A 57,671-nucleotide genomic window follows, 5' to 3' on the forward strand; every position below is an offset into this window, starting at 1 on the left:
AAATTCAGTTTTACCGGTACGCAAAAACTTGCGCCGTGCTGGCGTATTAAAGAAAAGGTCAAGGACCTCAATAGACGTGCCATCTGGATGAGCAGCGGGTGTGACCTCCACTTCCATTTGCTGACCTTCTGCAACTGCTTGCCAAGCCTCTGACTGTGCCTTGGGTTTGGACGTAAGAGACAAACGGCTAACCGAGCTAATACTGGCAAGCGCTTCACCTCTAAATCCCATACTAGTGATATGTTCTAAATCGTCAATATTACTAATTTTGCTAGTCGCGTGGCGGCTTAGCGCAAGCGCAAGTTCTTCTTTTGCTATTCCTTTACCATTGTCACGTATGAGTATGCGTTTTTGGCCACCTTGCTCAATCTCGATAAGAATTTCACTCGCATCGGCATCAAGGCTATTTTCAATGAGTTCTTTTACAACCGAAGCTGGCCGTTCTACTACTTCTCCTGCCGCAATTTGGTTGGCAAGTTGCGGCGGCAGAATTTGGATTGGCCGATGAGGCTTATTTTGCTGTGAGACTGTATTTGGCATGTCTTATATTGTATTCCATTCACAAAAGAAAATCAGACACTATTTGGGAATATTAAGCACCTGCCCAATATACACTACATCAGAGCGCAGGCGATTATATTCTTTTAGCTGCCTCACCGTCACGCCGTAGCGCTGCGCTATCACAGACAATGATTCATCCCGTGCTATGGTATGTTTGATAGGCTCTTCATTTTTTCTTAAGGCCCAGGTTGTGCCATCCGGTGGTGTTTTTTTGAAGTAGCGCTTTATTGACGAAAACAATGAATCAGCTAGGCGCTGACGGTGCTTAGCCCAATTGAGGTTTTTTCCTCCTGAGGATTTGAGATAAAGCCTACTTCGACCAAAATGGACGGTGTTTCTGGCGCCGTAAGTACGGCTAAGCTTGCACTTTGCGGGACCTGTTTATGCATTTTGGTCACGCTTTGCATGTCTTTAATAATTTCGTGACTTAATTCATAGCTAAGTGCCCTAAATAAATCCATCGACATATTCAAAATAGTTTCGGCAAAGTAACGCTCGGTATCTCTATCTTCAATCACATCCGCGGCAGGTCCAAGCAGCTCCGAACTTCGTTCAGTTTGTTCTAATAATCGACCAAGTTCACTGTCTGCGCGTCCTTTTGAAAGAACCCAAACAGAGCCGCCTCTAGGTTGGGCGGTTGTAAATGCATCAGCGTGTATCGAAACCATCAAATCCGCTTTTTCACGCACGGCAATCTTAGGGCGATCGTTTGGCGATATGTAGTAGTCGCTTTCTCGCGTTAATACTGCGCGCAGGCCAGGCTCTGCATTAATTCGATTGGCCAGCATTTTAGAAATACTCAATGTAATATTTTTTTCATAAGTGCCCGCAGGACCTATAGAACCTGGATCCACTCCACCATGCCCCGCATCTACCACAATAATAATATCTTTGTCGCGCTTAGGTATATTGACATTAACAGTACCCGGTGCTTTAGGTTTAACCGTTGGGACGATAACAGCGGGTTCATCAGCAGGACTTGGGTCATGCATTTCAATCACAATTCGATGGCCCGAAGAAGAACTCCCGTTGTCAAAGGGTGCTAATGAAAAGGGTCGAGGTGTTAGCTTCTTGTTTGTCTCAATAACGATGCGACTGTCGTTAGGACTCTTTGGACTACTGTATCTAAGCTTAGTTACCTTTGAACTTGAAAAATTCACAGAGCCAAAATCAAAATCTTGGCGTACATCCATCAAGTCAACGACAATTCTGTTTGGCGAAGCCAAAGTAAAATAGGTAAATTTAGTTTCAGCATCTAACTCGATGACAACACGCGATAAATCGCGAGTTTCAGAGAATCTGACACTTTGAATCGTCGCTTGCTTAGCGTTTGCGTACTGAGAATTACTAACGAAAAATATAGTAATCGCCAATGTTAAGCACATAGAAAAAGTGTTATTAAAACCACGCACTAGTCTGCGTACTTTACTTCTGTTAGTCACTTCTCGATTTTCCTCAACGCCTCAATACACAAAATACCAAATGGTGATAGACCTTCAAAACCGAGCATACGACCCTCTTGATGATAGCTAATATCGATAATTAAATCAGGCTCGGGTAATAAACCTTGTCCGCGTTCTGGCCACTCAATTAAACAAGCACTGGTGTTTGAGAAATAATCTCGTATCCCCATAAACTCCAGCTCTTCAGGGTCGGCTACGCGGTATAAGTCAAAATGATAAAGCGTGTTTTTACCAATTTCATAGGGCTCAACTAAGGTATACGTTGGGCTCTTTACATTACCGCTATACCCAAGGCTATGCAGCAAAAAGCGGCTAAACGTGGTTTTGCCAGCGCCCAATTCACCGCGTAAAAAGGTACATGAACCTGTAAAACCTGATTGAAGAAACACCTCTCCCAACCCACTCGCGGCGGCTTGTGTATCGGCCTCACTATTACAATACTTACTTATTTTCATCTTTATTCATTTATTAGCAGTCTCACGGTATCAAATAAATCACTCGCCAAAAGACCACGTTGACCAAATTTTTGCGCTACTATATCACCTGCTTTCGCATGAATCGAGACACCGTATTGACACGCCATGTCGGTACTAAGCCCTTGCGACAATAGAGACCCCAAAATACCTGCCAATACATCCCCCATTCCCGCTGTCGCCATGCCAGGATTGCCATGTCGACAAACCCACGAATGACTTTGATTATCGACAATACTGCCAGCGCCTTTGAGCACGCAAGTTGCATCGTAGCGCTGAGAACACTGCCTTGCATAATTAAAGCGATTCGCCTCAATTTCTTCGATAGACACGTTTAACAAGCGCGCGGCCTCACCGACATGGGGCGTTATTACACAATCTGTTAACGTCACAAAGCTCGTATTTACGGCATTTAAATTTAAGGCGTCAGCATCAATAACGATGGGTTTTGGGTTGTGTTGACAATAGTCCATCACCTCATCGAAGGTACTTTTGCTCCACTCGTCTTGTCCTAAACCCGGGCCGATAACAATGCACGTAGCCCATTTTAAGGCTTCACTAAGACCCTTGCTAAACACCATAAGTTCAGGCCGACCGCCACAAATTTGTAAAATAGAGCTTTCGTGAGCGTACACTTTTACTAAGCCAGTACCCGTGCGAAGTGCAGCCTCAGAGCTTAAACGAATCGCCCCCGACATGCCTTGGTTGCCACCAATGCAAAGCAAGCGACCGTACGTGCCTTTATGGCTATGTACCTCTCGTTTAGCTAAGCCTTTAAAGTGCTTCAAATCAAGGGCGCTAGCATCGCTCCTCGCAATATCAGAGAACTCCTTACCAATGCCAAGGTCTTCAAATACTAAAATACCGCATGCCTGCTTACCGGCACCCGTGGTCAAACCCAGTTTGATGCCAATGAAGGTCACCGTTGCGGTAGCTTGAATACTTTCCCCTAAGGAAGCGCCAGTATTGGCATCAAGTCCACTTGGGACATCGATACTAACAACAGGTTTGTCACTTTGGTTAATAATTGAGATAACTTCGGCAAACTCATTTCTAATGAAGCCATTGATCCCCGTGCCTAAAAGGCCGTCAATAATCAAATCGGCTTTGTCCACCAAAGATTGACTAAACTCTTCAACTTCACCACCGGCATCTAGCCAATTTTGCTGGGCGCGTGCAACGTCCCCTTCGACTGCCCGGCTAGGTTCGACCGCGCACAAAGTAACATTTTTGCCGGCATTGTATGCGGTAAGTGCTGCGACATAGCCATCACCGGCATTGTGCCCTATACCAACCACGACTAAGTAATTTTCAACATTGGGAAATAAGGTGACCGATTGCTGATATACACAAGCACCAGCGCGCTGCATTAAACTAAACAAGTCAATGCCCACCGATTCAGCAGCGGCCTTTTCATGCATTCTTATTTGATCAGCACGATATAATTTCTGTGTTAGACTTATTGCAAGTTTTTTTGTAACATAGATGCATGTCCTCGATAGATTCAACTAAAACAACTACTAGCACACAAAACCTAGCAATCGATTACGTGGTATTAGCTAACCATATCAAGGCTTGGGGCAAGGCGCTAGGCTTTCAGCAAGTTGGCGTGTCTGATATTGACCTTAGTCAACACAAAGCGGTATTACAAAGATACTTGGAAAATCAATTCCATGGCAACATGGATTACCTAGAACGCAACGTAGACAAGCGCTTAGCCCCTGAAAAACTCCATCCAAACACCTGTCGCATAATAAGCGTGAGAATGGATTATTTACCTCCTGACGCGCAGTTTGCTAACAACCTAAAAAATGATAAACAGGCCTACATTAGCCGATATGCCCTTGGTAGGGACTACCACAAAGTAATGCGCGCAAGACTTAAACAATTGGGCGAAAAAATAAAGCAACATTGCGAGCAACTAGATTACCGCCCATTTGTAGACTCCGCGCCGGTACTCGAACACGCCATAGCAGAGAAAGCCGGCTTAGGCTGGACCGGAAAGCATACACTAACGCTTAACGAAGAAGCTGGGTCGTGGTTCTTCCTAGGTGAACTATTCGTTAATATTCCTCTGCCCCTTGACCAAAAGGTAGAAGAAAAGTGTGCTAGCTGCACCGCCTGTATTAGTATTTGCCCAACCCAAGCGATACTCGCCCCATACCAATTGGACGCGCGACGTTGTATTTCTTATTTAACGATAGAGCACAAAGGCAGCATTCCTCTTGAGTATCGAAAAGCCATGGGTAACCGTATATACGGTTGTGATGATTGCCAATTAGTTTGCCCATGGAATCGATATGCAGAAGTAACGCAAGAGAAGGATTTTTTCGCTAAAGCCTTTTTACAGGGAGCGACACTAGTAAGTTTGTTTACTCTCACCGAAAGTGAATTTCTTGAAAAAACCCAAGGCTCACCTATTCGCCGCATAGGCTATGAGAGCTGGCAACGAAACCTTTCTATTGCGATGGGCAACGCAAGTTTTGATAAGAAAATAGTGGCATGCCTCGAAGACGCGCAAAATAAAACGAGTTCTGTCGTTCTTAAAGAACACTTTCAATGGGCATTAGCTGAGCAACTTGCCAACCAAAAAGACAGCACCGCGGCGATGAGTACGCGCCAACACGCACGCCTGATACGCATTATAGAGAAGGGTTTGCCCCGCGACGCCTAATGCAAGCCCAAACTGAAGGACTTACATTAATAAGCAATGATAGTGAAATTCCAAAGTATAGTGTTAACTTGTGAATTCTATTCACCTTTATTAACACTACTCATAGTACTTGTCTAAAACTTCTGTTTCTTTGGTTTTTTCGCTTTCGGTGCTTTAAGTTTTATATCAGGCAAAGCATGTTTGGACGATAAGCCCTTCACTTCGATGACCGGAATAACTTGCTGAATCAAATTTTGGATGTCTTGAAGTTGTTTAATGTCCTCAAGCGTGACAAAAGACACCGCTTGGCCTACGGAGCCGGCGCGTCCTGTGCGACCGATTCTATGTACGTAGTCTTCAGCTACGTTGGGTAAATCGTAGTTAACAACATTTGGCAGTTGCTGAATATCAATACCACGTGCCGCGATATCTGTCGCAACCAAGACTCTGAGTTCGCCATTTTTAAACGAGGCAAGTGCTTTAGTGCGCGCACCTTGGCTTTTATTGCCATGAATAGCAGCAGCAGAAATATCTCGACTACACAATTGTTTCGTTAGTCTATTGGCGCCATGTTTGGTGCGCGTAAATACGAGCGCTTGTTGCCAACCATTGGCGTCAATTAAATGTGTTAAAAGCTTACTTTTATTCGCTTTTTCTAAAAATACGATTGAATGCTCAACACTAGGTGCCGCCGCATTATTGGGCGTCACTGAAATTTCGACAGGGTCATTCACTAGACGGCTTGCTAGTGATCTAATATCATCTGAAAAAGTTGCCGAAAACAATAAGTTTTGGCGCTTCTGAGGAAGCAGTTTTAAGATACGTTTGATGTCATGTATAAAACCCATATCGAGCATGCGGTCAGCTTCATCTAACACTAATACCGACACATCACTAAACTTGACAGCATTTTGCTGAAATAAATCAAGCAACCTTCCAGGTGTGGCAACCAAAATATCGCAGCCTCGGCGTAGGCTTTTCATTTGTGGGTTAATCGATACGCCACCAAACACAACCGCAGATTTTATCGGTGTATTGACTTTGTATTCCTCTATATTGGCGGCTACTTGGGCAGCAAGTTCGCGTGTTGGTGTCAGTACCAACGCTTTTATGTGATTCGCGCGTGCCGGTTTATAGTTTGTTGAAAATCGTTGAATTAAAGGTAAGGTAAATGCGGCGGTTTTACCCGTACCAGTTTGTGCTGCTGCCATTACATCTTTACCAGAAAGAACAGCGGGAATTGCTTGTTCTTGTATTGGCGTGGGAGTTGTATATCCCTTGTCTGTAACAGCCTGAACTAACTCATTTGAAAGCCCTAAAGCGGAAAAACTCATGTATGTTTGCTTATATAGTGAAATATTTAGGCGACGGAGTATAGCATATACCGAGCCAAGCAAGTATTTATGTCAACTTTAATTCAATAATTTATGGCGCTAATGTAATTCGCTTACTAAGCTTGATTTAAGCCCTATAAATAAAGAGCCTAAAGTCGAAATTTAGCTAAAAATTTAAGGGCCTTGGCCGATACCCTCAAGATAGCGGTAAATACGCATTCACTAGGCTATCAAACAACTGTATTTCCGCCACGTTCATCAACTTCAATTTTCAGAAAGGCGCTACCTTAAATGCTGAAAAGTGCTATTAACAATGATAATCCGAATGTTATCGCGAACTTTTTTATAAAAACACGTGACTCATCGTTTTTATCGATCGTCAATATCACCAGCATTATTTACATCATTGTCCTTGGGCTTACCTTTAAAGATTCTTATCATGTTATTGAAACATGGGTGGTGATAACTCAAGCAATTGGCGTGAGTATCATTGTTGCCAATTTATTTTTGTTATACAAAACACAAAACTCCTCACTTAGTGCAGGGATTTTATTGTTCTGTATGCTTGCTATTCATATGGTAAATATTACCTTTGCCGGCGGTATTGATACACCACATTTTGCGTGGATATTTATCTTCCCTATATTAGCAGGCGGGACTATGGGGTGGCGTGGCCAATTGTTTTTCTATTTTCTTTGTTTTGCTGGCACGGTTTACTATTCAGTTTATCCTGTCGATGCCCCCATGGTGTATCAAGACAGCATGAATTATACCTTGTTTACCCGCCTTATGGCATTAACCGTATTTACTCTCATCATGATGATTTATTATTTTACCTTGAATGAGAAAATCAGCCATGTCAGCAAAGCTCTCGACTTAGCCTCATTTGAAAGTAATCTTTTTCTTGGTGTTTTTAATTCTAAAGCGCAAAGCGTATTATTGGTCAATGCAGAGGGTCGAATTATACGCGCCAATGACAAAGCCCACGCGACATTTGGTTTTGCCAAAAACAGCTTATTAAATACCCCTATTGACCAATTGTGCCACTCGGGTTTAGAAATTCTCAATATGCCTACTCAGCATGCGATGGATGGCGAAAGGTCCTTACTTGAAACCAAGATTACCACCAACGCCGGAAATTCTTTGTGGGTCGAATATACTGCGTTAAACATTGCCGATGAAAACGGCAAGGTACATATTTTAATCACTCTTGAAGATATCACTTCGCGCAAAAATCACGAGTCGGAACTGTCGTACTTAGCCCACTATGACCACCTCACTAAACTGCCTAACCGCTTATCCATTTTAGAACAGTTAGAAGACATGATCACAAACGCTAAACGCTACGATTTCGAGTTCGCAGTGATTTTCTTCGACTTAGACAAATTTAAAAATGTAAATGACGTACAAGGACATTCTGCCGGCGATATCGTGCTAGTGGAAGTGGCCAATAGATTACAGGAAAATATCCGCAGAAGTGATGTAGTTTCCCGTTTTGGCGGCGATGAGTTTGTCTTACTGCTGAACAATATCCAAAGCCCAAATCAAGTCGTTGATTTGGTTCGAAAACTGCAATCCACTATTTCAGACCTAATAAGCCACGAAAACCAAGAGTACTTCGTTGGCTCTAGTGCCGGTATTTCCTTATATCCACAAGACGGACAAGAAGCAAGTGACCTTATCCGCAAAGCAGATTTAGCGATGTACAAAGCTAAATCGTTGGGCCGCGGCGGTTTTGAATTCTATTCGGTGCAACACGACGACAATATGAAACGGCAGATAAAGTTGGGAAGTGAACTCAACTACGCCATTGAACGCGAAGAGTTGACCTTACTGTTTCAGCCTCTTTACGATATTGACGATAGGATTTGTGGTGCTGAGGCTTTAGTTAGATGGAAACATGATGAACTAGGCCGCGTATCACCTGATGAATTCATTCCCATCAGCGAAGAAAATGGCCTTATCGTGCCAATTGGATTGTGGGTGCTTGAAGAATCATGCAAGGTCCTTAAGAAATGGCACACAATGGGCTTTGAGCATTTGGTCATGTCGGTCAACGTGTCCTACAGGCAAATAAACAGTGACGATATGGTCGCTAATTTAGCGCGCGTATTGTCTAGATATGAGCTAAATGGTAAGTCGATAATATTAGAACTAACTGAACGAGTCTTTGCCGATGACTTGGATTTGGTGCAAAGTAATATTCGTCAATTTGCACAATACGGTGTACAAACAGCGATAGATGATTTTGGCGTTGGTTATTCAAGCTTAAGCTACTTAACGAAAACCGATTTTAGCTCTATAAAGATTGACCGAAGTTTTATTAAGGATATTGAATTCAATAGTGCGTCACGCAACTTATGTGCAGCGATCACTTCTATGGCAGCAAGCTTAGGCTTGTCAGTGACCGCAGAAGGAGTAGAAACGCAGGCGCATTTAGACATATTAAAAGCCATGAAGGTGAATAAATATCAAGGTTATTTTATGTCAAGACCTATAGACGAAAATGCTTTCGCGAAATTGCTCCAAAAAGCCCAAGAAGTCGTTTAAAAAACTAAAGCGTATTTGCAAAATATTAAAACCAATGTAGCAAGCTGTATCAGCGGGATAAGCGTTAAAATTCCTGCAAGTTGCGTGGATCGTAGTCATTAGGATTAAGCTCAACATTGTATTTTGCCGCCAGGCTATCAAGCTCTGCCTGTTGCACTACCAACTCATCCATGACGATACTATTATCATCTAATTCCCATAACAAACGCGAACCCGAAAAGCTGTATTGGATAGCAATCATGGCGTTTATATTGCCTTTCTCACTCGCTGCTTTGAGTTTTGTCATCTTACGATTTATTTTATTTAGCGCTTGCTTTAGCTCCCACACGTAAGTGACTTCAGTCATAAAATCATGTGCACGATACTTGTTCAAAAAATAGGCCAATGTGATACTCGTTATAACCACCCCTGTAATATTCCAATGAAAATGACTGCCACTCTCATCAGGAAATAATGCGATTAACAATTGCGAAACACCCAAGCTACCGGCGGCTAGAGCAACAATGCAAGCCACAATGATTCTATTTAAGTGGCGACGATAACGGGCTTTGTCGATTTTTACGAGTTGCATGAATTTCTAAAACTCCTGACTTATGTTTTGCGAAAAGGCTTTATCTGACAGATTAAAGCTTAGCTGTGTAAGTTTACCGCTAATCACTAGTGAAAGCACCAAGCAACAAAGCGACTTTGTTTGCTACCTTGCTGCATATTGACAACCTTGTAATCAGCCACGTTGGTCAAGGTGATTGCTTTTTCAATCGCCTTTAGGCTCTCTTTTTTAGATACTAAGGACGTAAACCACTTTATTTGACTTTGATACTCGATGCTCTCGTTTATCATACGTTGAATAAAACCCACTTCACCGCCTTTACACCATAACTCATTGCTTTGGCCTGCAAAATTAAGCTTTTGCTTATCAGTCTTTTGCGCTTTTTTCAGGTCAGGAGCAAACTGCGCGTGGCGCTTGCGTTGATGTTTTTGTAAATTAATATTCTTTTGCACAGAGCCCGCCGTTGCCGCCGTTTCGCTAGCATGAAAAGGTGGATTGCACATGCTAAAGGTAAAACGCTCGTCTTTATTTACCACGCCTTTAAAAATATGATTATTTTGCGCTTGATGCCGGATATCAATAGTCTTCGCAAGCACCTTATTCGCTGCTTGAATGTGCCTAGCTGAGCGCACAGCGACTTCGCTAATGTCTGTCGCAACAAATTGCCATCCGTAAATCTGATGACCTAGAATAGGATAGATAATATTTGCACCAGTGCCAATATCGAGCCCTTTGACTGCTCGTTTTCTATTGTCGTTGGGCTTTATTAAATCTGCTATTGCGTGGATATAGTCGACTCTGCCAGGGATAGGCGGACACAAATTACCTTCAGGGATATCCCAAAAATCAATCTGATAATGATGCTTGAGCAATGCGCGATTGAGCAACTTTACAGCACGAGGGTTAGCAAAGTCGATAGTAAGGCGTCCCTTTGGATTTGCTTGTGTAAAGTTAGCGAGTTCAGGTAACGCCTTTATTAACTTTGTAAAATCGTAGCCCTTATTGTGAATGTTTCTAGGGTGCATAAATGTCTCGATACCACAACTTCAACGGGAGTCTGTCAGCATGTTTTTTGCTTATCAATATAGTAGATGCATTAAAACACGATTTACTGTAGTTTGTGCTAAAAAAGTCACTAAAGGTGCACAAAGGAGTAGACATGGAAGCCTTATTATTGATTGGCATAGTACTTATTGGCATATTGGTGGTCGCTAGTATTTTATCGTTCGCGAATCACTCTAAAATCAATACGATTAAGACAGAACTCAGCAAAGTCTCAGAAACCGTTGTCCAACAAAGAACACAAATTGTCCGATTAATCGATATTGTTGAGGGCTTAAAAAAGCAACTGGCTACTAATCAAGCGAAAAGCCCCGCCCCACCGGCTAATGACATACAAACTAAACTGGGCGATCAGAAACAGGATTCAGAGGCGACAATAGCTTCGCCCGAAATTATCAAAACACCTAACGAAGAGCCAGAAAATACAGACCAAGTCGACGCAGAATTTTCCAGCCCTATTCTCATCAACCTCAAGCAAGCCTATTGAATCAATGCCATCTTCTTCCTCGACTATAAAGAGCAAAGAGAAGGCGACCTTTTCACTTGAAAAATTTTTAATGGGCAATGGTTTACTGTGGCTGGGCGCTATAGTTTTAGCCTTTGGTGGCGTCTTTCTCGCGAAATATAGTATTGAAGCGGGCCTTTTCCCACCAAGTTTGCGGCTGAGTATAGGCGCATGTTTTGGCGTAATGCTGGTCGTGCTAGGGGAGTATCTCTACAGAAACCCCAAAAGGTTTCGCATCAATTCAAGCACTATCAGCGCTGCACTAGCTAGCGGCGGAGTTATTACCTGTTTTGCAATGGCGCTGGTGGCTTTCGATTTTTATGCCTTCTTGTCACCAATGCTAGCGTTTATTGTTTTAGCGCTTATTGCAACTACCGCAACATGGCTGTCATTACGATATGGACCTATTTTAGCCTTGGTAGGTGTTGTGGGCGCATATATTGTGCCGGCACTTGTCTCAACGGGTTCAAACAATATATTTGCCTTGCTAGTGTATGTTAGTTTTGTGTCCATTTCGTCTTTGTGGGTGCATGCTTTTGTAAAACAAGCATGGCTTTGGTGGCTCTCACTGCTAGGGCATTTTGGATGGTTGTTTATTAGTATTGGCATAGGTGCAATGGATTACCAATGGGTCATATTCTCGTATTGCATATTGTCTATTTACTTATTTGTTCTAGCGCCAATTTTGGGCGTAAAACTCAATCAAACAAGGCATCAAGCATTGGGATTAAAAGCTTTGTTAATGCCAAGAAAAGAACAGCTTGGAATCGCGTTGCCAGTGCTCGCCTTAATTCTTTTGTATCTTGGTCAAAGCTATCATATCAATATTGTTATTATGTTGGCGTTGCTGAGTGTTTTATTGCTAGTAGCCCCATTTAGACATAGTGCGTTTGATTCATGGCCATTTATTTCCTTAGGGCTATGTGTGCTGGTCTTCTTAAAGATACCCGCAGTTTATGATTATACCGACAACCTTTTTCCTTTTACTCAGGCGTATTTATTAGCGCAAGTAAGTGCGTTTGGCTTTGCAGCGTATTGCCTATTCGCCCTATACCACCTCAAACAAAGACCAAGTTATCTGTTACTTTTAGTCACAGCTCCTTTATTCATGATGGGCTTAGCATACGCGTTGTCTGCTCATCAAGCTGAGGGTTTTTTATATCCTGTTTGGTCGCTTGAATTGATACTGCTTGCCACTTTTTTCGCCTTCCTCAGTACTAAAACGACAACAGCTTTAGTTAAGATGAGCTATTTGATGCTGGCAAACGGCGCATTAACACTCACGTTTACCATGTTGTTATCTGCAGCAACACTGTCGTTAGCCATCGTTGCGCAAATAACCCTTATGGCCTTTTTAAGTCAAAAGTATCGTATTAGCTTGCCAAACTGGTTATATAAAATAACCGTTGGACTTGTCTTACTGCGCCTCACGGCGGCTCCTTGGCTTGCTCATTATATGCATGAAAAAATCTTTGGCCTACATTGGTCGATTGTGATTTATCCCTTAGTGCTAGTGCTATTTTGGCTGGCGAATAAGTTTCAAAATAATGCTGCCCTTAAGTTATGGTTTGAAGGCGCAATGTTGCATGTAATTGCCCTTTTTATTACTACCGAAACAAGCTTTATCATGACCGGGCGCTATCCTGATTTATTTGATTTGGACTATCAACAATCAATTTTGTTAAGCATGAATTGGTTAATTTTATGCGCTGTCTATTTATGGCGGCGCCAGTTTAGCGACAGACCAAGGCTTTATGTTATTTACAGCATTTTATTAGGCTGTGGCGTGGCCTTCATCCACACCCGGCTAAGCGTTTTTCAAAATCCCTTTATTGAAAGCCAACAAACCGGGCAAAGTCTCTTTATTAACTGGTTAATCCCTTTGTGGGCAGTACCCGCGATACTAATTGCAACGATGTTGTTTTATCGTTTGGTATCACAAAACCTGCGCAAACCTTTATGGATATTGCTCGGCTTTTTTACTGCGCTCTATATCAATGGAATAATACGGGGTGCCTATCACCCAACACTTTCGCTTTTAGAATACGATATTGGTCAACAGGAGCTGTACGTTTATTCCATCGTTTGGTTACTTATCGCAATAGCGATGATTGTCTTCGCACAGAGTCGTAATTTAGCTAAGCTACTTAATGTTGGCTTTAGCATTTTAGCCCTTGTTGTACTAAAAGCATTCTTGGTCGACCTGTCGAGCTTAGAAGGTCTTTATCGTGCAATTTCCTTCATTGGTTTGGGTTTGAGTTTAGTCGGTATAGGCTGGTTATTTCAGCGTTTTAAAAGCAAATCGGATGTATCCGAAGAGCAAGCAATTACGTAACATAGCGCTAAGCTGCCAAATAACAACGCAAGCAATTACAAAAAAGGACACAACGTGACTGATTCACCTGCAAACAGCGCTGTCATATCGCAAGATCTGATAGATTTTGATAATGCTTTTTACGACATCACAAAAACAATTAATATCTTAAGTGCCGTCAACCCAAATAACTTCAATCAACAAAAGCAAAGCTTTTTAGACAGTCATTATTCGGTCGAGCCCGAGTTTACATATGTAGGAAATAAGCTTGATGTGTTTGCAACCAAAAGAAAGTTATTTACGCTTCCTCTTGAAAGTGTAAAAGACGAAGACTTAGCTGAAATCTATTTCGACACAATTAATAGTTATGTCGATAAAGTCGACCAATTTAATTCCATTGGTACTAACGACTTCATCTACGATTCTTTGCGCTACTTTGGTGAGCCTACCCAAAAAGACATCGCCAACGCGAAATTTATATTACATTTGCCGGGCAACCTTGATGAAGAAAATGAAGAACTTCTGGATTTTGAAGAAATAAAAGACATCTTAGTTGGTTTTGCACAAACAAATGAACTACCCCATAGCTTAAAAATTGAAGAAAACATGTTGGCCAATGCGCTGGTATCGGGCACATCGATTAAATTAAATAAAAAGGCAAAACTCTCTACAAGTGATACCCATGCCTTGGCCCATCATGAAATTGGCGTACATTTAATCACTACCCTAAACGCACGCCAACAACCTTTAAGGATCTTAGAAATAGGCAATCCACTAAATACGATGACACAAGAAGGTTTGGCTATTTTAAGTGAGTACTTATCCGATAATTTAACGATCAAACGCTTAAAAATATTGGCCTTAAGAGTCGTTGCTGTTCAGTCAATGATAAAAGAAAAAGCTTTAGAAAGAGTTTTTTACTCTTAAAAGAAGAATATGGTGCTAGCAACGATATTGCTTTTGCTGTGTGTGCGCGGATATATAGAGGTGGCGGCTTTGTTAAAGACTATTTATATCTACAGGGTTTTCATAAGATGTTAAATGCCTACGAAACAGAGGCAGAGTTTACGGCATTGTTCGCGGGTAAAACATCAATCGATTATTTACCGCAAATCACCAAACTCATTGAAAAAGGGCTTTTACAAAAACCAAAGTATCTATCACCCATTTTCCAGAACCAATGTAATTTAAGCGAGATTAAACAATATATAGCGCATGCAATAAAGTAGTTTGCCTTGCCTACGCTTCGCCGATATCGGCGAAGCTAGCACGTGTTAGCGATACTAAATCTTCTGCACTCAATTCAATTTCCAGGCCGCGTTTACCTGCACTAACAAAGATAGTTTCAGAATTTTGCGCGCTTGCATCTATCACTGTCAGCAATCGCTTTTTCTGGCCAAGCGGACTTACGCCACCTAATACGTAACCTGTAGTACGACTTACTGCTGTTTTATCAGCCATAGACGCCTTCTTCCAAGCCAGAGCTTTAGCGACGCGCTTCATGTTCAATTGCATAGTAACAGGGACGATAGCAACCGCCATTGTACCGTCAGGGTTACTGACAACCAAGGTTTTAAACACACACTGTGGATCAAGCCCCAACTTATCAGCGGCTTCCTCACCATAGGCACTTGCTTTCGCATCATGGCTATACTGATGAATTTCAAACTTTATTTTATGTTTTTTGGCTACATCAACAGCGGGTGTCATCGATACTTATACCTTTACTTTTAAGTACTACCTTGTTTTTATTATAAATACATGAGGACTTTTGCGCGAAAGCGGTTGAGAAAAGTGTCAACAAAGCGTATTTTACTTGGCATCGAGATTATCATTTAGCATGCTACTAAGCTTGCATTAATACTAATATCAACGCTTAACTACATTGATACAAACCCATGTTACTAACTACCATACTACTTGCATTATTCGCCGGTTTTGCAGCATTTGTAGGTGCACTCATCGGTTTACTTTCTGACAAAAAGCCAAGGTGGCTTGGTCCTGTAGCTCAACACTCTATCACTTCTTTTGGCGGTGGCGCACTAGTTTCTGCAATCTGTTTTGTACTCGTACCTGACGGTATGGCACTGCAGTCACCTTCCTTCGCGATAGTGTCATTTATTCTGGGCGGCATTACTTTCTTGTTCGTTGATAAGTTTTTAGCACTCCACAATAGCCCTACCTCTCAGATTATTGCGCTTATGCTTGATTTTGTGCCTGAAGCTATTGCGCTTGGCGCGATGATTTTACATGACTTCAAAAAAGCAATATTTATGGCAATCATTATTGCAGCTCAAAATTTACCAGAAGGCTTTAGCGCTTATAAAGAAGTGAGTTCTGAATCTAACACTAGCGCAATTAAAAAACATATACTCCTTATTATGGCGCTGTTGGCATTGAGCGGGCCTATATACGCCCTATTTGGCTATTATATTTTTGATGTACAAAATCCTAGCTTGGGTACCTTAATGACCTTTTGTGCCGGCGGAATTTTGTATTTAGTATTTAAAGATGTAGCACCCGAAGCACAACTTCAGCGGCATTGGTTGCCTTCTTTTGGGGCAGTTTTAGGCTTTGCATTAGGTATGTTAGGACATGCGCTTACGGGCTAGCCTAATCAGCGTAGCCACTACCAATTGCATCAAAAGGCATCTGTAATTCTAATTCTGGGACTTGAACGCCTATCCAAGCTGGGAAGGTATTACTATTAGGCCCAGGAAAAAGAGTGTACTGGTTAGCATAGGGGTATTCTGAAATCGCTTTGTTAACCAATGGAATCAAACGCGCGGCTTTATCGCGCTCTATAAATAAGATGCGTTCAGGTTTTGACCCATACCAATATCTATCTGGAGTGTCAGTCGTAAACGACCTCAACGCTGGCTTACCATCTTTTACGCGCCATCCTACTACTTCATGTACGGTGTACTTAGCTGCATTAGCAGGCTTAATGGCAATCCATGTATGCACAGCAAACCAACCTCGCCAACTAAATGCATCGGCGGCGTATACTTCAATTATAGCTTGTTTAGCAACTGCAGGGTTAGCGGCAATACCCGCCGGTTCTCTAGAGGCCGTGCGCCAGTCTTTATTTATGCTACTGCAGGAGCTAAGCAATACGAATGAACATAAAATCGCTATATTTTTAAAAACAGATTTGCGCATCTGGCCTCCTTTATTAGGTCCAACCTTGTTGCTTATTGAAAACCTTTCCTTAAAACAACGCGGCTGCTCGATTTAATAATATTACTTGTGGTATTGCTTACTGTATTTATGTACCGCGTCAACAAAAAAGCCTGCATTTTCTGGTGGAACATCTAAATGAATACCATGGCCCAAATTAAATACATGACCATCACCTTGGCCAAACCCAGCCAAAATGTCTTGAACTTCTTGCTCAATCCTTTCTTTGCCTGCATAAAGAATTGATGGGTCCATATTACCTTGTAAGGCTACTTTATCACCAACACGAGCTTTCGCATCGGCGATATCGATGGTCCAATCTAGACCAAGCGCATCGCAGCCTGTAGCAGCAATTGACTCTAACCACATGCCACCATTTTTGGTAAACAAGGTTACGGGAATTTTTTTGCCATCATACTCACGTGTAAGCCCAGCAACAATTTTCTCCATATACTGCAATGAAAAGAGTTTGTAATCTCGTGGACTAAGTACGCCGCCCCAAGTGTCAAAAACCATCACGGATTGGGCACCGGCTGCAATTTGCGCGTTCAAGTAACTAATCACCGAGTCTGCCAATTTATCTAGGAGTAAATGCAAGGCTTGAGGATCAGCGAAAGCCATTTTTTTAATTTTGGTAAAAGCTTTACTTGAGCCGCCTTCAACCATGTAGGTCGCCAAGGTCCAAGGGCTGCCTGAAAATCCAATTAACGGTACGCTCCCTTCTAGATTCTTACGAATAGTACGAACCGCATCCATTACATATTTAAGCTCTATTTCAGGATCAGGATTCGGTAATTTTTTAACATCATCCATACAGGTGATAGTCTTCGTGAACTTAGGTCCTTCACCTGCTTCGAAGTATAAACCAAGCCCCATCGCATCAGGAATAGTTAAAATATCAGAAAACAGAATTGCCGCGTCTAAGGGAAAACGACGAAGGGGTTGCAAGGTCACTTCACAAGCAAGTTCGGGGTTTGTACAAAGGGCCATGAAATCACCCGCTTCGCTGCGGATCGCCTTGTACTCTGGTAAATATCTACCCGCTTGACGCATCATCCATACAGGCGTGGTATCTACCGGTTGCTTTAAAAGTGCACGTATATATCTATCGTTTTTGAGTTCTGTCATAAGGTAATTACAATCTCGAGATTACTAGTATTAAGGGTTTAAACTTGTTAGTTTGAACTTAGCTAGGTGCAAAGGCTCATGCGAAGTATATTCACAATAGAACAATGTTTGCACTGCGCCTTCAAATTTTGCGCTACATCATACGCTAAGTTATTTCGTTTTTCTTGATTCTGCGCAGGGTTTCTTCTATCAGGTGTCCAGCAATAGATACTTTTGGTGGCGTAATCGGCAAATTATCGACATCAAACCATTGCGCATCATGTATTTCTCTGCCATCTACTTTAATATCTCCGCCCGCATACTCAGCAATATAGCCAACCATTAACGAATGCGGGAAAGGCCAAGGCTGGCTGTCAAAGTACTCAACATTTTTAACCCTAACACCCACTTCTTCCATCACTTCTCGGTGAACCGCTTGTTCTAAACTTTCAGCACTTTCGACAAAGCCAGCTAGGGTTGAATAATACCCAACTTTAACTTGCCTGGGGCCTTGGGCGAGTAATATTTGTGAACCGTTATGTATTGCAACAATAATACAAGGCGACACACGTGGATAAACGCGATGACTGCATTTATCACAATGCATTGCCATTTCCCAAGTGACTTTGCGCATCGCTTCTCCGCAACGACCACAGTAGCGGTGCGTTCTTAAAAACAATGCATACTGCCATGCTTGAGCAACATATTGGAAGTCTTCACGAGGTAAGCCTTCAAGCAACTCTCTGAGTGTAAAAAGGGCAAAGTCTTCGTGCTCAAATTCAATATGATGGATATCTAGCAACCAATGCTCACCATATTGACTGGTCATCACCAAGGACTGCTTTAATTCTTCATATTCAGCAAGCTCAGTTGGAAAACCCATAAATTCACTGAGTGAGTGAGCACTACCAACACCTCTCTCATTGGCCGGTTCTAAGCGCTTGAGTAGTACTTTTTGATTGATAAACACAAAGAATAAACGCGATTTATTTTTCAATTACTGTCAACCTTGGTTTTGATTATCTATGCTGTTAAGACGATTTCTCAGGCTTAACCCTACTTTTTGCAAAATCATACAGCAAAGCTCCCCTTCTCTTAAAGTTTATTGCATACTTTTGGTGTAATGTTGCTTGTTCATGGTGCACTCAATGATATACTTACTATAATAGCGCCGTTATTTAATGTTAACACTAAATAATGCGCTGAGTTTATAAGCTGCGGCTTATGCTAAATAGTAATCAAAGCAAGGATAACGCGTGACTATCGCCCTTAATAAAACGAAACAACTATTGTTTAATAAAGCACGTAGTTTTTGTGAAGACAAAGGCGCTCGGTTTACTCCCTTACGTGGGCGTGTGTACGAAATTCTCTTGCAAGAAGACGCGTCTATTGGTGCATATGATATTCTTGATAAGCTAAAACTGGTCGAAGAGTCGGCTAAACCACCAACCGTATATCGTGCACTCGACTTTTTTTTAGAGCTTGGCCTAGTGCACAAGGTTGAATCAACCAATACCTTTAAAGCATGCCATCATTTTGGTTGTTCTCATCCGGTGCAATTTTTAATTTGCGACCGCTGTGGTGACGTGCAAGAAATAAGCTCTGAAAGCGTAAAAGAAAAGTTAGAATCGCAAGCTGAGCAAAATGGTTTTCATATTATCCGACAAACTATCGAAGCACATGGATATTGTGATACATGCCATGCAGCAGGAAGCAGTTAAGTGAATGTAGAGTTTATTAATCCGTTTATTGTGTCTTTAAAAAACGTATTAAGTACAATGGCACAAATTGAATTAAGCGCGCAAAAACCAGAAAAAAAACCTCCAATATCGCCGTTGGTGAAGTATCCGGAATCATTGGTATGATTGGTCCGCAAGTGAAAGGGTCGATGGCAATTACCTTTGACAAAGCCTTAGCCGCAACCATTATGCATAACATGTTAGGCGAGCAATGCGATGAAATTACCGATGAAGTCCGCGATATGGTAGGAGAAATGACCAATATGATATGTGCAGGTGCAAAAAATGCACTTGCCGAACAAAGCTATATATTTGAAATGGCCACTCCTGTAATTGTGTCAGGAAACGATCACAAAATTACCCACAAAGTAGACGGCCCTAGAATTATCCTTGCATTTACCAGTGATACGGGGAATGCATACTTAGAAATTTGCTTCGTAAACTAGTATAATGTTGCGGCGCAATAAAATAACCATGTTTATAACAACGAAAATATCGAATAAAGGACTTACCTTATGAAAAAAATCGCATTATGTGTAGCGGCTGCCCTAACGGCTGCAGCTACCACCGTTCAAGCACAAGAAGCTCCACCTTATGAAACCTGGGTAGGCGGTTTCGCTCAATACTACAACGCAGATGGCACTAAAAACGAGCCAGTCGGTGGGTTAACTGATGGCAAGGGCTTTGGTGCAGAAGTTGGTTTCCGCTTCGACCCTACATGGGCACTACGCTTTGAATTAGGCCGCGTTCTTATTGGGCACGACTCTGGTAACCCTCAAGCGCTAGATGATGACGGTACACAAATGGGCGCAGACGTCATGTATTTCTTAGAAAATGATGCTGCTTATTTATTTACCGGCTTGCGTGAGCAATCATTGATTAGCGAAAGCTACAGAATGGCGAATGTTGGTGTAGGTAAACATTGGGAAGTTTCTGACAATATCCGCATTATCACTGAAGCTGCTGCTTACCATGACTTTGGCCAAGGCCATAATGAATTTAGCGCAAAATTAGGCCTAGCCTATATCTTTGGTGCTCCTAAAACAATTTCAAACCCTGACTCTGACGGTGATGGCGTTTATGATGCGGTTGACCGTTGCCCCTCATCTCCTGTTGGTCAGCAAGTTGACGCAACGGGTTGTAACATCGATATGGATGGTGATGGCGTATTAAACGCACAAGACCAATGCCCAATGACGCCTGCAGGCAGCAAAGTTGATGCACGCGGTTGTGCTATTAAAGATGCTGACAACGACGGCGTACTTGATGCGAACGACAGTTGTCCTAACACGGCTGCTGGCGTAAAAGTAAATGCTAAAGGCTGTGCAGTTAACTTAGACACCGATAACGACGGCGTATTAGACAGCAAGGATAAGTGTTTAGGCACTCCAATGAGCGACAAAGTAGATGCGACTGGCTGCAGTGTATTTGAGAAAAAAGAAGTTTCAGTGTCTTTAGATATGTTGTTTGCTAATAATAGCAGCGTTATCACCAACCCAGACTCTGCTCGTCTTCAAGAGTTTGTTGCATTTATGAAACGCTACCCTAATACGCAAGCTGTGATTGAAGGCCATTCATCAGCTGTAGGTGACGCAAACTACAACCAAATGCTGTCTGAAAAACGTGCCAAGTCAGTGCGTACTTTATTGATCAATGACTACGATGTAGATCCTGCTCGTTTACAAGCAATCGGCTACGGTGAGTCAAGATTGAAGAATACTGATAATACGGCCGAAGCACATCGTGTTAACCGTCGTATTGAAGTTAAAGTTAGCGCTTTAGTTGAGACGAAAGCAACTCGATAGTAACACTAAGCTACTTGTAACTTACGGCAGCAAACAATGCCTAGTTACACCTAGCCCATAAATAAAAAGCGCCAAACAGAATATGTTTGGCGCTTTTTTTATCTAAATAAATCAAGAAAACCCCGAAATCAGAGCGAAGCGGTGTCGCTGAGACGTTCACGTTTTATCTAATTGAAAGGTATTCGCGTTTATCCTGCTATAGGAAAAGACAGCACTTCATTAATAGGAGCGCAATTTACTCTTCGTCATAAGCAGGCCCAACGTAATTGTCGAAGCGAGAAAATTGCCCTTGGAAAGTAAGCCGCGTGGTACCGATGGGGCCGTTTCTTTGCTTACCAATGATGATTTCTGCAACGCCTTTAATATCACTATTCTCGTTATAGACTTCATCACGATAGATAAACATTATCAGATCGGCATCTTGCTCAATTGCGCCTGACTCACGCAAATCAGAGTTGATTGGACGTTTGTCAGCACGTTGCTCGAGGCCCCGATTAAGCTGAGAAAGTGCAACCACAGGACATTGCAGCTCTTTCGCTAAGGCCTTAAGTGACCTTGAAATTTCAGATATCTCAAGAGTCCTGTTGTCAGATAAACTCGGCACTCGCATTAATTGAAGATAATCAATCATAATCAACGAAATACCGCCCTTATCGCGCGCTAACTTGCGTGCCCGGGTGCGCACTTCCATTGGTGTAAGACCCGAAGAGTCATCTATAAATAAGTTATCTTTTTCTTTGAGCATCACCATGCTTGACTGGATTTTACCCCAATCATCATCATTTAGGCGGGCGGTTCGAATGGCGGTTTGATCAACTCGGCTTAAGGACGCAAGCATCCTCATCATAATTTGTTCAGAAGGCATTTCTAAACTGAATACAAGCACTGGTTTTTCTTCAAGCAACAAGGCATTCTCAACTAAGTTCATCGCAAAGGTCGTATTATGAACGCATATATCTTGGGCGATAAAATTATGCAAATCCGGCACACTAAGGTCATAAACTTGCTTATTACCTTGAGCGCGAATACTCACTATTTTATCCCAATATACTTCAGATGATCCTAATGCTTGCAAATAGCTATCGTTAAATACAGTCGCAAAAAAAGCTGCATCGTCCCGGCTTAACTCTCCTCGCTCTAAAGCGTTTAGATGGCTTTCTGCAAGCTGGGATTGCGCTAACTTAGCGCTTTTCAGCACCGCTTCCCAATCATGCTTTTCTTTTAATTTCTCAATATAGCCAATAACACTTTTAGGCAGTTGTTCAGGAAGGTCGTTTTGCGCAGCCAGCTCAGTCAAAATATGGTTTATGTCGTCTTGTTTACCACAATATCCAAAGCTTGCGACAAACAGATTAATGCTACTTAGTTGTGCAATGCCCACTTCATGATGGTCATTAGCTAGGGAGCGATAGCTAGCAATCACGCCAAACCTAAGCAATAAATGTTGATATTGTTGGGCAAGCCTTGCCTTGCTAGTTGTAAAAACTAATGCCCGTGCGTCTTTATTGACATCTCCACAACGGACAAATAACTGCGCAATGAAAAGCCCTAGCGGCGCTTTTTCAAGCGTAAAGATATCAGCTTCGATGCACTGGCTATTCTCAACTTCAAGTGCGCGTTCGACACTCTCATTTATGCCCGTTTCACCTAATTTATGATTGCCAAAAACAGGAAGCTCACGCGGAACCGCGATGTACTCACCCTCAGTAATATTCGCTAGCGCTTGCCAGCCATCTCCAGTAAGAAAGGGATGGCTTAAGGTTGTTTGAATGCTTCGCCCTAATTCAGTAGTCACTTCAAATACCGGTTTAATGCCGTCATCCACAAATTTTGTAGCAAAGGCAGGGCGTATTAAAAAGTCGTTCGTTAACGCATTTACCGCACCAATTTTGTGCTTAACCATTTCGTCTATGGTCATTAGTACGCCTGATTCAGGGTGAACAAGGCTTGAACCCGATACTATGCACTTACCCATTGAAGGTCGCGCAGCCACGATGATTAAATCAGAAGGTTGCAAACCACTGGTCTTTTTATCAAGGTCAGTATAACCGGTGGATACACCAGTTACCGCCTTCTTCTGCTTTGCTAAAATCTCGATTCTGCCGACGGTTTTTTGCAACGCTGTAAAAACACTAATTGGGCCTTCATTTGCAGCGGTGCGCTTTTCGGCTATTTCAAAGACTTTGGTTTCAGCTAAATCGAGTAACTCTTTGCTGTCTCTGCCCTCAGGATTAAAGCTAGCATCGGCAATCTCATTGGCAGCGCCTATTAATTCTCGGACCACGGCTCTTTCACGAACAATATTCGCATAAGCGGTAATATTTGAAGAGCTAGGCGTGTTTCGTGCCAAGTTAACTAAATAGCTAAAACCCCCAACCTCATCGAGCTCATCATGCAGTTCGAGCTCTGCTTTTAAGGTAATAGGGTCAGCCGCACTACTTTTTGAAATTAGTCGAGTTATCGCTGTATATATAACGCGATGAGAACGATTATAAAAATCTTCTTGAATAAGGATTTCGGCGACTTTATCCCATGCATCAATCGACTGAATAATACTGCCTAACACGGCCTGTTCAGCCTCTAAGGAATGAGGAGGAGTATTTAGTCTAGCAATATCGTCATCTAGAGTATTGTCTTTTGAGCGATTAGCTGTGGATTGATTTGGTGCCTGCGCCACGAAAATCCTTAACAGTAAAAAACGGGCTATTATTATGCGCTAAGCAATCTAATTTGTCTTGTCTGTTTTGCCTAAAAAAGCCTGCCATTGAAAATCTAGTCGATTGCAAAATCGACGCCTAAACCGATCAAAAAAAGGCTAAATTCATTTAAATTGAGAGAAAAGCTACGATTATTCGCCAACCATTAGAGGCCTAGCTAGAACAAGTATGCGTTTGCTACTTAACTAATTAAACCCCGTAATATTTACGGATAACCCTGAAGCTTTTTCACAGGCATCATTTCAGTCATAAAAGTTATTGCAACCCTCATCGCTAACCCACTGTTTTATAAACATATTTACCATCGATTGTTGTCAATAAATTCTGGAAAGCTTCTTGCTTCACGTTAAGTGCTTATACAATTTGACAATAACTAAGGAGAATATGATGAATAATGATCGCATTGAAGGTAATTGGAAACAGCTCAAAGGTAAAGCGCAACAGAAATGGGGCGAGTTAACTGATGATGAATTAGACAAAATGGAAGGTAACCGAACCGAACTTATCGGTAAAGTTCAAGAAAAGTACGGCAAGTCAAAAGATGAAGCCGAGCGTGAAGTAGATGACTTCCTCAGCAAGCACTAAACGGTAATCTGGTCGAGCTACATACATAAGACCAACATACGTTAAAGCGGCGACTACGCTTAAACTCAGTTTTTTTTAAGATTGGGGTTGAGTGTTGTCGCCGCTTTTTGCTATGTGGTCGCTTTTTGCCATGTAGATAAAAGGACGCCTTGTTCATTCAATACCGCAATGGCTATGTGCGCTTAGGCATCATTTTTGCTCTTTACTAGTAACAAACATTTTCTGTATATGCGGAAACCCTAATTTTACTGGTCTTCAGCACTTTTAAGAGAATGTAACAATGAAATTATTACTGAGTAAGCAGGAATTATTTACCCAATGACAGCGCCAACCGACATATTTAAGCATTCAGACAATCATACAAGCAAAAGCACAGCGCGTTTCGCAGCGCCAGTCGTCGACTGTGCAAATTATTACCGAGCCTTACACGAAGCGATAGCCAATGCGAAGCGCACAATTTTTATTGTAGGCTGGGATATAGACAGCCGGATCCGCTTGCTTAGAGGTGAGGAAGAACAAAACTCGAACTTGCCTTCAGTGATAAGCGAACTGATTGCTTTAAAAGCCAAGGAAAACCCTGATTTACAAGTGTACTTACTACGCTGGGATTCTTCACTAGCGTTTTTTGGCATGCGTGAAGTTTGGGCAAAAGAAGTATGGGATGAGAAAACCCCTGACAATGTACATACTGTACTCGACGGCAGTATTCCCATGGGTGGCAGTCAGCATCAAAAGATAGTGATTATAGATGATGAACTCGCCTTCTCTGGCGGTATGGATGTAGCGGTGCATCGCTGGGACACCCGAGAACATAAAATAGAGCAGCCAGAAAGAGACGACGGTGACGGAAGTTATGGTCCATTTCACGATGTTCAAGTCGCGGTCAGTGGTCCGATTGTTGTTAAGCTTTCAGAACTCGTGCGATGGCGCTGGAACCGTTTAGTAGACAAGCCCCTACAGATAAGCGAGTCAACTTCGCAACAAAGTAGTGATACATTGCCGCCTACTTGGCCAAAAAGCGTAGAGCCTATTTTCGAAAACATAGACTGTGGCGTCGCGCAAACGATTCCGTTTATGGATAAGGCTGAGCCTGCCCAAGAAGTCAGAAAAATGTTGCTTGGGTTAATTGCTCAAGCAAATGAGTTTATCTATATTGAAAACCAATTTGCTAATAGGGGCGAAATTGCTGAAGCCATCAATAAACGACTGAAGGCTTGCCCCAAATTACGCGTGCTGTTAGTAAGTTCTTACAAACCTGAAGGAGCAGTTGAAACAGAAGCCTATTGGGCAGGTCGAATCGACTTTAAGAAAATACTAGAAAATGGCATTGACGATGGGCGAGTACTCATAGCCTATTCGGGCTCAACAAACAAAGATGGTCTAGCCGGTCAAAAGCGTGTTCATGCCAAAGTAACGGTTATCGACAACACACATTTTGTGATTGGCTCATCCAATTTAACTAACCGCTCTATGTCCCTAGATACCGAATGCGACTTAGTCTTTGCCGCCTCAACCGAGGCGCATGAAAAGCAAATTGCATGGTTTAGAAACGATCTGATCAGTGAACATGCCGGTTGGTCAGTTGACGAAGTTCAAGAAGCAATTGATAGCGACGATACGTTTAACAAACTTACCCGCTGCAAAGACAAATATGCCTACTGCTTGCATGAGGCTGATGACGAAATATTTACCGATCAAAGTTTACAACAACTGGTTACGCCTTTCGGCGACCCTCAGGAGCCCATTTTGCCATCTATACCCCTTGGCGGCACAAAACGTTTGTATTTACCCAATCCGAGTAAGAAAGGCCTTGTGATAAGCGCCACTTTATTCGTTATAGCCTTGCTGGTGGGAGGCGGCTATTTATTAAGCCAACACGTTGACTGGATGAGTAAAGAAAATTTGCAAGCAATGCTATCGTCTATGCGTGACAGCCCGTGGGCTATTTTTGTGGTCAGTGCGATTTATGTTGTCGCGGGTTTACTTTTCTTCCCAGTCACGGTGCTGTCGCTCGCGGTAGCAATGGTGTTTGGTGCGGTATGGGGTGTGGTCTACGGCATGGTCGGTGTAATGATGAGTACCGCGCTACTATTTCTAATTGGTAAGTTAATGGGTGACAAAGGCTTGCGTGATCTCGCTGGACCGAGAATAAACAAGATTGACAAAAAGTTTGCGCAAAACGGTATTTTTGGTGTTGCGGTTTTGCGGAATATTCCCATTGCCCCTTTTAGCCTAGTGAACTTAGTGGCTGGTATATCATCTATTAAGCTTATGCACTTTTTGGCCGGAACCTTTATCGGCATGCTTCCTATGATGATAGTCAAAGCCTTGGTGGGCGGTTCAATCAGCGATATTCTTCGCGATCCAGCACCTAAGCATATTGCCTTTCTCATTGCGGGTTTGCTGGGATGGATTTTACTTGCCTACGGCTCACAACGCTTAGTCAATTATATCCAGGAAGACAGTGATACTGCCAAATTAGACAAGGTAGATAAGTCTTCTGCTGACACGATGCAAGAACAGTCATAGAGGACCATTGCAAATGTCATTGCGAGTGATTTCATACAATATTCATAGCGGAGTGGGCATCGATAATGTCTTTGATTATGGTCGTATAGGTGAATTTTTAGCAAAGCAAAAAGCCGATATCGTCTGTTTACAGGAAATGGATCTGCGCGATCCTACTTTGGATAAAGCTGCACAAATAGCGAAACTTAAAGCAGATTATTTTACAGACTTCATCGCTTCACCCGCCGTTTTTACCGAAACAGGTTGGTACGGTAATGCGATACTATCGCGCTTCAAACATAGCTCAAAGCGTTCCGTAGATATTAGCGTAAAAACTCGCCAACCGCGTAATATTCAAGATGTACTGTTCGATATAGATGGGCATACCTTGCGCATTTTGAATACCCACAAGGGACTCAAGCAATATGAACGCTGTGCACAGTTTGTGCAATTAGAAGCTGTGGTGGATGAGTTAATGGCGGCTGATAATACCCCTTTTTTAGTTGCTGGTGATTTTAATGAATGGCAGTTTTTCCCTCGCTCTTTGCGCGCTATCAACAAAAAGCTACGGGCAGTGTCACTAGGAGCAACCTTTCCGAATAAACTCCCCTTATTCAAATTAGACAAATTTTGGTGTCAACCACACCAGCTTGTGAACAGCGCCAAAATTCTAAAAACCCCCGAAACTCGCGTGTTTTCGGACCATTTCCCTATCCAAGCTGAATTAGCGTTCCCACAACCCGTTTAAGCCTACGCAAGAACGGCGTCGGTGAAGAGCCGGCCTAGTCTCTGCTGCTTACTTCAATACGCCCGTTTACCGTGCTGACATCTACCCAGGCACTTGGCTCTCCGGTAGAAAACTCTAACCATTTGCGAGGCCCATACTTGGCTTTACTTGCCTTTTGATTAGTGATGCGATTTCTAATATTACCACCGGCGTGGGCCTCAAGGTCAAACTTAGCTTGAATCCCCTCTTGGAAGGCTAGTTTTATCCCTCCACTTACTGAACTGCCTTTCACAGTGCCGCCATCAACAAGGTTCATTTCCATATCTATATTGCCATTTACGGTATTGGTTTTCACTTCAATAACATCACCTAAAATAAATTCGATATCTCCATTTACCGTTTCAGCTCGCACTTCTTTGGCCGACGATGTAACGTTAATATCACCGTTTACGGTGTTGACACTCACTTCATCACCTTTCACATGTTCAGCGCGAATGTCCCCATTAACTGCATCAAGGATTAATTCGCCGGCTAATTGCCTGCCCCTGATATCACCATTGACGGTCTTTAGGCGAATTCTGCCAGTTAGCTGAGTGGCGTTTAAATCACCATTAATCATATCGATATCACTGCCGCCAAAAATGTTTTCAATCGACATATCAGCATTAGGAGAGTGGTAGTCTACGCGACTGTTTTTTGGGACATGTATAAGCAAATCATCACCATTGTCACTATCATTCCCCCAGCCCCAACCGTCTTTTCGCTTTTCAACTTCAATCTCAATAATGACTGATTTTCCATCGCGTTCAAATCTGAACTCTTTGGTTTTTTCGCCTAACTCCCCTTCCACTTTTATTTGATTGTTGTCCCAACCGATGATTTTGACTTGACCCGATACATGCTTTATTTCAACAAGGCTGTCACTGCTTACCTCAAGGATTTTATTCACTTTTTCATTGGCAAAGGCCGGAACATTGGCAAGGAATGAAAAAGCACAAAAGACCACAAATATTTTTGTCACTAACTTACTCATAAATAGGGAATACATGTACTAACCTCTCTTAAATTTGTTGCCATGCAGGTGCATGAACGCGCTCAATTAGCGCAATTTGTTGTTCGTATACGCGCTGTAGCATCTTTAGCAGTGCAGCGTTGTTAGGTTCGTTTTCGAGCGCCTTTTTAATAGCAGCGGCGGCTTCATCGAGTTCATCAAGCTGCTCCTGCCAGTTTTGTGTCGTTGTAGGCTGTCCAGCTAAACTAGTCAGTAAGGAATCTTTTTGCGCGCTATGTTGCTTTGCCAATTGCGCGACCAAGGCTTCACCTGATTCTATTCGCCCACTTTCAAAGCTAAAAAAGCAAGCAATACCGCCACTACTAAGCTTGCCGCAATCGCCAAAAACGGCTTAGCTTTTGGGTTAGATCTGGGCTTTGCTTGCGTCATGTGTTGATTATTTGAAATACCATATTCAATCCCCGTCCACAGGTCTCGGCTTGGGGTTTTGTGCTTATCAAGCGCCGCTATCTGCTCTTCTATAGATGGTTTGTTATGCTTACTCATCCATCCACTCCTCAATTAAACCTTTTGCCCGATGAAATTGTGCCTTACTAGTGCCTACGGCCATGCCTAGCATGTCGGCGATTTGGTCGTGCCGGTAGCCTTCAATTGCGTGCAGCACAAATACCCATCTTGCTCTTTCAGGTAATTTAGCAATCCACTTTTCTAAATCCGAATGACAAATACTCTCATCGCTCTGTTGTTCGTATGTTGTCGAACTTTCGATGTTCAACATGTTTTGCCACCAGCCTTTTTGTTTACGAATGTATGAGATAGTCACATTTGAAGCGACGCTGTGTAGCCAAGTTGAAAACTGACTATCCCCTTTAAAATTACCTATTTTTTGCCAAAGCTGAATAAACACTTCTTGTGTGGCGTCTTCTGCTTGTGACTTATCGCTGCATAGGCGGCAGCACAGACCATACACTTTAGTAAGGTGCATATGGTACAAAGCTTGAAAGGCTTGTTTGTCTTGAGCTTGCGCCCGAGCAATCAACTGACTCAAAGTCAGCTCTTGTTCGCTTGGCGGGTCAACTAGCTTCAATTTTGATTCCATATTTATTCATTATCCATTGGCTTCCTAATATAAGTCGTTAAATAAAATGCAAAGGTTTACATGCAATTAAAAAATAATGTTTTGCCCACAACGATTTTTCACTTTACCATAGATAATTAGTATAAAAAGGACGGTGTAGCCAGATGAAAAGCCTATCGCAAGTAGAAAATTTGTATGCGGGTAAGCCCCAAGCATTTGGTCCTAGGCAGTCTCCTAGTGGCATCATTAAACAGCCCCATTCAAGGCTGCAAATAAAGTATGATGGTGCCATTGAAGACGAGCAAGGCAATAAAAAACTCCACGGGGGCCCTTATATGGCGCTTCATCAATTTGCTCAGCAAAGTTACGCCATATTAAGTGAGCATTTTCCGCAAGCATCACAAAGCCTATTACCCGGTACAATTGGTGAAAATATTAGTGCGCCTCATATGCATGAAAGTAACGTGTTTATTGGAGATCAGTATCAGATAGGGAGTGCCTTAGTTAAAGTAGTATCGCCGCGAGCACCCTGCGCAAAAATAAATCATCGTTATGGCGTTCCCAAAATGGACTTATGCGTGGCAAAATACGCCATCACTGGGTGGTATTACAGCGTACTGGAGGAAGGCGACATACATGTTGGAGACGACATCCTTTTGCAACACCGCGAAGATTCAGCTATTTCTGTTAAGGACATTTGGGAATTGCGCCAACTTGCTTTGCCAACAAAAGACCCTGTAGCAAAAATGACCTTGGCGACAAAGGCCTTTCAAGAGCCTTCTCTTGCTCCCGAATGGCAAGCTTACATGCACAGAGTAACGTTGAGACTAGCAAAATACATTTAAGCAATAAGTGCCAAGGCTTTAGAGCTTTGTTGGGCAGAATACTGATTCAGCTTTTTGTGTCCAGGAGACCAACCAACTAAAAAGCGTTCAAAATCAGCCCAAGCAAAACAATATAGGTCGCGGCATTCTTGCTCAATTTCATTTAGCGCTAAACTTTTATCATAACTTGTTTGTTTTGATAAGGCATTTTTTAACGCGTCGATATACATATCTAAGTAGCGCTCAGCGTTATGTTGCAAATCATGTTCACCAATACAACTACCTAAGAAGTAAACCAAATCTTTCATTCCACTACCAAAACCGACGTACTGAAAGTCCACTGCCGCCAACTGATTTTTATCAACATGAATACAAAAATTCGCAATTTTCGCATCGCCGTGTACTAGGGTTTGAAATCTAGCTTGATTTAAACGTGCATCGACTAACCTGGCACAGCGTTTTAGTTTCGAATCGGGCATCGCATCCCACTCTTGACGACGTGTTCCTAAGTGCCAGTAGGTACCAATTGGCCATATTTTATCGCTGTCATGCTGCCAGGGAGGTCGTTCAAACGAGCTTGCACAATGCTTGTCTTGCATAAAGCATGCATGAAAATTAGCTAACCAAGAAATGCCTAGACAGACCAGGTTTTCATCGGCACCAAGACTTCTTAGACTAAATCCCGCCGCGTCTAAATCTTGTAACAGCATCCACATATTGTGACTGCCCTGACTCGTTGCATACAAGTCGGGCACTACACAAGTATCGTTTGTAAATTGGGCAAAGTGGCGATAGAAGGCTTGTTCGTTTAGATAGGATGACAGCTTACGTTGATGCGAAGCCTCTGTGTTCCAGCCCCTTGGATGTTCAATTTGTTGCAAAGTTACCACTTTGGCAATGCAGCTAATCAGCGCACTTTTTGCTTCATCACAATTGTCTTGTGTATACCGAGCAATCTCTCCATAGCCACTCCATAGGCTTTGCACGGTCTCTTTTTTACGAAATGCTTGGCCCTTAAAAAAGCGACTAAGCGCACTTTCTAATTCTGCGTTTCTGATAAATCACTCTCTTTACTTTGCAAGGTGCTACTATGGTATTGCAGTGCTTAGCAATATAGTAGTCAATGAAATTAATTCGTTCTCGCAAGCCTAACTTTCGACAAGATTAAATTCAGCATCAATACTTTCGGCCGTCGCAGGGCGGCCTAAAAAGAAGCCTTGCCCGTGGTCAATTTTTAAAGACTTACACATGTCTAAGTGAGCTTGAGTTTCTATCCCTTCCGCAACCACGGTCATTTTTAAACGCTTAAGCATTTCAGCCAAGGCTTCAAATACCGCTTTTCTTTTCTCTTCACTGTGCTCAACAGTAAATAAAGATTTATCTAATTTTACAACACTAATGGGAAAATCTATCAAGTGTGAAATAGATGAATAACCGACGCCAAAATCATCAAGAGAAATAACAAAACCATAATCGGAAAGCGCTTCAATTGATTGCTTAATTGCACTTTGCTGCTCAAATAATGCGGTCTCTGTAATTTCTAATACGATATTGCATGGATTCACCGAGTAAGCTTCAGCTCGGTTAATAATATATTCGGTTACGGAATGATTTTGTAGCTGTACAGGGCTGATATTTATGGCAATAAAACCTTCTTTAGCATGAGTCTTCTGCCAAATTGAGATCTGGGCAATAGCTTTATCAATTACCCAATGTCCAATCGCATGGATATCTGCGTTTTTTTCAGCGATAGGAATAAATTCGTCGGGGACATACTGCTGGTTAATATCCATTTGATCTTCATGGGGCCAGCGAATAAGCGCTTCAAAACCGATATTTTGATTGCTATTTAAATCGATCACTGGCTGAAAATGAATGTTAAAACTATGCGCTAAAATATGCTTTTTCAAGCCCGCTTGAATATCGAATAATCGCTTATGGTCTGCGCTCATGCTTTGATCATATAAGCGCATCACCCCTTTACCATCTCCTTTGGCTTTGTACATGGCAATATCAGCATATTTAATGAGGGTTTCTTTTTCGCTAGCTTGCAGAGGATAAATTGCGGCACCAATACTGGCTCGGCATTCTACCTCTGCACTGCCTAATTTCATGGGTACTTGCAGTGCTTCGTGTATGCGCTTTGCGACTAAACGTACTTGTTGGGTCGATTTTATTCCGTTTAGAATAATCGCAAATTCGTCTCCCCCTAAGCGTGCGAAGCTTTCGTGCCGACGCAATAGCTTTTTGACTCGAGTAGCAAACTCAATCAATAAGCGGTCTCCCGCGTCGTGTCCTAGGGTGTCATTGATGTATTTAAAGTTATCTAGATCCATCACCAACAACGCTATATCGACTTTTGAGCGCCCACCGGGAATGATCAACATATCCATCATTTGATTGAAATGATGGCGATTTGATAAACCCGTTAGGGGGTCTTTTTCCGCAAGATGCTTAACATTTAAGTAATTTTGATGAAGTTGATGCTCTAACTCAAAACGTTTATGCGCATGTACAATGGCGCGATGTAAGTTAAGACGTTGTAACTCGGTTTTTTCAATAAAGTCTTGCGCACCAGATTCGATACACTGAACAGCCAGAGCTTCATTCTCAGACGTACTCATCATGATTATCGCTATACTGCCTAAATCAGGTCGAGATCTAAGTTCTTGTACCATTTCGATACCATTGGCACCTGGCAGTTTATAATCAAGCAAAATAGCATCAAAACTTTGGCTTTGCAGAATACCTAAGCCTTCTTCGACCGAGACCGCTTCTACGATTTTCACATCGGCAGCATTGTGGGCTAGCATCCGTCGGATAATTCGCCGGTCAGCCAAATCATCGTCAACCAATAAAATATGCAACCTTCTTTTCATTTCCATAGATACGTCTCTTTGCATTGAAAAATTAGTTTGTCACTGTTAATCATTCAAGTTATCCAAAACCGCACGCGCAATATTGTGTTGAGGCCAAGTAACAATAAACTTAGTCCCACGGGGTAGATTTGCTTCTACCTTAATATTACCACCATAATGTTCCACAATCTTCTTGACGACACTTAAGCCCATGCCACTGCCTTCTACTTCGTCTCGAGGCCTGAGGGTTTCAAATAATTTAAATATTCGCTCACGGTTTTTTTGTTCGATGCCAGGCCCATTGTCTAATACGCTTATGACGCAGCCACTTTCGTTCACTTTTGCCTTAACCTCTATTTTGGCATTGCCAGAATCGTGATGCTTTATTGCATTAGACACTAAGTTAAGCATGACCACGTTAAAGGCAATTTCTGGTACCTTAATATTTACCGAATCACATTTGAGTGCAAAGCCCATGGGCAGGTCTATGAGGGACAGAAGTTCAACCATAAAGTCGTGCAGATTAATCTCAACGGCCTGTTGGTAGTCTCTACCAATGCGAGAGTAACTTAGCAAATCAGCAAGTAACTTTTCCATTCGTTCAACACGACTTAGTACAATCACAAGATCTTCTTTGCTTTCACTTGGCAAAACACTGTCACAGTCTTCTTTTACCCAAGTAACTAGTCTTTTAATAACATTTAAAGGAGAACGTAAATCGTGTGATGCAACGTAAGCAAAATTGTCTAAGTCGCTGTTAGAGCGTTTTAAATCGTTAATTAAAACCTCTTTTTCAGTAACATCGCGAGATACCGACATCAAATACTTCTTCCCATCCACGCCAATAAAGGATTTTTTGGTGGTAAGTAGTATCTTTTCTTCGCCGTTCGCTAACGTCAGTTTCTCATTGCCCTTGAAAAAACCGGTAGACAAAGCGCTTAAATCTGAATCTATAATTTGAGCGCAGGTTTCAGGATTATAATAATGGGCACTGGTCTTGCCGAGTAGATTATTGCGGACCTTAGTTGGAAAGGTATTAAGCATTGCTGGATTAGCGTAAACCATCTTGTGCGCACTGTCTTTAATACAGATATAGTCTTGATTTAAAGCCGATATCTGTACATGCTGAGAATGTATCGCATGCAATGTAGACGCTTGCTGTTGCTGCCTTAATTCACCCTCTATATTCTGCATTATTAGTGCAGCAAGCTTGCGCTGGTTTTGGGGCAACTTAACTGAAGGGTTGGCTATCACGGGTGTACCTATAATAGCTAAGGCGTCACCATTATTTTGGGTTAACAGCATCGCTAAGATGTGCGTTTTCGCTGGCAATGGGATACTAAGCGATTTGGCATTTAGTACTTTTAAGGTTGACGGATACTCAACTAAAGCTTGAGTAAATTCTGCAAAATGCTGTGCAGTTAGATAAGTATTGTCACCAAAGTAGCTCGTGCTTTGGTTGTTCAATTGATACAAAAATGCACTGTTTGAGTTAACGGCCAGTGCTAACATCTCTAACTGTTTTGCTGCAGCTAGGTGCTTGTCTTGAGGCTCATTCACAGAAGCACTTATTTGTTCTTGTTTAACGCTTGGCTGCATGTCTATTTTATTGTTGGGATGAGGCAAATCACTGCGATTATCCTGCTTAGGTGAAACGCACATTGCGCCCAGCAAGCTAGGGTTGTTCACAGATGTTTTCATTAAAAAACCTTATAAAAATGCACATCCATGATAGTTGCAAAAAGCGTGATGCATGATTTTAAGAAAGGGCATCACGTTACTGCAGGTTAACAAGCTTCACTTTTCCTAAAACTTGTATCGTGTCTTTGTATCGTGTCTTTGTATCGTAATGTATCAGTCAATAGGTAGTTGTCAACAATAAGGGGCTTTGCGCCCCCTATTTGTTTATAATTTGATCACATAAGTCATAATTCTATGTGTTTGAAGTGTAAACATTTAGTTGTTGATTTCAAATAAACCTGCTGCCCCCATGCCGCCACCAACACACATAGTCGCCACAACGTACTTGACGCCACGGCGTTTACCCTCAATCAATGCGTGCGCCACTGTACGCGCGCCTGTCATTCCATAAGGATGACCAATTGAAATAGCACCGCCATTTACATTATAAATATCAGGATCAATGCCTAATTTGTCACGACAATACAGGGCTTGGCATGCGAAGGCTTCATTTAACTCCCACAAACCTATGTCATTGATACTCAAACCGTGAACTTTAAGTAATTTAGGGATGGCATAAATTGGACCAATGCCCATTTCTTCCGGTTCGTTGCCTGCTACCATCATACCGCGGTAGGTGCCCAATATATCAAGGTTTCTTTGCTCAGCTAACGCTCTGTCCATAACCACACAAGCTGAAGCACCATCAGACAATTGACTCGCATTACCTGCAGTAATACAACCACCATCTATCACGGGGTTTAAACCTTGAAGGCTGGCTAATGTCGTTGACGGACGATTGCCTTCGTCTTTACTAAGGGTGACATCTTCAAAACTTATTTCTTTGGTTTCTTTGTTAAAAACACCTTTTGTCGTTGAAATGGGCACGATTTCTTGATCAAAACGGCCAGCTTCTTGCGCTGCGGCTGTGCGCATTTGTGATGAATACGCATATTCGTCTTGAGCGTCGCGTGATATTGCATATTTTTTAGCAACGTGTTCAGCGGTCAATAACATCGGCATGTATGCTTTTGGTGCATGCTTAACTACATTCTCGTCGGCGCTTTGGCTTGCCCACTCAAAATACTTTTGCTGAACTTCTGTGATGTTGTCTTGCCCACCGGCAACCACGATTTTCATACCATCAACCATGATTTGTTTGGCTGCGGTTGCAATAGCCATAACACCCGATGAGCACTGACGGTCAATCGTTTGGCCAGAAACACTATAGGGAAGACCAGCAGCTAAACTTGCTAGACGAGCAATATTGCCCCCAGCGCTGCCTGCATTTAATACCGAACCAATAATGACGTCGTCAATCTCATCCCCTTCCACACCCGCGCGTTGAACGGCATGTTTGATTGCATGCGCGGTCATAGTAGGCGATTTAGTATTATTAAACGCCCCTTTAAATGCACGACCAATTGGCGTACGTGCGGTAGAGACAATTACAGCTTCTTTCATATGAGTACCTTCTAATTTTATTTCCGAGCTAAAACAGGCTTAACCACGAATAGCTACTTAAACTTTGTACCAACATCATAAAGTACGGCGCACCAATGCGTTATTTTTAATATTTATGGTTGATTATTAGCAATTGCTCAGGGCTGTGGGTCTTTTGTCGATAAAGTAAATATAGCCTCGGTGGATTTTTTTGCCTATCGCCGCTGTACATATTAGTTATTTCGCTTGTAATACTAACTCAATGCTTACACGAGAAGATTTACTTTGACCAACATTCTATACTCATATCGCACTACACAAAGACTGTCTGGGACGGCAAGCTTCTTTTGTGTTTTTATCCTCATGCTGCTGACGTCTAATGCTTATTCCCAGAGCACCCCAAATGCCATTCAAAAAATAACCTTGCTTGAAAACAACAAACAAATAACGCTTTTTGCTGACGGGTCGTGCAATATTGATGATGACGAAAAAGTACAACTCAACGAAGCACATAATAATTGGACCAGCATTGTAGAGAGACCGTACATTGAAAGTTTATCAGGGCTTGCGATTCTTGAGGAAATTAAACAACAGGTATTTCGCACCCGCATCATTATGGATATTGACCAGAGCGCTCAAACAGAATTAATCATTCAATCAGATGAGGCAACACAAACAATTACTTTATATTCAGTAGATATGCTGAACCAAACCTATCCGCAAGCAAAACTTCTAGACCGCTTCATGCACATTGTTAAACACGTTCGTCGCGCACATGTGCATTGCCAAGCCTAATCAACTTGCGCTACTTTAGCTTTGACTAGCTTTATCCATAGGCTCGGTGCTTGAGTAATCGCAGCCGCAGTTTTTACAACTTTTGCAAAATTCGTGAGTATATTTCTTTTCTTCTATCTGCTGATGATCGTAATCTAAAAATTGAATACCCAAAGTGTTCTGCTTTTCATACGTGCTGCAACACAACGCTACCTCACCGTCATAATTAATAACCGTTTGATTGAACCTTAACTCACAATCATAATTGCCTGACCGATGTTCTTTAATCTTAGTTAAATATTCTTGTGGGTCTTTTAGTAGCATGTCGAGCACCTGTTTGTCTTGCTCTGCTCGTTGTCCTTGCATTAAGCGCACTAGCTTTTCTATAGGCTGAAAAAAGCTTGTATGGGGTGGTGTTCAAACTCTAATTCTTGACAAATTTCTTTGACCATCTCAACTTCATTAACGTTATGCTTATAAACATGTTGCCCCACCCAAACTCTGAAATTTTTTCGTTGTTTTTCCATTTCATATTTAAGTAAATACATGTTTGCTTTTAATAACTTTAAGTTACCACGAGCGTGAGTCACTGAATAAGTCGCATCGGTAAACCCTGATAAAGAAATTTTAAGTTCATCAGGTTTTGCTTTGACCAGTTCGCTTATTCCGCTAGTTATATTGAGGTTACTTGAAAGGTGTGAGCTGTAGCCTAGTTCCTTTATTTTTTGAATAAACATAGGAAGCCTTGGATGTAATAAGGGTTCGCCCCAATTGAATAACCATATCTGCGGTTTCAAACACGGACTTTCTTTTTGTATTTTGTCTAATATGTCACTAAATAGTTGATAGTCCATCATCCCAATACTGCGATCCCCAAGATGCGTGTTTCCTACCGGGCAACTAGGACATCGCAAATTACATGTACCTGCTATATCGATTGTATATATATAGGTTTCTGCTTCTCTGGGACTATATCTGAGCAAGGTTTTTTCAGACAATGGGTCATATACTTCAGGCTTAAGGTATAAACGGGGGCTACTTCGCTGAAGCATAAACGTTATGCGTGGGTCGTCGGGATAAAACACAATAGCTTGCTGCAGCCAAAACCTCGCTGCCTCCCAATGATTATTATCGAATAACTTTGTTCCGATAATTAGGTAGGTTTTGGCATGTTCTTTCTGATTAAGAATAAAAGCTTTTATGTTGTCTATTAACTGTAAACCAGACTTGAGTAAGCCCTGCTCGATAAAAAGCATTCCCAGATTATAGTTAGCGTAAACATGCATTGGGTCTGAACTTAAAATTTGCCGATAAGATTGTTGTGCTGTTGCCAAATCTCCACTTTGATGAGCCTTAACAGCAACTTGGAGTAATGTTTGCGTATCTTGAATATTTTCACCGATGTTAAGGGGAAGTGTAGGAGTAGGTGTAGACATAAAATAGTTCTTGAATAAAAATTATACAACTATTATTGTTATACACAAAATTACTTTCAAAGTCGTTAATTATTGGCGTCACAACGCAAGATTTTGCAGGGTTTAGGAAATATATTAAAGGAAATAACATGCAGTATTCCAACGCTAAATTTACCAAATCGTCTCTTGCCATTTGCATAGCGATTTCACTTACAAGCGCATCGGCTTTTGCACAAAATGACTGCTTACCAGGCTCTTTTGGGCCACCCGGAGCGGCACTTGCTGATTGTGAGCCAGCACCACTTGGCTTTTATGTGTCTGACGCCGGTGCTACCGAAGCATTTCCAGCAGATCCAGGCAGTTTTGTTGACACTCTAGGGGCAACATCGGCGACCTTGGCACCTGTTGGCCGATTCGTCGCTGAATCGGGACAATCTGCGGCGACAGCTGCACCTGCCGGTACCTTTGTGAGCTCTGTTGGAGCAACAAGCGCCACCTTAGCTCCTTTAGGCACATTCGTGGCTGAATCTGGGCAATCTGCAGCAACCGATGCACCTCCGGGCAGATTTGTGAGCACTGAAGGCGCAACAAGTGCTACCCTAGCGCCAGTAGGCACATTCGTGGCTGAATCTAGGCAATCTGCACCAACCGATGCACCTCCGGGCAGATTTGTGAGCACCGAAGGCGCAACCGCAGCAACCTTAGCCCCTATAGGTAAATTTGTCGCTGAGTCGGGACAATCTAGAGCAACAGATGCACCACCAGGCAGCTTTGTAAACACCGAAGGTGCAACCGCTGCAACACTCGCTCCTGTTGGTAGATTTGTCGCTGAATCAGGACAATCTGCCGCAATTGATGCGTCACCTGGCAGCTTTGTAAACATTGAAGGCGCAACGGCTGCTACCCTAGCGCCCGTAGGCACATTCGTGGCTGAATCTAGGCAATCTGCACCAACCGATGCACCTGCGGGCAGTTTTGTAAGCACTGAAGGCGCGACGGCAGCAAACTTAGCCCCAGTAGGAAAATTTGTCGCTGAATCGGGCCAATCTACCGCAACGGATGCTCCTGCGGGCAGTTTTGTAAATACTGAAGGCGCAACCGCTGCAACCTTGGCCCCTGTAGGCAAATTTGTGGCTGAATCTGGACAATCTGCCGCAACAGAAGCATCTCCCGGCAGCTTTGTAGACGTTGAAGGCGCAACCGCTGCAACGCTCGCTCCTGTTGGAAGTTTCGTTGCCCAATCAGGGCAATCTGCGGCCATTGAAGCTCCGGCTGGAACATATGTACCAGTAAAAGGCGCTGAATCACCTACTGATTGCCCTAGCGATTCAGTCTCTTTTGGTGCAGCCCCCGCTTGTAGAGCAGGCTTATTGTCGGCACTCGACCCTACAACAGTAGGTCCAGAATTTGATAGTAATTATGGCAACAGTGGTAACATTGATTTAGGCCAACTAAATGTAGGTGAAACCAGCACCATTGCATTCACCGTTACAAACATTAGTGATGACTTAGGTGGTTTTAATCCATTAACTGCGCTAACTCTAAAAGATGTAAGTTTTACAGGTACTGACGCAAGCTTGTTTAGTACAAGTGGTTTTGTATCTGAGGAGGTGCTTGCAGAACTCGCTTCGTCTACTTTTAATATTCAGCTTGTGTCAAATCTAGTGCAGTTTATTGATGCTCAACTCGTTATTCAAACTGACCAACTCGCCACTTTTGGTGGCATAGGACAGCGGTTTATATTTGATCTCAGTGGACGAGTTGTACAAACAAACAATGTTAGTGCTCCTGCTTCATTGGCTATATTTTTTGCAGGCTTAGGTGCAATCTTTTGGCGCCGACAGCAAAAAAATGAATAGTTAAACTTAGGCAAGACGAGTGCAGATGTCGAATATCGCCTTGGCTTGCCTTTTTGGCTGCATTAATTCTGACGCTAACATCCTAGCTCTAATCGACCTTTGAAAATTTGAGGGTCCCTTGCGGTTTTCACAAATTGATTGAACAGCTTGAATGTATTGCTCAGGGCTTTGTGCACAAAAATCGCTTAAACCCAATAAGCTTAGTATCGCAAAGGTCTGTCTACTTACAGGTCTTTCGCCATACAAACTTACTACCGGTTTCCCCATCCATAAAGCTTCGCACGATGAAAGTGCACCAGAAAACGGAAAAGGGTCAAGCGCAATATCAATATCATTGTATTGCGCCAACATTTCTTTGTGCGGGCTCGCAGCCCTAAACTCTATTCTTCGCGCAGCAATACCATAATGTGCAAATTGACTTAAAATATGCTGTTGGCAACTCAGGTCTTGAAGCGATTTCCACTTTAATACTAAACGACTATTTGCTACACGTTTAAGAATTGTCGCCCATGTTTCAATAACACATGCATTTAATTTAGCGATGTTATTGAAACAGCCAAATACCCATTCGTCGTTAGTATTTTTCTCTTTGTAGTTAATATCAGGGCTATAATCTGGTGGGCTGTAAACAAACTGCGATGCATTATGAAGCAGCAATTTCTCAGTGAAAAAGGCTTGAGAATGCAGCTCGACTTGGCGCTTCGACATCAATACATAGTCGATTTCTTTTACCCCCGTGGATGCAAAATACCCTAACCACGTTATTTGTAGCGGGCAAGGTTTAAGTGCAAATACTCCTAAGCGATTGCCTGAGGTATGCCCAGACATATCAAACAATACGTCTATTTCTCTTGCTTTAATCAATTCACTAACTTCACTATCACTTTTGCAAAGTATCGACTCACAATGGTTTGCATGCGATTCAATCTCCAAAGTAATATCATCAACGCGATCTTGATTTTTAAACAGCGTAATAACAACATTTAAACGGCTAAGTTCTGCAATCACTGATTTGAAAAAAAGCCAATAGGATGACTGTAAAAATCTGCTGAAACAAAACCAAGGTTTAAGACTCCACGCTTTTGTGTTTGTGAGCGTTTAATGATTGCTTGTCCCGTTTCGTTTTTTGGCTTTTGATGCACGAACTGATAGCGATTGGCGTAGTGCAAATTTTCTGCACTACTTATTGAGGCTAAGTACTGTAAGTTCATCAATAGATTGCTAAGTAAATAAGCTTTTTGTGGATGAATTCTATTCGCAAGGGTAAATATTTCATGTGCGCTTTGTGCATCGCCTACTTGCTGATAAGCCAAAGCTAAATTATTCAAGCCTTTGTCGTAATTAGGGTTTAATCTAATACACTCAAGGCCATATTTTATGGCATCAGCCATCTTTCCTTGTTTTAAACAGCAGAGGTTTAACGCGGACCAAGCATCAGCGGAATATGGGTTTATCTCAGTTGCATTTCGGTATTCGTTAAATGCCTCCTCATAATGGTTTTGAGCGAGTAATGCGTTACCGTAATTAACTCTTGAACCATCGTTATTAGGGTTAATAGCAATAGATGCTTTAGCAGCGGTTAATGCTTTGCCGATATCAGTAGAGGTGTAATACAAGAAACTCAAATTGGATAGCGCCTGGAAATCGTCAGGGCAAGCTAAGACATGGCGTTCAAGTGCTGATATAGCACCTACGATGTCATTTTGGTTGTATAGCACCGTTGCTGCTTCAAGTAGGTTTAGATTTGTCATCAAACTCATCTTTTTTTGTTTGGCAGTTACACAGCTAAAAGCATACTTAACGCACTGATGATTATTGTTTAGCGGCCAATAGCCAAAGCTTAAGCGAAAACTTAGTCAGCCTACTTATATTTTGGACACGAGAATGTAACGTGTCAAAATCAAGAGCATTGTGGCATATCACAAAGCTGCTTTGATACTTGTTTACGTAGTAATCACAAAAAAAACGACTATTGTTGCCAATAGCCGTTTTCAATATATTTTCGCTTAATGCTAAGCGTTTATACTTTTAGGTATAAATTATGCTTCAGCAATAATTACTAACTTAACGTTAGCCATTATTTCAGCATGTACTTGAATGTCGATTTCAAACTCACCAAGCTCGCGTAAAGTACCTTCTGGTAATTTAACTTCTGCTTTAGTGACTTCAACGCCAGCATCGCTAATTGCTTTTGCAATATCACGTGTGCCAACAGAACCGAAAAGTTTACCTTCGTCGCCAGCTGGCGCCGCGATAGTAACGTTTTCAAGTGCGTTAAGTTTGTCAGCACGTGCTTGCGCTGCAGTTAACTTGTCAGCACTAGCTGCTTCAAGCTCTGCTCTGCGTGCTTCAAATTTTTCTACGTTAACTTTGGTTGCAGGAACTGCTTTTCCTTGTGGGAATAAGTAGTTACGTGCGTAACCAGATTTAACTGTGACTTGGTCACCTAAACCACCTAAATTGGCGATTTTGTCTAGTAGAATGATATTCATTTGCTACCTCTTTAAATTGCCAATAATTACTTGTGAGAATCGGTGTACGGAAGCAACGCTAAAAAGCGCGCACGCTTTATGGCTGTTGACAACTGACGCTGATATTTCGCACTAGTTCCGGTGATGCGGCTTGGTACAATCTTGCCACTCTCAGTGATGTAGTTTCTTAACAAAGCAATGTCTTTATAATCAATCTGACTTATGCCTTCAGCTGAAAAACGACAAAATTTACGACGTCTAAAAAATCTAGCCATTATTCGTCTCCTTTCTCTTCAGTAGGGGCTTCAGTTGACTCTGCTTTAGCAGGGCTTTCTTGTGCTGGCGCTTCAGTGCGAGCTGGTCTTTCTTTACGCTCTTCACGACGCTCTTCTTTTGCCATTGGCGATTGCTCAGTTTCTGCGCCTTTGGTGCGCATAACTAAGTTACGAAGAATGATGTCGTTAAAACGGAAGATTGTTTCTAACTCTTCAACGGCTTCAGAAGTCGCTTCAGCATTGATTAGAACATAATGAGCTTTGTGTAGTTTTTCGATTGGGTATGCCAATTGACGGCGACCCCAGTCTTCTAAACGGTGGATAGTTCCGCCGTCAGTTTCCAAAATACCTTTGTATTTTTCTATCATACCAGGTACTTGTTCACTCTGATCGGGGTGAACCATAAATACGATTTCGTAATGACGCATTACTGCTCCCTACGGTTGTAGTCTCGGATAGTGCAGCTGTCTATCATAAAGACAAGGAGTTTAGGTGTTAGCTGCAAGGGCGCGTATACTACAGAAACAAAGCGCCGGTGACAAGTAAAAACTGCAGTATTTTTATGCAAGATGGGGCGCTATACATTCTAAAGAGCGACGACTTACTTTTCTGCAACCCACAGTATGCCAACATCCACTTGATTGACTTCAACCAACATACCTTTAGCAAGATCACCTTGGCTTTCTAGACGCCATTTTATTCCCGAAAATTCATATACTGGTTTATTGCTACTAGGTGCAGCAGCAATGATATCCTCAGGTAAAACAAAAGTATGTCCAATTAGATCGCTACTGGGGCGAGTGTTATCTACTTTCTTTTGCATCCTCGACAGTGGTTTATAAAGTAAGGCCGCAAACAGTGCTGTTAAGACCGAGACAGAAATTAAACTGTATAAAAAGCTCTCTGGGACTAAGCCTATCCACATTAATAGTGCGGTCACAATGGCGGCTAACCCAGCAAAAAACAAAAAGAAGGTACTAAAGCCCAAAACGACTATTTCGATAATCAGCAGGACAACACCAACAATTAATACGCTTTCAATAATATTGTTTGCAAACCAATTCATGAGCCCGCCCTCTATTTTTTACTTAGTGCATTAATAATACTTGTGGCTTGGGCAACGACTGACGCGGCTTCGGTACTGGAGTCAGGTAACAATACTACAGATGATTCTTTAGCGATGGCTTGTTTGGCCGCAATTGCTTTGGTCGCAAGGTCGAGTTGAATAGCTTTTTGACCCGCTTCTGTATTTGCTTCTAGGCCCACTTTATTAATCGCTTCAGCCTGCGCTGTGGCTACGGCAATAATTGCCTGCGCCTCACCCTCTGCAAGTAAAATTTGTTCAGATTTATCACCTTCAGCAGCCAATACCACTGCAGCCTTCTCGCCTTCAGCTCTGTTGATAGCCGCTTGCCTGTCACCTTCAGATTCTAAAATTTGCGCGCGCTTGACACGTTCAGCTTTCATCTGCGCTTCCATCGCTTCCATGATGGAAGGTGGCGGAATAATATCTTTTATCTCATAGCGCATAACCTGAATGCCCCACGGTCCCGCAGCTTGATTTATCGCGGCAACAATATTGGTGTTTAAAATATCGCGCTCTTCAAATGTTTTATCAAGTTCCATTTTACCAAGCTCTGAACGCATCGTCGTTTGCGCTAACTGAGTAACCGCAAACACGTAATCTTCAACCCCGTAGGTTGCTTTGTAAGGGTCTAATACACGGAAATACAATACACCATCGACCATGAGTGAAATGTTATCGCGCGTGATAGCACTTTGCTCTGGAACATCCACCGCCTGCTCTTTTAAAGAACGATCTGCAGCAACACGGTCAATAAAGGGCATAATAAAGTTTAATCCAGCCTCTTTAGTAGATTGAAACTTACCAAATCGCTCAATCACAAATGCTCTGTTTTGAGGAACAAATTTAATACTACTTTTCAGTAATACTAGTACAAGAATTATAATCGCCACTTCGACGGTCAAAACGTAGTCGAACAATATGTCCATGGTGCATTTCCTTTTATACGCAGTGCGTAAGTATATCCAAGCCGTGGTCAATCCAATATTGATACAACTTAGGTACTGGTCTTACTATATGAGGGCATTGGTCTATTTTGCAATTGTTGATTGCAACAACGCATACTGCTCGCTAGCGCCTAAAGAACATTATTGCTTGGCGTAAGCAAGGGCTTCTTTGTATTTTGCTTCTAAACGCTCATAAATAATATGATAACTGTCATTTTTTTCATCATCAGGCAGCGCCTCTATTATTTCAATAAGGTAGTCATTGTCTTCGTTGCCAAACCAATTCTTTATGTATTCACCGCTTTTGTAGCCATTTGCTTGTCGAAAGTTGTTTAGCGCATTTTTACCACAGTACCAATTGAGTAACTGATCAGGCTTTAAGCCTAAAAATACGCACGCAATAAAAAAGCGTGGGTAGTTAATATTACCCGTAGTAAAGTCAACATCCATGGTGTCGAGCACTTTATTTGCGTCCTCGGCGTTCATTTTTTCGATTGCAGCGTAATCAATAGGCATATTAAAGTGTACTTCTAATAAGCTAGATACTGCTTGAGTATCGCCTTTAAAGCGCACCAATTCTTCAGAAATAATAAAGTGCAAAGCGTCAACCATTTCCATGGCAGCGTTGTGATAATCAGGTTTATTGGCTTTCCACCACTTCCATGAGCACAAATGATCAATGGCTTCTACTGTTTCCATTTTAGCAGCGCGTAAATAATTAGGCGCATCAGTCAACCAATCTGGTTTAGCAATATCGTTTGCGGTTTTTTGTAAGGCTACAGTACGACTAATCTGCTCAATTGAAATCATCAGTAGGATATTCCTTTTTTCGCTTTATAGGGTTAGTGGGAGAGGCGTTATTGTGGAGAGTGTAGCGTATAAAGGTAGGTAAAATAAATAGACAAACACTATCGCGGTGTCAAAATTACTTTACCTTGTTGACGCGGTCTGCGCGTACACTGCGTTACGACCTGCGTTTTTGGCCTTGTACATTGCCGCGTCTGCAGCTTCAAGCAAAATATGTCTATCCACTAGGGTAGTTGGAATAGTCGTTGCCACGCCTACACTTGCAGTCACCGAGCGCTCAACGTCGTTTAATTTGACTGGCGTTAACTCGATATTCTGACGAATTTTTTGCGCTATATTGATGGCATCTTTTTCTCCGCAATCAGATAAAATCACGACAAACTCTTCGCCGCCAAAACGGGCCACAAGATCCGTTTTTCGAGGAATAGTCGTAGCGATTATTTTCGCTACTTGAATAATACAGGCATCACCAAACAGGTGTCCGTGCGTGTCATTAAACTTTTTAAAATGGTCAATATCTATTAGCACCATAGTGAGCGGCTTTTTGTGCCTTGCGTGCAAATGCCATTGCTTATCAAACTCTAGATTGAAAAAGCCTCGGTTATAAATACCTGTTAGTGCATCAATTTTATTGACGTGCTCTAGCACCTTTTTTTGCTCATCAAGTTGCGTTTCTATTTCAAAAGAACGTTTATATTCTTTTGATGACCGAACTCCCATCATGGCAATGAAGCAAACATAAACAGCAATCATAATAGAGTAAGGAAATTTGTTTTGAATAAACAAGCCCCCAATGATGGAAGGCCCAAGCAAAACGGATAAGTTAACTAACGCAAGCTTAATGCGCGGAGTCAGCGCCACAAGTGCGCTACTGGCAATGCCGCCAATGGCGAGCATGGTCACGTGCAAAATCGGCTCAAATCGAGCGTCATAAATCGCCATGAAAAAAATAAACTTAATACAGTGGCATGAGACAATGAAAAAATAGCAAAACAATTCAGCCACAATTTAGGAGAAAAGGCATACAATTTTTTACTTACATACCAATGAATGAATCGCATAGCGCTGATAAATAGCATGCTCAAAGCGAACGCGTTACTCAATTGTGGCTCGTTGCTAAAGAAGTCAAAGGGCCAGAAGACAGCAGGTAGCATAATCCCATAGACAATAATTCCGGTCATTGACCGGCGCAGCAAATCCATGTCGATTCGGTGTTGTATGTCTGAAGGATGCAAGCAACTTGCCTCTTGTAAATATGAATACTAGTGCGAAATTGACGCGACCAGCACTTCCGCGCACGAAAACGTTTTAAATTAAAAGTGTTCTAGGAATCCAAAAATACTATTTCGTTTCTTGGTATATTATCGCCCTAAATCTGCTAATCCTTAGCAATATATGACGAAAAGAGCGCAAATTTCAGGATGAAAATTGACAACTTAGAAAGTTGGAAGCCAGGCGTAGCTGAATTTCATAAATAGAGATTGGCTATTACTTGTTAAGCGCGTAAGTTGGTCGCTGTCTTGTGCACCATGAGAGATGCCTACAAAAAACTTTGTAAGTGGATTAACTTTGTAAGAATAGAGAAGCTGAACACCTAAATTATGGCTATTTTGGTCAACATCAAATGTGTACAAGCTTTGATTACGCTTTACATCTGAGTAAGTCACGACTAAACGCACAAATTGGCGAGGGTCAAATTGATAGGTACTTCGCAAATCATATAGCGTGGCATCAAAAAGGCCCTCATCGTTGATCGCAAGACGACTGCGTTGCTGTTCAAGTTCAACTCTAAAATGTTTACCTAAATTAAGTGCAACGGCATGTTCAAAGAAGGTTTGATTGCCTAAGCGATTATTAGCAAGGTCGACCCTATCACCTACACGAACAAAGAATCTGTAAAACAGTATCTCGTTTGGCGTCGTTTCAAAATAGATAGAGTGAGATAATTCGTTAAAGCGAGTAGTGTTACCGGTGATATTAAGTGAGCGATTATCGTGACGCAAACCTACTATAGAACGCGTGACCGCGCCGATTTCTAAAAAAGTCTGATAGTCGCCCAGTATGCTGGCATATGCCTCTAATTCCCGTTCTATTAATTCGCCCCTTTCGTTGTGAGTAATGTCCCAATCACCCTTTAGACGAATACGGTTATACCATGAATTATTTTCTCGCCAATTATAGCCAGCGCCAAAAACCGTTTTGGTAGTATCTACACTTGAAATAAAACCCAAGTCCGCTCGAAAATCTGAATCGGTTCGAGTGTGCCTGGTGTTGATGTAGTAGTCATCGGTTTCCCGATTATACTGAACTCGTAAAGATTGCCCCGTAAAACCTTCACTGTTTTGTGTACGCAGGCTGGCCTCTGAAAAATCGTCTTTGGTGCTGCAATCATCCTCACAAAATTCACTCATTAAGAACTCAGGGTATTGGGTGTCTGATCTTGCTATTTGCGCCCGAAATGTGTCACTACTTGTCAAACGATATCGTAAATCAACGCTCATGAGTAAATTCTGATATGAATCTGAAGAGCGCATTGTGCTTAGTAGTCCTAGGGACAAGTCATCTGAATAATCGAAGCGATAGCGCCCCGCTAAGTTCACTGACTCCTCCTCTATTTGGGCCACGCTCGATCCTAAGTTGCCCGGCACTAAAAATCCGGTAGTTTTATCATTGGCAATAACCAAACCCACAGAATGCTTATCTACTCGGCCGGTCATTTTTGCACCGTAATCTGGGGCATTAATATTGCGCGTGTACACCAAATTTTGAGAAGTAGAAAAGTAGTCTGCATTTGCGACGAAAAAGGGTCTTCTTTCACCGTTAAAAAGCGCAAAGGAGTTATTCAAATTAAGTTGAGATGCATCGGCTTCTACTTGCGAAAAATCAGGATTAATCGTACCTGACAAACTCACTTCGGGTGTTATGCCCCAATTAATATCTACGCCAAACTCTTGATTGTTTTGTTCATCCCAAATAGTTGTCTCTTGTGGGCTGCGAGTTCGACCTTTACCGACGACCAAGGTTGGTACGATAGCTAAATTATTGGCTTGCTTTGCACCTTTAAAGCCACGTGCTGAGCCCATTTGACATAAGTTACATGAGTTATTTCGATCAAATGGCACATGAGATAGTCGATAATCATCGCTTCGTGGATAAAAGCGGACAAACTCTATTCCCCACGTTTTAATATCGTTACTTTCTTCAAAATTCATCAACCTAAGGGGGATTTTCATTTCTACAACAAAGCCGCTGTCATTTAATTTCCCGGCAGACTCCCAAATACCATTCCAACTTGTACTTTCATTGCCGGTCATCTCATTTTCAATAGAGTCGATCTGAACACCTAAAGGGTTTACAAAAAACTGATAAGCAAGGCGTCCATCGTTGTAGGTATCGATTTTGACACCCACCAGGTCATTGCCAAAACCGGAGTCACGGTCACGCAGGAAGGCGCGGATTTGACTACTATCTAAATCTTCAGCAATAAAAACGACAAATAAATCCGTACCATTTTCAAAAACGCGAACCGTGGTTTTTACAGGCGCGGGTAAACTTTCGAAGGGGCGTGTAATATAAGCAAGTTCAAGCGTTTTCGCTTGTAACCATTCTTGGTCATTGTATTCGCCATCGAGGACTGGCTGGTTCTTCAAATACGGAATAGATAGGTGATTTCGTTTATGCTGGTGGGCTGAAGGAAAACGCCTTTGATTTTTGTTACGGCGGGGGACGACTACATGTGCGGTGTCTTCATCATCTTCGATTTGCAAAGCCGCATCTGCGCTTGAAGGCAGGTAAAGTAAATTGAGTAGCAGCAACATGGGTAAAAAAATAAGCATTTTGCAGAATAAAATAATGTTTGACCGGCAAGCTTCAACAACATCAAATCGTTATTTGCCTAGTGGCCACATCAATTCAGTTTGCGTCAAACGATATTGTTTTACAAACTCTAGGTATTCATCTTTTCCAAGCGCATTTGCTAAGGTTTTTATTTGGTTTTTAGCTTTCGCGGCTTTTGTTTGCCATAAGTCAAGTCGCACCTCTGCCTGCTCTGAAAAGTCGACCGAAGTAATGCTGTTGGCTTTTTCTTTTGCGACAAAAAAGCTAATTGCCCAAATGAGTAGTTTGTTATGCACGGTGAGCAACTGCTTGGTCGAAACACCTAACTCTAATTCTACTTGCGAAACAATTTTCGCAAAGTCGTATTCACTTACGCCTTTTACGCTCTCAATAATAGATTGATTTGCTGCAGAGCATTGTTTTAATAACTGTAGATGCGCATCTTCAATGCTATCTTTATCTAAGTCTTTATTGACTAAGCTTACTTCTTCAAGTTCTTGCTTGATAATATCGAAGGCGATTAATTGACGAACCAAACTGGACATAACAGACTTATTTTAAACAATCGGGTTAACATAATAGACTGAGTTGACTAGAAACGAAATAGACAGTGAACATAAAGATCAATACTTTTGATAAAACCTTTCTTTTTTATTGTTTTATTTAGGGTTTTCTTACGCCACGTTTCATCGCCACAACTAAGAACCCAATTAGCGCATATATCCCAAATGTGCCGCCAGAACTAGCCGAGGATGTATCGACATTTTGCTGGTTTAGCGCAACAACTTGCACCGTGACCGTATCTGCGGTGCTTAAGCCAAACTCATCAGTAGCGCTTATTTGGAAACTCAAAGTAGCGGCAGTTGCCGGAGCGACGAAGCGAGCGAGTAATTGATTGCTATTTTCAATGTTTACAAGATCACCCTCTAACTGTGTCCATTGCACGCTCAACTCGCTTTCGCTGTCACTTGCTTGTGCATTGTTAAAATACACCGTTTGGCGGGTATTTACCTGCAAGTCAGGTCCGGCGGTTACATTAGGAGCAGTGTTAGAATCATCATCTTTAATATTAATAGTAAGCGCCAAATTGCTGCCCTGATTAATGCTGTCATTAGGCGTTAATACAACTGAAATAGATTCTGCGTTTTCTAATACGCTATCGTTGAGAATATCAATTTCGACACTGCGTTGCGTTAGATCCCCATCTTGCCATGTCAGCGCTGTACTAGTCCCTGGTGCCAATTTAAAATCTTCGCCTAGCGTCGCACTTGAGTTCTCAAAAGACAGGTTTGCACTGATACTTCCCACGCTACTATTTTGACGAGCAACCTTAAATGAAACCCGCCCTTGGGTTTCAAGTGCATTAATCGTCGCCTGTTCAAAACTAAGTACGCCTGAATCCACTGCGCTTCCATCGATGTTTAAAAAGGCATGCGATTTTCCAATTAATATATCGCCGTTAGTGGCATTGTTTAGGCTAAGCACAATAAGTTCATCAAACTCTTCAGAATTGTCAGACAAAATATCGATTTCTACAAATTGACTATCACTATCATTAGCCCCCCAATAAAGCGTTCCTGAAGTACTAACTATATCGTTTTCATTGGCTGAAGGTAGCAATATATCGTAGTCAACAGACATACTAGCTGTTCCTTGTTTAACGATTTCAATGCGAACCTTATCACCCTCTTGTGCAACAATTTGCGTGTCGAGAAAGCCAATAGCGTTATCAGTGCTAGCTATCGTTTCATTCCTCAAAATAAACAAACCACCCTGAATGTCACTCGCTAGAATATGTCCGCTAGGCAAATAAGGGTAAACACCCCACACACCGTTAAATGAGTTATTATTTGACGCTGGATAGCTATCGAAATAAGCCACCTCTTGGGGTGCTTCAGGATGTCTAATATCTAAAACCGTGACGCCGCGTTCGTAATTGGACATATAATATTTGTTGCCCTTTACGAAACCATTGTGGTCACTCGCTTTGGTTGGACCGGTCCATGTACCTACCAAGCGCGGTGAACGCAAGTCACTAATTTCAAATATATTTATCGTTGTATTTAATGATAAACGTCGTTCGTCTAGCTCATCGTGCACAAAGATGTATTGTTTGTCTTCACTCCACCAACCTGAATGTGTGTACTGCGCGTTTGGATAGCTAAACTCACTCAATAGCGTTGCTTCCTCTGCGCTATTGTGTTCCCACAAACGCACCTCAGATTCGTTAAAATCAATAATCACATTACATTTATCTTCAACAAGTTGATTGCAATCATTGACCGCTCGGTGATCATCAACGAGTAAAGAAGATGCATCATGAGTGTAATTGCTGCGTGATGAACTGGCATTAGTATAGGCATTCGCACTACTTGGATTGGCCGGGTTTGCTAAACTATAAGTCCGCCATGCGCCACCAAAATTATTTGACCCTGTTAAATGAAGCTTAGGGCTTTGCCCGCGCAGCGCAGTGTTTGTTGTATAATCAACATTACTGATATAAACATTGTGAGATTCGCGGTCTGACGCATTTCGTTGACTAAGAGAAACAGAGCTAGGTAGATTGCTCAAGTCAATGATCATCATCCCTTCACTTACGTTATCAGCACCTGAATATGCATATGCTTTAAAGCGGCGTATCGTAGGGTCGTAATATTGTAGTATCTTTATATCGCGCCAAGTCGTTCCTTGGCCCTCAACTGAACCAACAACAGTAGGCGTATCAGCTTGGCTAACATCCACAACAGCAACCCCATTGCGCAAACCAATAATGGCATACTCGCGCATATCATTTAAATCCACATGCCCCCATATATCGTTAGCTGACGAGCTTGCGGTAGGTAATTCATTCAAGCTTAGATGACCTACTAAGGACAGCTTTTCACAAGAGAACCCTGAGGCACTTCCATTAACACAGTCACTAGCGCTTTGAGAATTTTCCACTAGGCTCAAGGCATTTAGGCCCTTGTTGAGCGCCTGCATGACTTGTGCACCAGACTTTGTCGCAGACGCGCTTGAAGCATTGGCACTCGCCTCGTTACCTTGCATTGCTTTGGCGTCACTAATAACGTGAAAACCACGATCATATAGCGTGGCGGCATACTCTTGAGGTAAACCAATTAACGTAGATTTAAACTGATTTGGAGATTGGTTCTGATAGTTATCGCTTACATTGTAACCACCAAAAACGGGATAGGTATTTGAGACTAAGTAGACAAGTGCTTCACTCGAATCAACCAAATAGCTGCCTTGGGCAACCAGTATTCTGTCCCCCTTATTTGCCTGCTTGACCGCAAAAGCAATCGTTCTGCATGGTCTAAACCGGTTGTCGCACTCGCTGTTGTCTTTGCCTATTTCGGCCACAAACCTTGCTTTATCAATATCGCTATGGGCATGGGCCGTATAAGTCAACGCCACAAAATTAAGCAACAGTATACATACTATGCTTGAGATGAATTGACGAATGTTGAACATATGCCTACTTTACCCCAGATATACTTAGTCTTTTGAAAAGGCCGCTTTAGTTAGTGTAGCAAAGAAAGTCTGTTGCGCGAATGTAATCACTTATAATATACGCAAAATGTGATAACTTATTGCACTAATCTTGGATGTTTTTTTGCGGCGTAGTAATGCTTAGGCTTCGAAATAAAATAGGAAATGCAATGCACAATATAAGCGAATGTTTAGCGAAAACATGGCTGATTGGAGCAGCGTGTCTCTTGCTTTTAACGGCGTGCGAGCCGACCAAAGAAGCGATACCAACGTATTCAGTAAATTTGCGCTTTATTCCTTATTACCAAGAAGAAGCAATCCCATGCGATCTTATCTTTAAGCATAAAAACGCACAATGGCAATTAGAAACCTTCGGCTTTTTTGTGTCTGATTTGCAATTTAACAGACTTGCAAAACAAGCAGGCACATTAAGTTCTTCTAGTTGGCAAAACCAAAATACAGCCTTGATATGGTTTTCAAATACCTGTGAAAATAAAAGCGCTGCATTGAAAGCGAACGATAGCGTAAACATGCTCATCGATAGCAGCAAGCTTAACAGCCTCCAGCAAATTCGTTTTACATTGGCAGTGCCTTTTGAAAGCAACCATTTAAATCCTTTAAGCCAAGCTTCGCCCCTCAATGCACCTGAAATGTTTTGGTCTTGGCAGGCTGGCCATAAATTCTTGCGCTTAGATGCCAAGCAACTTACGCAGCCAAAGCCAAATGCTAAGAATAATGCGATAGAGACAATATCCTCGCGCACACCATTAGCGAAGTGGGCATTTCATTTGGGAAGTTTAGGCTGTGACAGCAAATCAAGCTTGCGCGCGCCAAGTTCAGCTTGTGCGATGCCTAACCGTTTTACAATAACAATCCCACTACCAAAAGATTTCGCCTTAATTGAAAACTCAATCCATAATATAGATATAAAAGTGGATATAGCGGCACTACTTCACAATGTTGATATTGCAACGGCATCATCTTGCATGTTCGCACTTACGCAAGACGCAAGTTGTAAAGCTCTCCTAACCAATTTAGCTGAACAAGGTATATTTTCAGCACTTGATGCGAAATTAACGCCATGATGCAAAAGAGTTTATTTGCACTTGTATTTAAAGCCTTATTGGTCACGGTTGCACTGCTAATTACAGCATGTACAAAAGAACAACAAACTCAAAACTACTCATGGTCCCTGCCGCCTCATCTACCCGCTCCAAATGTGCCGACTGATAATCCGATGACAACTGCGAAAGTGGCATTAGGTAGGGCATTATTTTACGAACCGGCCTTGTCTGGCAATCGCGCAATGTCATGTAGTACGTGCCACCAAATTGAACATGCTTTTAGTGAACCACGCGCTCGTTCTTCTGGATCCCATGGCCAACTATTACAGCGAAATGCGCTTGCCCTAGTAAATATAGCCTACAATAGTGACTTTACTTGGGCACACAATAATATAGCCAGCATTGAACAACAAATGTTAATCCCCCTATTCAGCGAGGCCCCAGTAGAAATGGGTTTAAGCGGCAAGCATAATGAGGTTTTAAAACGCTTTGAAACCAGCGATTATCAAGCTTTATTTGAACAAGCTTTTGGTGATCCTGAAATCACGCTAGATCGCGTCGTCAAAGCCATAGCTAGTTTTGTGCGCTCGCTAACCTCTTTTGACTCTCCATTTGACGACTACGCCTATCGGAATCAAGATGGGGCCCTCAGTGAAGCTGCATTAAGAGGCTTAGAATTGTTTTTTTCAGAACGAACCGAATGTTTTCACTGTCATGGCGGCTTTAACTTCACGCAATCCAGTAAACATGAGTTCCAACCACTTGATTTGCGTCCATTTCATAATACCGGTTTGTATAATACTGACGGCAAAGGCAGTTATCCAGATACAGACCAAGGCCTAATGAGTGTGAGCTTAAATCCAGACGATATGGGACGTTTTAAAGCTCCTACGCTTCGTAATATTGCCCTAACCGCCCCCTATATGCACGACGGCAGTATTGCCAGCTTAGCAGAGGTTATCGCATTCTATGCTGAAGGTGGCAGAGGAGCCGGCATTGTAAGTCCGCTAAAAAGCCAGTTTATGACAGGCTTTACTCTAAGTCCTCAAGAAATAAACGACCTACTGGCTTTTTTGCATAGCTTAAGTGACGAGACCTTTATAAATAAAACTGAAAATCATGCGCCCATCAACCCACCAAAGGTAAATTAAATCAGAGTAGATTTACTTGCTTTTCATTTGTTAGGTTTTGTTTTACCTTTATCACCTAATATGACACCAATAAACAATAGCTAAGGAACAACAATGAGTAACGAACACGACAATCATGAACACGACGGGCATGTGCATGGTCCAGGTTGCAATCATCATCACGAAGCACAAATACCGATTGTAAGGCAAGGCGCGAAAATAGGACGCAACGATCCATGTCCGTGTGGAAGTGGCAAAAAGTATAAGAAGTGCTGCTCAAAGTAAATCAACGCCAACATAAAAATAATAATTAGGAGTTCATCTTATGTCGAAAATATCTAGGGTTTTATCATCAATTGCCATACTAAACTTGGTCCTTGTCACACTAGCCAGTGCGCAGCAAACAGCACTCGTTGGCGGACGCCTCATTGATGGTTTTGGACACCAACCCCTGGCCAATAGTGTCATACTCGTAAAAGACGGTATTATTGAAAAAGTAGGTACAGTAGATACACTACAAGTGCCAAGTGGTTACGATATTGTTTCAACCGAAGGCATGGATGTACTGCCTGGTTTATGGGAAAGTCATGCCCATCTCATGCTCACTGGGCATGCGGATTATGAGCATTGGCGCAAAGAGTACACTTCAAAATTAGCTAGCGAAATTATGCCTGCAAGCGCCGAGCAGCTCCTTCTTTCCGGTATTACTAGCGTACGAGACCTAGGCGCTCCTCTGGAAGACTCAATGACAATTAAGCGACAAATAGAAAAGGGTGAGATACCTGGTCCGCGTCTCTATGTTTCAGGTCCTTTTTTACAGCATAAACCCTACCCCGGTACAGACCATTATCGTTGGGGTGTTGACAGTGTTAGAGATGCCAAAAACAAAGTCAATAAGCTCGCCGATGCCGGTGTTGATATCATCAAATTAATTGACCACGACATGATGGAACTAGAGGTTGCACAAGCTATCGTTGACCAAGCTCATGAGCGTAACTTGGTTGTGGTTGCTCATTCTCATAAACCTGACGAAATAAGACGAGGTCTGGAAATAGGCGTTGATAACTTTGAGCACACCGGACTCACAACAGCCCCTGAATTTCCAGACGACGTGATGCGTTTGCTTAAAGAACGCACTGCCAAGGGTCGCGTTGCTGGCGGACCATTATATTGGACACCTACTGTAGAAGGTCTGTGGAATTACGAGCTAACCGTTGCCAACCCAGAGCGTTTAGATAACAAATGCTGGCACAGAGGACTTGAGCCTAGCACGATAAAAGATATTCGCGCTTCTTTGCAAAACGTAGGAGAACTCGAATATATGCAGCTAACTCCCTTGCGCAAACCAACGTTAAAGCGAAAAATTGAACAGTTGAAAGAATCTGGGGTAGTTTTATTAGTTGGCACTGACAGCGGCATTCCTACCAAATTTCATTGCCAAAGTACTTGGAATGAGCTTGCGGTATGGGTAAATGAAATGGATATCTCCCCAATGGACACAATACGTGCAGCGACCTATTGGCCCTCGGTACTAATGAAAGTCAGTGATAAAACCGGTACCGTGACCGCTGGTAAATATGCTGACATTATTGCCGTGAAAGGCGATGTATTGCGCTACATAAATTTGCTACAAGACGTAGACTTGGTGATGAAGGGCGGGAAAATTTATAAACAAAACTCAATCGCCACAAGCGACCAATAATACACTTATTAAATTAACACTTTGATACAGGGTTCAGCCTAGATCTGGACCCTCATTAATTTCTTCTTCAGTGCTTCGTTTTGATG

General features: G+C 42.2%; 53 protein-coding genes and 2 pseudogenes (2 of these 55 running past the window's edge). 19 read left to right on the forward strand and 36 right to left on the reverse strand.

The window, feature by feature from the left end:
- The 5 genes in view from mutL to AC0L6H_RS22295 are tightly spaced (at most 39 nt apart) and all read right to left on the reverse strand, a layout consistent with a single transcriptional unit that may run on beyond the window.
- A protein-coding gene (gene mutL / locus AC0L6H_RS22275) for a DNA mismatch repair endonuclease MutL (protein ID WP_473391654.1) crosses the window boundary here: on the reverse strand, positions 1–540 show its start. Its footprint begins 1,326 nt before the window's first position; 540 of the gene's 1,866 nt are visible here — the first part of the coding sequence; it begins with the start codon at positions 538–540; the stop codon falls past the left edge of the window.
- A 39-nt stretch (positions 541–579) separates the two neighbouring features.
- Positions 580–801, reverse strand: coding sequence for a LysM peptidoglycan-binding domain-containing protein (locus AC0L6H_RS22280; RefSeq protein ID WP_473391655.1), 222 nt, complete (start codon positions 799–801; stop codon positions 580–582).
- An 8-nt stretch (positions 802–809) separates the two neighbouring features.
- Positions 810–2,003: an N-acetylmuramoyl-L-alanine amidase gene (locus AC0L6H_RS22285; RefSeq protein WP_473391656.1), complete on the reverse strand. Its 1,194-nt coding sequence runs from the start codon at positions 2,001–2,003 to the stop codon at positions 810–812.
- A complete protein-coding gene (tsaE, locus tag AC0L6H_RS22290; protein ID WP_473391658.1) occupies positions 2,000–2,479 on the reverse strand; it encodes a tRNA (adenosine(37)-N6)-threonylcarbamoyltransferase complex ATPase subunit type 1 TsaE in 480 nt (159 codons plus the stop codon). The genes AC0L6H_RS22285 and tsaE overlap by 4 nt, the downstream gene beginning before the upstream one ends.
- A 2-nt stretch (positions 2,480–2,481) precedes the next feature.
- Positions 2,482–3,918, reverse strand: coding sequence for an NAD(P)H-hydrate dehydratase (locus AC0L6H_RS22295; RefSeq protein ID WP_473391659.1), 1,437 nt, complete (start codon positions 3,916–3,918; stop codon positions 2,482–2,484).
- A gap of 68 nt (positions 3,919–3,986) precedes the next feature.
- On the opposite strand from AC0L6H_RS22295, the gene queG reads away from it, so the two are divergent.
- Entirely contained in the window at positions 3,987–5,171 is a 1,185-nt protein-coding gene (gene queG / locus AC0L6H_RS22300; RefSeq protein WP_473391660.1) for a tRNA epoxyqueuosine(34) reductase QueG, read from the forward strand.
- A 113-nt stretch (positions 5,172–5,284) separates the two neighbouring features.
- Here queG and AC0L6H_RS22305 read toward each other — a convergent pair whose 3' ends face one another.
- On the reverse strand, positions 5,285–6,484 hold the full coding sequence (locus tag AC0L6H_RS22305; protein ID WP_473391662.1) for a DEAD/DEAH box helicase: 1,200 nt from the start codon (positions 6,482–6,484) through the stop codon (positions 5,285–5,287).
- A 291-nt stretch (positions 6,485–6,775) separates the two neighbouring features.
- On the opposite strand from AC0L6H_RS22305, the gene AC0L6H_RS22310 reads away from it, so the two are divergent.
- On the forward strand, positions 6,776–9,034 hold the full coding sequence (locus AC0L6H_RS22310) for a putative bifunctional diguanylate cyclase/phosphodiesterase (protein ID WP_473391663.1): 2,259 nt from the start codon (positions 6,776–6,778) through the stop codon (positions 9,032–9,034).
- Positions 9,035–9,098: 64 nt separating this feature from the next.
- On the opposite strand, the gene AC0L6H_RS22315 is transcribed toward AC0L6H_RS22310, so the two are convergent.
- Together AC0L6H_RS22315 and rlmF are read right to left on the reverse strand one after the other, a co-directional pair.
- Entirely contained in the window at positions 9,099–9,605 is a 507-nt protein-coding gene (locus AC0L6H_RS22315; protein ID WP_473391664.1) for a DUF3087 domain-containing protein, read from the reverse strand.
- Between the two features lie 86 nt (positions 9,606–9,691).
- Complete coding sequence (rlmF, locus tag AC0L6H_RS22320) at positions 9,692–10,609, reverse strand: 23S rRNA (adenine(1618)-N(6))-methyltransferase RlmF (protein ID WP_473391666.1); 918 nt, start codon at positions 10,607–10,609, stop codon at positions 9,692–9,694.
- A gap of 134 nt (positions 10,610–10,743) precedes the next feature.
- Here rlmF and AC0L6H_RS22325 point away from each other — a divergent pair, with 134 nt between their 5' ends.
- The 3 genes and pseudogenes from AC0L6H_RS22325 to AC0L6H_RS22335 all read left to right on the forward strand — a co-directional run bounded on the left by AC0L6H_RS22325 (position 10,744) and on the right by AC0L6H_RS22335 (position 14,694).
- Positions 10,744–11,133, forward strand: a complete 390-nt coding sequence (locus AC0L6H_RS22325; RefSeq protein ID WP_473391667.1) for a hypothetical protein — start codon at positions 10,744–10,746, stop codon at positions 11,131–11,133.
- 4 nt (positions 11,134–11,137) lie between these two features.
- Positions 11,138–13,486 (forward strand): DUF2339 domain-containing protein, encoded by a 2,349-nt coding sequence (locus tag AC0L6H_RS22330; RefSeq protein ID WP_473391668.1) that lies wholly within the window; start codon positions 11,138–11,140, stop codon positions 13,484–13,486.
- A gap of 54 nt (positions 13,487–13,540) precedes the next feature.
- Positions 13,541–14,694 (forward strand): annotated as a pseudogene (locus AC0L6H_RS22335) (flavohemoglobin expression-modulating QEGLA motif protein).
- 10 nt (positions 14,695–14,704) lie between these two features.
- Here the strand turns inward: AC0L6H_RS22335 and ybaK are convergent.
- The gene (gene ybaK / locus AC0L6H_RS22340; protein WP_473391669.1) at positions 14,705–15,175 is read right to left on the reverse strand and encodes a Cys-tRNA(Pro) deacylase; all 471 of its coding nucleotides are present in this window, start codon (positions 15,173–15,175) and stop codon (positions 14,705–14,707) included.
- 188 nt (positions 15,176–15,363) lie between these two features.
- On the opposite strand from ybaK, the gene AC0L6H_RS22345 reads away from it, so the two are divergent.
- Positions 15,364–16,077, forward strand: a complete 714-nt coding sequence (locus AC0L6H_RS22345) for a ZIP family metal transporter (protein ID WP_473391671.1) — start codon at positions 15,364–15,366, stop codon at positions 16,075–16,077.
- A gap of 1 nt (position 16,078) precedes the next feature.
- On the opposite strand, the gene AC0L6H_RS22350 is transcribed toward AC0L6H_RS22345, so the two are convergent.
- The 3 genes from AC0L6H_RS22350 to nudC all read right to left on the reverse strand — a co-directional run bounded on the left by AC0L6H_RS22350 (position 16,079) and on the right by nudC (position 18,749).
- Positions 16,079–16,627, reverse strand: a complete 549-nt coding sequence (locus tag AC0L6H_RS22350; RefSeq protein ID WP_473391672.1) for a DUF3750 domain-containing protein — start codon at positions 16,625–16,627, stop codon at positions 16,079–16,081.
- A gap of 81 nt (positions 16,628–16,708) precedes the next feature.
- Positions 16,709–17,773, reverse strand: a complete 1,065-nt coding sequence (hemE, locus tag AC0L6H_RS22355; RefSeq protein WP_473391674.1) for a uroporphyrinogen decarboxylase — start codon at positions 17,771–17,773, stop codon at positions 16,709–16,711.
- Positions 17,774–17,918: 145 nt separating this feature from the next.
- On the reverse strand, positions 17,919–18,749 hold the full coding sequence (gene nudC / locus AC0L6H_RS22360; RefSeq protein ID WP_473391675.1) for an NAD(+) diphosphatase: 831 nt from the start codon (positions 18,747–18,749) through the stop codon (positions 17,919–17,921).
- A gap of 259 nt (positions 18,750–19,008) precedes the next feature.
- On the opposite strand from nudC, the gene AC0L6H_RS22365 reads away from it, so the two are divergent.
- The 3 genes and pseudogenes from AC0L6H_RS22365 (at position 19,009) to AC0L6H_RS22375 (ending at position 21,296) form a co-directional block, all read left to right on the forward strand.
- Positions 19,009–19,473: a transcriptional repressor gene (locus AC0L6H_RS22365; protein ID WP_473391676.1), complete on the forward strand. Its 465-nt coding sequence runs from the start codon at positions 19,009–19,011 to the stop codon at positions 19,471–19,473.
- Positions 19,474–19,937 (forward strand): annotated as a pseudogene (locus tag AC0L6H_RS22370) (chemotaxis protein CheX).
- A 69-nt stretch (positions 19,938–20,006) separates the two neighbouring features.
- Positions 20,007–21,296 (forward strand): OmpA family protein, encoded by a 1,290-nt coding sequence (locus AC0L6H_RS22375; RefSeq protein ID WP_473391678.1) that lies wholly within the window; start codon positions 20,007–20,009, stop codon positions 21,294–21,296.
- A 235-nt stretch (positions 21,297–21,531) separates the two neighbouring features.
- Here AC0L6H_RS22375 and dnaB read toward each other — a convergent pair whose 3' ends face one another.
- Positions 21,532–23,973, reverse strand: a complete 2,442-nt coding sequence (gene dnaB, locus AC0L6H_RS22380) for a replicative DNA helicase (protein ID WP_473391679.1) — start codon at positions 23,971–23,973, stop codon at positions 21,532–21,534.
- 427 nt (positions 23,974–24,400) lie between these two features.
- Between dnaB and AC0L6H_RS22385 the strand changes: the two genes are divergently transcribed.
- The 3 genes from AC0L6H_RS22385 to AC0L6H_RS22395 all read left to right on the forward strand — a co-directional run bounded on the left by AC0L6H_RS22385 (position 24,401) and on the right by AC0L6H_RS22395 (position 27,854).
- Positions 24,401–24,598: a CsbD family protein gene (locus AC0L6H_RS22385; RefSeq protein WP_473394628.1), complete on the forward strand. Its 198-nt coding sequence runs from the start codon at positions 24,401–24,403 to the stop codon at positions 24,596–24,598.
- Positions 24,599–24,916: 318 nt separating this feature from the next.
- A complete protein-coding gene (locus tag AC0L6H_RS22390) occupies positions 24,917–27,127 on the forward strand; it encodes a VTT domain-containing protein (protein ID WP_473391681.1) in 2,211 nt (736 codons plus the stop codon).
- Positions 27,128–27,140: 13 nt separating this feature from the next.
- Positions 27,141–27,854 (forward strand): endonuclease/exonuclease/phosphatase family protein, encoded by a 714-nt coding sequence (locus AC0L6H_RS22395; protein ID WP_473391682.1) that lies wholly within the window; start codon positions 27,141–27,143, stop codon positions 27,852–27,854.
- Positions 27,855–27,888: 34 nt separating this feature from the next.
- On the opposite strand, the gene AC0L6H_RS22400 is transcribed toward AC0L6H_RS22395, so the two are convergent.
- From AC0L6H_RS22400 to AC0L6H_RS22415, 4 genes are read right to left on the reverse strand one after another with little or no spacing between them, the layout of a single operon-like run.
- Positions 27,889–28,881 (reverse strand): DUF4097 family beta strand repeat-containing protein, encoded by a 993-nt coding sequence (locus tag AC0L6H_RS22400; RefSeq protein WP_473391684.1) that lies wholly within the window; start codon positions 28,879–28,881, stop codon positions 27,889–27,891.
- Between the two features lie 13 nt (positions 28,882–28,894).
- Positions 28,895–29,146, reverse strand: coding sequence for a hypothetical protein (locus tag AC0L6H_RS22405; RefSeq protein WP_473391685.1), 252 nt, complete (start codon positions 29,144–29,146; stop codon positions 28,895–28,897).
- Positions 29,147–29,160: 14 nt separating this feature from the next.
- The gene (locus AC0L6H_RS22410) at positions 29,161–29,391 is read right to left on the reverse strand and encodes a hypothetical protein (protein ID WP_473391687.1); all 231 of its coding nucleotides are present in this window, start codon (positions 29,389–29,391) and stop codon (positions 29,161–29,163) included.
- Positions 29,384–29,944, reverse strand: coding sequence for an RNA polymerase sigma factor (locus AC0L6H_RS22415; RefSeq protein WP_473391688.1), 561 nt, complete (start codon positions 29,942–29,944; stop codon positions 29,384–29,386). Before AC0L6H_RS22415 ends, AC0L6H_RS22410 begins: the two co-directional genes overlap by 8 nt.
- A gap of 143 nt (positions 29,945–30,087) precedes the next feature.
- Between AC0L6H_RS22415 and AC0L6H_RS22420 the strand changes: the two genes are divergently transcribed.
- Positions 30,088–30,768 (forward strand): MOSC domain-containing protein, encoded by a 681-nt coding sequence (locus AC0L6H_RS22420; protein WP_473391690.1) that lies wholly within the window; start codon positions 30,088–30,090, stop codon positions 30,766–30,768.
- Here AC0L6H_RS22420 and AC0L6H_RS22425 read toward each other — a convergent pair.
- The 4 genes from AC0L6H_RS22425 to AC0L6H_RS22440 form a co-directional block, all read right to left on the reverse strand.
- A complete protein-coding gene (locus AC0L6H_RS22425) occupies positions 30,765–31,733 on the reverse strand; it encodes a phosphotransferase (protein WP_473391692.1) in 969 nt (322 codons plus the stop codon). The genes AC0L6H_RS22420 and AC0L6H_RS22425 overlap by 4 nt on opposite strands.
- Before the next feature lie 162 nt (positions 31,734–31,895).
- Positions 31,896–33,632 (reverse strand): putative bifunctional diguanylate cyclase/phosphodiesterase, encoded by a 1,737-nt coding sequence (locus AC0L6H_RS22430; protein ID WP_473391694.1) that lies wholly within the window; start codon positions 33,630–33,632, stop codon positions 31,896–31,898.
- Between the two features lie 39 nt (positions 33,633–33,671).
- Entirely contained in the window at positions 33,672–35,306 is a 1,635-nt protein-coding gene (locus AC0L6H_RS22435; protein ID WP_473391697.1) for a PAS domain-containing sensor histidine kinase, read from the reverse strand.
- 255 nt (positions 35,307–35,561) lie between these two features.
- Complete coding sequence (locus tag AC0L6H_RS22440) at positions 35,562–36,749, reverse strand: acetyl-CoA C-acyltransferase (protein ID WP_473391699.1); 1,188 nt, start codon at positions 36,747–36,749, stop codon at positions 35,562–35,564.
- Between the two features lie 264 nt (positions 36,750–37,013).
- Between AC0L6H_RS22440 and AC0L6H_RS22445 the strand changes: the two genes are divergently transcribed.
- Positions 37,014–37,523, forward strand: coding sequence for a hypothetical protein (locus tag AC0L6H_RS22445; RefSeq protein WP_473391701.1), 510 nt, complete (start codon positions 37,014–37,016; stop codon positions 37,521–37,523).
- A 15-nt stretch (positions 37,524–37,538) separates the two neighbouring features.
- Here the strand turns inward: AC0L6H_RS22445 and AC0L6H_RS22450 are convergent, their stop codons facing one another.
- Positions 37,539–37,877, reverse strand: a complete 339-nt coding sequence (locus tag AC0L6H_RS22450; RefSeq protein ID WP_473391702.1) for a hypothetical protein — start codon at positions 37,875–37,877, stop codon at positions 37,539–37,541.
- Positions 37,878–37,885: 8 nt separating this feature from the next.
- Positions 37,886–38,938, reverse strand: coding sequence for a hypothetical protein (locus AC0L6H_RS22455; protein WP_473391704.1), 1,053 nt, complete (start codon positions 38,936–38,938; stop codon positions 37,886–37,888).
- A 128-nt stretch (positions 38,939–39,066) separates the two neighbouring features.
- Between AC0L6H_RS22455 and AC0L6H_RS22460 the strand changes: the two genes are divergently transcribed.
- Positions 39,067–40,776 (forward strand): DNA polymerase III subunit gamma/tau domain-containing protein, encoded by a 1,710-nt coding sequence (locus tag AC0L6H_RS22460; RefSeq protein ID WP_473391705.1) that lies wholly within the window; start codon positions 39,067–39,069, stop codon positions 40,774–40,776.
- Positions 40,777–40,782: 6 nt separating this feature from the next.
- Here the strand turns inward: AC0L6H_RS22460 and AC0L6H_RS22465 are convergent, their stop codons facing one another.
- The 12 genes from AC0L6H_RS22465 to AC0L6H_RS22520 all read right to left on the reverse strand — a co-directional run bounded on the left by AC0L6H_RS22465 (position 40,783) and on the right by AC0L6H_RS22520 (position 53,671).
- Positions 40,783–41,784 carry an O-linked N-acetylglucosamine transferase, SPINDLY family protein gene (locus AC0L6H_RS22465; RefSeq protein WP_473391707.1) on the reverse strand — a complete coding sequence of 334 codons (1,002 nt, stop codon included), beginning with the start codon at positions 41,782–41,784 and terminating at the stop codon, positions 40,783–40,785.
- Positions 41,781–42,527: a tetratricopeptide repeat protein gene (locus AC0L6H_RS22470; RefSeq protein WP_473391708.1), complete on the reverse strand. Its 747-nt coding sequence runs from the start codon at positions 42,525–42,527 to the stop codon at positions 41,781–41,783. Before AC0L6H_RS22470 ends, AC0L6H_RS22465 begins: the two co-directional genes overlap by 4 nt.
- A gap of 288 nt (positions 42,528–42,815) precedes the next feature.
- Entirely contained in the window at positions 42,816–43,268 is a 453-nt protein-coding gene (rplI, locus tag AC0L6H_RS22475; RefSeq protein WP_473391709.1) for a 50S ribosomal protein L9, read from the reverse strand.
- Positions 43,269–43,294: 26 nt separating this feature from the next.
- Positions 43,295–43,522 carry a 30S ribosomal protein S18 gene (rpsR, locus tag AC0L6H_RS22480; protein WP_473391711.1) on the reverse strand — a complete coding sequence of 76 codons (228 nt, stop codon included), beginning with the start codon at positions 43,520–43,522 and terminating at the stop codon, positions 43,295–43,297.
- Entirely contained in the window at positions 43,522–43,950 is a 429-nt protein-coding gene (gene rpsF, locus AC0L6H_RS22485; RefSeq protein ID WP_473391712.1) for a 30S ribosomal protein S6, read from the reverse strand. The genes rpsR and rpsF overlap by 1 nt, the downstream gene beginning before the upstream one ends.
- A 173-nt stretch (positions 43,951–44,123) precedes the next feature.
- A complete protein-coding gene (locus AC0L6H_RS22490) occupies positions 44,124–44,588 on the reverse strand; it encodes an NfeD family protein (RefSeq protein WP_473391713.1) in 465 nt (154 codons plus the stop codon).
- An 11-nt stretch (positions 44,589–44,599) separates the two neighbouring features.
- Positions 44,600–45,535, reverse strand: coding sequence for an SPFH domain-containing protein (locus tag AC0L6H_RS22495; RefSeq protein WP_473391715.1), 936 nt, complete (start codon positions 45,533–45,535; stop codon positions 44,600–44,602).
- A gap of 159 nt (positions 45,536–45,694) precedes the next feature.
- Positions 45,695–46,363, reverse strand: a complete 669-nt coding sequence (locus tag AC0L6H_RS22500; RefSeq protein WP_473391716.1) for a dUTP diphosphatase — start codon at positions 46,361–46,363, stop codon at positions 45,695–45,697.
- 120 nt (positions 46,364–46,483) lie between these two features.
- A complete protein-coding gene (locus AC0L6H_RS22505) occupies positions 46,484–47,302 on the reverse strand; it encodes a GGDEF domain-containing protein (RefSeq protein WP_473391718.1) in 819 nt (272 codons plus the stop codon).
- 494 nt (positions 47,303–47,796) lie between these two features.
- On the reverse strand, positions 47,797–50,196 hold the full coding sequence (locus tag AC0L6H_RS22510; protein WP_473391719.1) for a carbohydrate binding family 9 domain-containing protein: 2,400 nt from the start codon (positions 50,194–50,196) through the stop codon (positions 47,797–47,799).
- A gap of 51 nt (positions 50,197–50,247) precedes the next feature.
- Positions 50,248–50,742: a hypothetical protein gene (locus tag AC0L6H_RS22515; protein WP_473391721.1), complete on the reverse strand. Its 495-nt coding sequence runs from the start codon at positions 50,740–50,742 to the stop codon at positions 50,248–50,250.
- 118 nt (positions 50,743–50,860) lie between these two features.
- Positions 50,861–53,671, reverse strand: coding sequence for a choice-of-anchor B family protein (locus AC0L6H_RS22520; RefSeq protein ID WP_473391722.1), 2,811 nt, complete (start codon positions 53,669–53,671; stop codon positions 50,861–50,863).
- Between the two features lie 188 nt (positions 53,672–53,859).
- Between AC0L6H_RS22520 and AC0L6H_RS22525 the strand changes: the two genes are divergently transcribed.
- From AC0L6H_RS22525 to AC0L6H_RS22540, 4 genes are all read left to right on the forward strand, one after another.
- Positions 53,860–54,774 carry an MbnP family copper-binding protein gene (locus tag AC0L6H_RS22525; RefSeq protein WP_473391724.1) on the forward strand — a complete coding sequence of 305 codons (915 nt, stop codon included), beginning with the start codon at positions 53,860–53,862 and terminating at the stop codon, positions 54,772–54,774.
- Positions 54,771–55,904, forward strand: a complete 1,134-nt coding sequence (locus AC0L6H_RS22530) for an MbnH family di-heme enzyme (protein WP_473391725.1) — start codon at positions 54,771–54,773, stop codon at positions 55,902–55,904. Before AC0L6H_RS22525 ends, AC0L6H_RS22530 begins: the two co-directional genes overlap by 4 nt.
- A 93-nt stretch (positions 55,905–55,997) precedes the next feature.
- A complete protein-coding gene (locus AC0L6H_RS22535) occupies positions 55,998–56,168 on the forward strand; it encodes an SEC-C metal-binding domain-containing protein (RefSeq protein ID WP_473391726.1) in 171 nt (56 codons plus the stop codon).
- Positions 56,169–56,208: 40 nt separating this feature from the next.
- Positions 56,209–57,585, forward strand: coding sequence for an amidohydrolase family protein (locus AC0L6H_RS22540; protein WP_473391728.1), 1,377 nt, complete (start codon positions 56,209–56,211; stop codon positions 57,583–57,585).
- A 38-nt stretch (positions 57,586–57,623) separates the two neighbouring features.
- On the opposite strand, the gene AC0L6H_RS22545 is transcribed toward AC0L6H_RS22540, so the two are convergent.
- A protein-coding gene (locus AC0L6H_RS22545) for an RDD family protein (RefSeq protein WP_473391729.1) crosses the window boundary here: on the reverse strand, positions 57,624–57,671 show its 3' end. It continues 798 nt past the right edge of the window; 48 of the gene's 846 nt are visible here — the last part of the coding sequence; its start codon lies beyond the right edge, outside the window; the stop codon is at positions 57,624–57,626.

This window comes from Glaciecola sp. G7-5 (assembly GCF_055808975.1).

Coding starts and splice junctions, on each gene's coding strand:
- tsaE (WP_473391658.1), bottom strand. CDS start 2,479: ATGAAAATAAGTAAGTATTGTAATAGTGAGGCCGATACACAAGCCGCC.
- AC0L6H_RS22295 (WP_473391659.1), bottom strand. CDS start 3,918: ATGCATGAAAAGGCCGCTGCTGAATCGGTGGGCATTGACTTGTTTAGT.
- queG (WP_473391660.1), top strand. CDS start 3,987: ATGTCCTCGATAGATTCAACTAAAACAACTACTAGCACACAAAACCTA.
- AC0L6H_RS22305 (WP_473391662.1), bottom strand. CDS start 6,484: ATGAGTTTTTCCGCTTTAGGGCTTTCAAATGAGTTAGTTCAGGCTGTT.
- AC0L6H_RS22310 (WP_473391663.1), top strand. CDS start 6,776: ATGCTGAAAAGTGCTATTAACAATGATAATCCGAATGTTATCGCGAAC.
- AC0L6H_RS22315 (WP_473391664.1), bottom strand. CDS start 9,605: ATGCAACTCGTAAAAATCGACAAAGCCCGTTATCGTCGCCACTTAAAT.
- rlmF (WP_473391666.1), bottom strand. CDS start 10,609: ATGCACCCTAGAAACATTCACAATAAGGGCTACGATTTTACAAAGTTA.
- AC0L6H_RS22325 (WP_473391667.1), top strand. CDS start 10,744: ATGGAAGCCTTATTATTGATTGGCATAGTACTTATTGGCATATTGGTG.
- AC0L6H_RS22330 (WP_473391668.1), top strand. CDS start 11,138: ATGCCATCTTCTTCCTCGACTATAAAGAGCAAAGAGAAGGCGACCTTT.
- ybaK (WP_473391669.1), bottom strand. CDS start 15,175: ATGACACCCGCTGTTGATGTAGCCAAAAAACATAAAATAAAGTTTGAA.
- AC0L6H_RS22345 (WP_473391671.1), top strand. CDS start 15,364: ATGTTACTAACTACCATACTACTTGCATTATTCGCCGGTTTTGCAGCA.
- AC0L6H_RS22350 (WP_473391672.1), bottom strand. CDS start 16,627: ATGCGCAAATCTGTTTTTAAAAATATAGCGATTTTATGTTCATTCGTA.
- hemE (WP_473391674.1), bottom strand. CDS start 17,773: ATGACAGAACTCAAAAACGATAGATATATACGTGCACTTTTAAAGCAA.
- AC0L6H_RS22375 (WP_473391678.1), top strand. CDS start 20,007: ATGAAAAAAATCGCATTATGTGTAGCGGCTGCCCTAACGGCTGCAGCT.
- AC0L6H_RS22385 (WP_473394628.1), top strand. CDS start 24,401: ATGAATAATGATCGCATTGAAGGTAATTGGAAACAGCTCAAAGGTAAA.
- AC0L6H_RS22390 (WP_473391681.1), top strand. CDS start 24,917: ATGACAGCGCCAACCGACATATTTAAGCATTCAGACAATCATACAAGC.
- AC0L6H_RS22395 (WP_473391682.1), top strand. CDS start 27,141: ATGTCATTGCGAGTGATTTCATACAATATTCATAGCGGAGTGGGCATC.
- AC0L6H_RS22400 (WP_473391684.1), bottom strand. CDS start 28,881: ATGTATTCCCTATTTATGAGTAAGTTAGTGACAAAAATATTTGTGGTC.
- AC0L6H_RS22410 (WP_473391687.1), bottom strand. CDS start 29,391: ATGAGTAAGCATAACAAACCATCTATAGAAGAGCAGATAGCGGCGCTT.
- AC0L6H_RS22415 (WP_473391688.1), bottom strand. CDS start 29,944: ATGGAATCAAAATTGAAGCTAGTTGACCCGCCAAGCGAACAAGAGCTG.
- AC0L6H_RS22420 (WP_473391690.1), top strand. CDS start 30,088: ATGAAAAGCCTATCGCAAGTAGAAAATTTGTATGCGGGTAAGCCCCAA.
- AC0L6H_RS22430 (WP_473391694.1), bottom strand. CDS start 33,632: ATGGAAATGAAAAGAAGGTTGCATATTTTATTGGTTGACGATGATTTG.
- AC0L6H_RS22435 (WP_473391697.1), bottom strand. CDS start 35,306: ATGAAAACATCTGTGAACAACCCTAGCTTGCTGGGCGCAATGTGCGTT.
- AC0L6H_RS22440 (WP_473391699.1), bottom strand. CDS start 36,749: ATGAAAGAAGCTGTAATTGTCTCTACCGCACGTACGCCAATTGGTCGT.
- AC0L6H_RS22455 (WP_473391704.1), bottom strand. CDS start 38,938: ATGTCTACACCTACTCCTACACTTCCCCTTAACATCGGTGAAAATATT.
- AC0L6H_RS22460 (WP_473391705.1), top strand. CDS start 39,067: ATGCAGTATTCCAACGCTAAATTTACCAAATCGTCTCTTGCCATTTGC.
- AC0L6H_RS22470 (WP_473391708.1), bottom strand. CDS start 42,527: ATGACAAATCTAAACCTACTTGAAGCAGCAACGGTGCTATACAACCAA.
- rplI (WP_473391709.1), bottom strand. CDS start 43,268: ATGAATATCATTCTACTAGACAAAATCGCCAATTTAGGTGGTTTAGGT.
- rpsR (WP_473391711.1), bottom strand. CDS start 43,522: ATGGCTAGATTTTTTAGACGTCGTAAATTTTGTCGTTTTTCAGCTGAA.
- rpsF (WP_473391712.1), bottom strand. CDS start 43,950: ATGCGTCATTACGAAATCGTATTTATGGTTCACCCCGATCAGAGTGAA.
- AC0L6H_RS22490 (WP_473391713.1), bottom strand. CDS start 44,588: ATGAATTGGTTTGCAAACAATATTATTGAAAGCGTATTAATTGTTGGT.
- AC0L6H_RS22495 (WP_473391715.1), bottom strand. CDS start 45,535: ATGGACATATTGTTCGACTACGTTTTGACCGTCGAAGTGGCGATTATA.
- AC0L6H_RS22500 (WP_473391716.1), bottom strand. CDS start 46,363: ATGATTTCAATTGAGCAGATTAGTCGTACTGTAGCCTTACAAAAAACC.
- AC0L6H_RS22505 (WP_473391718.1), bottom strand. CDS start 47,302: ATGGCGATTTATGACGCTCGATTTGAGCCGATTTTGCACGTGACCATG.
- AC0L6H_RS22510 (WP_473391719.1), bottom strand. CDS start 50,196: ATGCTTATTTTTTTACCCATGTTGCTGCTACTCAATTTACTTTACCTG.
- AC0L6H_RS22515 (WP_473391721.1), bottom strand. CDS start 50,742: ATGTCCAGTTTGGTTCGTCAATTAATCGCCTTCGATATTATCAAGCAA.
- AC0L6H_RS22520 (WP_473391722.1), bottom strand. CDS start 53,671: ATGTTCAACATTCGTCAATTCATCTCAAGCATAGTATGTATACTGTTG.
- AC0L6H_RS22525 (WP_473391724.1), top strand. CDS start 53,860: ATGCACAATATAAGCGAATGTTTAGCGAAAACATGGCTGATTGGAGCA.
- AC0L6H_RS22530 (WP_473391725.1), top strand. CDS start 54,771: ATGATGCAAAAGAGTTTATTTGCACTTGTATTTAAAGCCTTATTGGTC.
- AC0L6H_RS22535 (WP_473391726.1), top strand. CDS start 55,998: ATGAGTAACGAACACGACAATCATGAACACGACGGGCATGTGCATGGT.
- AC0L6H_RS22540 (WP_473391728.1), top strand. CDS start 56,209: ATGTCGAAAATATCTAGGGTTTTATCATCAATTGCCATACTAAACTTG.